The sequence below is a fragment of the Kitasatospora sp. NPDC042419 genome, from assembly GCF_056437345.1.
The window spans coordinates 57,672-115,342 of the sequence record NZ_JBWKAW010000016.1 but is presented as its reverse complement, the minus strand read 5'-3'; the positions used below and the strand labels follow the sequence as shown (position 1 = coordinate 115,342).

The 57,671-nt window shown below is 73.9% G+C and carries 46 protein-coding genes (2 of these 46 cut by a window edge); 36 read left to right on the top strand and 10 right to left on the bottom strand.

What is annotated here, in order from left to right; genetic code table 11:
• The 3 genes from AC067J_RS26910 to AC067J_RS26900 form a co-directional block, all read left to right on the top strand.
• Nucleotides 1-3,387, top strand: partial view of an amino acid adenylation domain-containing protein gene (locus AC067J_RS26910; RefSeq protein ID WP_478303346.1) — the final stretch only. It extends 3,744 nt beyond the left edge of the window; 3,387 of the gene's 7,131 nt are visible here — the last part of the coding sequence; its start codon lies off the left edge, out of view; it ends in the stop codon at nucleotides 3,385-3,387.
• A 27-nt stretch (nucleotides 3,388-3,414) separates the two neighbouring features.
• Nucleotides 3,415-4,665, top strand: coding sequence for an MFS transporter (locus AC067J_RS26905; RefSeq protein WP_478303344.1), 1,251 nt, complete (start codon nucleotides 3,415-3,417; stop codon nucleotides 4,663-4,665).
• 159 nt (nucleotides 4,666-4,824) lie between these two features.
• Nucleotides 4,825-5,607, top strand: a complete 783-nt coding sequence (locus AC067J_RS26900) for an isoprenyl transferase (protein WP_478303343.1) — start codon at nucleotides 4,825-4,827, stop codon at nucleotides 5,605-5,607.
• A gap of 82 nt (nucleotides 5,608-5,689) precedes the next feature.
• On the opposite strand, the gene AC067J_RS26895 is transcribed toward AC067J_RS26900, so the two are convergent.
• The 8 genes from AC067J_RS26895 to AC067J_RS26860 all read right to left on the bottom strand — a co-directional run bounded on the left by AC067J_RS26895 (nucleotide 5,690) and on the right by AC067J_RS26860 (nucleotide 13,957).
• The gene (locus AC067J_RS26895; RefSeq protein ID WP_478303341.1) at nucleotides 5,690-6,544 is read right to left on the bottom strand and encodes an SAM-dependent methyltransferase; all 855 of its coding nucleotides are present in this window, start codon (nucleotides 6,542-6,544) and stop codon (nucleotides 5,690-5,692) included.
• 103 nt (nucleotides 6,545-6,647) lie between these two features.
• Nucleotides 6,648-7,745 (bottom strand): terpene synthase family protein, encoded by a 1,098-nt coding sequence (locus AC067J_RS26890; RefSeq protein ID WP_478303339.1) that lies wholly within the window; start codon nucleotides 7,743-7,745, stop codon nucleotides 6,648-6,650.
• 48 nt (nucleotides 7,746-7,793) lie between these two features.
• Complete coding sequence (locus AC067J_RS26885) at nucleotides 7,794-9,233, bottom strand: cytochrome P450 (protein WP_478303337.1); 1,440 nt, start codon at nucleotides 9,231-9,233, stop codon at nucleotides 7,794-7,796.
• 31 nt (nucleotides 9,234-9,264) lie between these two features.
• Nucleotides 9,265-10,335 carry a polyprenyl synthetase family protein gene (locus AC067J_RS26880; RefSeq protein WP_478303335.1) on the bottom strand — a complete coding sequence of 357 codons (1,071 nt, stop codon included), beginning with the start codon at nucleotides 10,333-10,335 and terminating at the stop codon, nucleotides 9,265-9,267.
• 70 nt (nucleotides 10,336-10,405) lie between these two features.
• Complete coding sequence (locus AC067J_RS26875; RefSeq protein ID WP_478303334.1) at nucleotides 10,406-11,647, bottom strand: NAD(P)/FAD-dependent oxidoreductase; 1,242 nt, start codon at nucleotides 11,645-11,647, stop codon at nucleotides 10,406-10,408.
• A 274-nt stretch (nucleotides 11,648-11,921) separates the two neighbouring features.
• Nucleotides 11,922-12,656: a polyprenol monophosphomannose synthase gene (locus AC067J_RS26870; RefSeq protein WP_478303332.1), complete on the bottom strand. Its 735-nt coding sequence runs from the start codon at nucleotides 12,654-12,656 to the stop codon at nucleotides 11,922-11,924.
• Nucleotides 12,657-13,172: 516 nt separating this feature from the next.
• Nucleotides 13,173-13,607, bottom strand: coding sequence for a hypothetical protein (locus AC067J_RS26865; RefSeq protein WP_478303330.1), 435 nt, complete (start codon nucleotides 13,605-13,607; stop codon nucleotides 13,173-13,175).
• A gap of 86 nt (nucleotides 13,608-13,693) precedes the next feature.
• Entirely contained in the window at nucleotides 13,694-13,957 is a 264-nt protein-coding gene (locus AC067J_RS26860; protein WP_478303328.1) for a Clp protease N-terminal domain-containing protein, read from the bottom strand.
• Nucleotides 13,958-14,428: 471 nt separating this feature from the next.
• Between AC067J_RS26860 and AC067J_RS26855 the strand changes: the two genes are divergently transcribed.
• The 33 genes from AC067J_RS26855 (at nucleotide 14,429) to AC067J_RS26695 (ending at nucleotide 56,609) form a co-directional block, all read left to right on the top strand.
• Nucleotides 14,429-15,250, top strand: a complete 822-nt coding sequence (locus AC067J_RS26855; RefSeq protein ID WP_478303326.1) for an alpha/beta fold hydrolase — start codon at nucleotides 14,429-14,431, stop codon at nucleotides 15,248-15,250.
• A 940-nt stretch (nucleotides 15,251-16,190) separates the two neighbouring features.
• A complete protein-coding gene (locus AC067J_RS26850) occupies nucleotides 16,191-17,063 on the top strand; it encodes a leishmanolysin-related zinc metalloendopeptidase (protein WP_478303325.1) in 873 nt (290 codons plus the stop codon).
• Between the two features lie 13 nt (nucleotides 17,064-17,076).
• Entirely contained in the window at nucleotides 17,077-17,433 is a 357-nt protein-coding gene (locus AC067J_RS26845) for a hypothetical protein (protein WP_478303323.1), read from the top strand.
• A gap of 591 nt (nucleotides 17,434-18,024) precedes the next feature.
• Nucleotides 18,025-19,359: a DUF6271 family protein gene (locus AC067J_RS26840; RefSeq protein WP_478303321.1), complete on the top strand. Its 1,335-nt coding sequence runs from the start codon at nucleotides 18,025-18,027 to the stop codon at nucleotides 19,357-19,359.
• The gene (locus AC067J_RS26835; protein WP_478303319.1) at nucleotides 19,356-19,853 is read left to right on the top strand and encodes a GNAT family N-acetyltransferase; all 498 of its coding nucleotides are present in this window, start codon (nucleotides 19,356-19,358) and stop codon (nucleotides 19,851-19,853) included. Before AC067J_RS26840 ends, AC067J_RS26835 begins: the two co-directional genes overlap by 4 nt.
• A 414-nt stretch (nucleotides 19,854-20,267) precedes the next feature.
• The gene (locus tag AC067J_RS26830) at nucleotides 20,268-20,465 is read left to right on the top strand and encodes a hypothetical protein (protein ID WP_478303317.1); all 198 of its coding nucleotides are present in this window, start codon (nucleotides 20,268-20,270) and stop codon (nucleotides 20,463-20,465) included.
• A 162-nt stretch (nucleotides 20,466-20,627) separates the two neighbouring features.
• Nucleotides 20,628-21,602: an LLM class flavin-dependent oxidoreductase gene (locus AC067J_RS26825; RefSeq protein WP_478303315.1), complete on the top strand. Its 975-nt coding sequence runs from the start codon at nucleotides 20,628-20,630 to the stop codon at nucleotides 21,600-21,602.
• Complete coding sequence (locus AC067J_RS26820; protein ID WP_478303313.1) at nucleotides 21,599-22,312, top strand: flavoprotein; 714 nt, start codon at nucleotides 21,599-21,601, stop codon at nucleotides 22,310-22,312. The genes AC067J_RS26825 and AC067J_RS26820 overlap by 4 nt, the downstream gene beginning before the upstream one ends.
• 138 nt (nucleotides 22,313-22,450) lie before the next feature.
• Nucleotides 22,451-25,381 carry an insulinase family protein gene (locus AC067J_RS26815; RefSeq protein WP_478303311.1) on the top strand — a complete coding sequence of 977 codons (2,931 nt, stop codon included), beginning with the start codon at nucleotides 22,451-22,453 and terminating at the stop codon, nucleotides 25,379-25,381.
• Nucleotides 25,378-26,592 carry a class V lanthionine synthetase subunit LxmK gene (gene lxmK, locus AC067J_RS26810; protein WP_478303309.1) on the top strand — a complete coding sequence of 405 codons (1,215 nt, stop codon included), beginning with the start codon at nucleotides 25,378-25,380 and terminating at the stop codon, nucleotides 26,590-26,592. The genes AC067J_RS26815 and lxmK overlap by 4 nt, the downstream gene beginning before the upstream one ends.
• A complete protein-coding gene (locus AC067J_RS26805; RefSeq protein ID WP_478303307.1) occupies nucleotides 26,589-27,638 on the top strand; it encodes a T3SS effector HopA1 family protein in 1,050 nt (349 codons plus the stop codon). Before lxmK ends, AC067J_RS26805 begins: the two co-directional genes overlap by 4 nt.
• 55 nt (nucleotides 27,639-27,693) lie before the next feature.
• Nucleotides 27,694-27,852, top strand: a complete 159-nt coding sequence (locus AC067J_RS26800; RefSeq protein WP_478303306.1) for a hypothetical protein — start codon at nucleotides 27,694-27,696, stop codon at nucleotides 27,850-27,852.
• Between the two features lie 688 nt (nucleotides 27,853-28,540).
• Complete coding sequence (locus tag AC067J_RS26795) at nucleotides 28,541-30,025, top strand: sugar transferase (RefSeq protein WP_478303504.1); 1,485 nt, start codon at nucleotides 28,541-28,543, stop codon at nucleotides 30,023-30,025.
• Nucleotides 30,026-30,098: 73 nt separating this feature from the next.
• The gene (locus AC067J_RS26790) at nucleotides 30,099-31,415 is read left to right on the top strand and encodes a nucleotide sugar dehydrogenase (RefSeq protein WP_478303304.1); all 1,317 of its coding nucleotides are present in this window, start codon (nucleotides 30,099-30,101) and stop codon (nucleotides 31,413-31,415) included.
• Nucleotides 31,405-32,670 carry a glycosyltransferase family 4 protein gene (locus tag AC067J_RS26785; RefSeq protein WP_478303303.1) on the top strand — a complete coding sequence of 422 codons (1,266 nt, stop codon included), beginning with the start codon at nucleotides 31,405-31,407 and terminating at the stop codon, nucleotides 32,668-32,670. The genes AC067J_RS26790 and AC067J_RS26785 overlap by 11 nt, the downstream gene beginning before the upstream one ends.
• Nucleotides 32,667-34,043, top strand: a complete 1,377-nt coding sequence (locus AC067J_RS26780) for a Wzz/FepE/Etk N-terminal domain-containing protein (RefSeq protein WP_478303301.1) — start codon at nucleotides 32,667-32,669, stop codon at nucleotides 34,041-34,043. Before AC067J_RS26785 ends, AC067J_RS26780 begins: the two co-directional genes overlap by 4 nt.
• Nucleotides 34,040-35,569 (top strand): Wzz/FepE/Etk N-terminal domain-containing protein, encoded by a 1,530-nt coding sequence (locus AC067J_RS26775; protein ID WP_478303299.1) that lies wholly within the window; start codon nucleotides 34,040-34,042, stop codon nucleotides 35,567-35,569. Before AC067J_RS26780 ends, AC067J_RS26775 begins: the two co-directional genes overlap by 4 nt.
• Before the next feature lie 3 nt (nucleotides 35,570-35,572).
• Entirely contained in the window at nucleotides 35,573-37,507 is a 1,935-nt protein-coding gene (asnB, locus tag AC067J_RS26770) for an asparagine synthase (glutamine-hydrolyzing) (RefSeq protein WP_478303297.1), read from the top strand.
• A gap of 189 nt (nucleotides 37,508-37,696) precedes the next feature.
• A complete protein-coding gene (locus tag AC067J_RS26765; protein ID WP_478303295.1) occupies nucleotides 37,697-39,898 on the top strand; it encodes a bi-domain-containing oxidoreductase in 2,202 nt (733 codons plus the stop codon).
• Nucleotides 39,895-41,844, top strand: coding sequence for a heparinase II/III family protein (locus tag AC067J_RS26760; protein WP_478303294.1), 1,950 nt, complete (start codon nucleotides 39,895-39,897; stop codon nucleotides 41,842-41,844). The genes AC067J_RS26765 and AC067J_RS26760 overlap by 4 nt, the downstream gene beginning before the upstream one ends.
• A 13-nt stretch (nucleotides 41,845-41,857) precedes the next feature.
• On the top strand, nucleotides 41,858-43,387 hold the full coding sequence (locus tag AC067J_RS26755; protein WP_478303293.1) for a right-handed parallel beta-helix repeat-containing protein: 1,530 nt from the start codon (nucleotides 41,858-41,860) through the stop codon (nucleotides 43,385-43,387).
• 16 nt (nucleotides 43,388-43,403) lie between these two features.
• Complete coding sequence (locus tag AC067J_RS26750) at nucleotides 43,404-44,711, top strand: O-antigen ligase domain-containing protein (RefSeq protein ID WP_478303502.1); 1,308 nt, start codon at nucleotides 43,404-43,406, stop codon at nucleotides 44,709-44,711.
• 2 nt (nucleotides 44,712-44,713) lie between these two features.
• The gene (locus AC067J_RS26745) at nucleotides 44,714-45,988 is read left to right on the top strand and encodes a glycosyltransferase (protein WP_478303292.1); all 1,275 of its coding nucleotides are present in this window, start codon (nucleotides 44,714-44,716) and stop codon (nucleotides 45,986-45,988) included.
• Complete coding sequence (locus tag AC067J_RS26740) at nucleotides 45,989-47,224, top strand: class I SAM-dependent methyltransferase (RefSeq protein ID WP_478303290.1); 1,236 nt, start codon at nucleotides 45,989-45,991, stop codon at nucleotides 47,222-47,224.
• Complete coding sequence (locus tag AC067J_RS26735; RefSeq protein WP_478303288.1) at nucleotides 47,221-48,045, top strand: glycosyltransferase family protein; 825 nt, start codon at nucleotides 47,221-47,223, stop codon at nucleotides 48,043-48,045. Before AC067J_RS26740 ends, AC067J_RS26735 begins: the two co-directional genes overlap by 4 nt.
• A complete protein-coding gene (locus tag AC067J_RS26730) occupies nucleotides 48,042-48,704 on the top strand; it encodes a PIG-L deacetylase family protein (RefSeq protein WP_478303286.1) in 663 nt (220 codons plus the stop codon). The genes AC067J_RS26735 and AC067J_RS26730 overlap by 4 nt, the downstream gene beginning before the upstream one ends.
• 3 nt (nucleotides 48,705-48,707) lie before the next feature.
• Complete coding sequence (locus AC067J_RS26725) at nucleotides 48,708-49,733, top strand: NAD-dependent epimerase/dehydratase family protein (RefSeq protein WP_478303285.1); 1,026 nt, start codon at nucleotides 48,708-48,710, stop codon at nucleotides 49,731-49,733.
• Nucleotides 49,721-51,007, top strand: a complete 1,287-nt coding sequence (locus tag AC067J_RS26720) for a DUF4910 domain-containing protein (protein WP_478303283.1) — start codon at nucleotides 49,721-49,723, stop codon at nucleotides 51,005-51,007. The genes AC067J_RS26725 and AC067J_RS26720 overlap by 13 nt, the downstream gene beginning before the upstream one ends.
• Nucleotides 51,008-51,012: 5 nt before the next feature.
• Nucleotides 51,013-52,344: a hypothetical protein gene (locus AC067J_RS26715; protein ID WP_478303281.1), complete on the top strand. Its 1,332-nt coding sequence runs from the start codon at nucleotides 51,013-51,015 to the stop codon at nucleotides 52,342-52,344.
• Nucleotides 52,341-53,288: a glycosyltransferase family 2 protein gene (locus AC067J_RS26710; RefSeq protein ID WP_478303279.1), complete on the top strand. Its 948-nt coding sequence runs from the start codon at nucleotides 52,341-52,343 to the stop codon at nucleotides 53,286-53,288. The genes AC067J_RS26715 and AC067J_RS26710 overlap by 4 nt, the downstream gene beginning before the upstream one ends.
• The gene (locus AC067J_RS26705; protein ID WP_478303277.1) at nucleotides 53,285-54,634 is read left to right on the top strand and encodes a polysaccharide pyruvyl transferase family protein; all 1,350 of its coding nucleotides are present in this window, start codon (nucleotides 53,285-53,287) and stop codon (nucleotides 54,632-54,634) included. The genes AC067J_RS26710 and AC067J_RS26705 overlap by 4 nt, the downstream gene beginning before the upstream one ends.
• A complete protein-coding gene (gene rfbC, locus AC067J_RS26700) occupies nucleotides 54,631-55,188 on the top strand; it encodes a dTDP-4-dehydrorhamnose 3,5-epimerase (RefSeq protein ID WP_478303275.1) in 558 nt (185 codons plus the stop codon). Before AC067J_RS26705 ends, rfbC begins: the two co-directional genes overlap by 4 nt.
• Nucleotides 55,189-55,304: 116 nt before the next feature.
• Nucleotides 55,305-56,609 (top strand): glutamate-1-semialdehyde 2,1-aminomutase, encoded by a 1,305-nt coding sequence (locus tag AC067J_RS26695; RefSeq protein ID WP_478303501.1) that lies wholly within the window; start codon nucleotides 55,305-55,307, stop codon nucleotides 56,607-56,609.
• 66 nt (nucleotides 56,610-56,675) lie between these two features.
• Here AC067J_RS26695 and AC067J_RS26690 read toward each other — a convergent pair whose 3' ends face one another.
• Both AC067J_RS26690 and AC067J_RS26685 read right to left on the bottom strand, forming a co-directional pair.
• Nucleotides 56,676-57,347: a phosphatase PAP2 family protein gene (locus AC067J_RS26690; protein WP_478303273.1), complete on the bottom strand. Its 672-nt coding sequence runs from the start codon at nucleotides 57,345-57,347 to the stop codon at nucleotides 56,676-56,678.
• Between the two features lie 226 nt (nucleotides 57,348-57,573).
• A protein-coding gene (locus AC067J_RS26685) for a hypothetical protein (RefSeq protein ID WP_478303271.1) crosses the window boundary here: on the bottom strand, nucleotides 57,574-57,671 show its end. The gene runs 715 nt beyond the window's last position; the window shows 98 of its 813 coding nt (coding positions 716-813); its start codon lies beyond the right edge, outside the window — the gene reads right to left on this strand; its stop codon occupies nucleotides 57,574-57,576.

Below are 57,671 nucleotides of genomic sequence, written 5' to 3'. Positions count from 1 at the left end.
GGCAGCGGGGCTTCCCCGGACAGCCCGATCACACGGCAACTGGAGTACTGGAAGGACGCGCTCGCCGGGGCGCCCGAGGAGCTCGCCCTGCCGTACGACCGGCCACGGCCGGCCACGGCGGGCCACGACGGCGGGCAGGTGCCCTTCGAGCTGGATCCGTCCTGGCACCGGCGGCTGGCGGACCTCGCCGGCGGCGAGCGGGTCAGCACCTTCATGGTGGTGCAGGCCGCACTGGCGGCGCTGGTGGCACGGCTGGGCGCCGGTACGGACGTTCCGATCGGCGTGCCCGTCGCCGGCCGGACCGACTCGGCGCTGGACGACCTCGTCGGCTGCTTCGTGAACACGCTGGTCCTGCGCAACGACCTGTCCGGGAACCCGACCTTCCGCGAGCTGCTGCACCGGGTGCGCGAGACCGTCCTGTCCGCGTTCTCCCGGCAGGACGTCCCGTTCGAGCGGCTCGTCGAGGAGCTCAACCCGCCCCGGCTCTCCGGCCGGCACCCGCTGTTCCAGGTCGCGCTGAACTTCCGGTCCGGCTCCGGGACGGCGATCGACCTCCCGGGCCTGCGGGTCTCCCCCCTGTCGGCGGGGCGCACCACGGCGAAGTTCGACCTCACCCTGCACGTCACCGAGCGCACGGGCGAGGACGGGAGCCGCCGGGGCCTGGCGGCGTCGGTCGAGTTCGACACCGCGCTGTTCGAGCCGGCGACCGTCCGCACGCTCGTCGCGCGCCTCCTCCGTCTGCTGCGGACCGTGGTCGCCGACCCCGACGTGCCGCTGGGCCGCATCGAGGTGCTGTCGCCGGACGAGCTGGCCGGGCTGCGCGCCGAGCGGGCGCGGGAGGTCCCGCCGGTGCGCCGGGCGCTGCACACGCTCTTCGAGGAACGGGTGCGGCGCTCACCCGACGCGCTCGCCGTGGTCGCCGGCGGGACGCGGCTGTCCTACCGCGAGCTGAACGCGCGCGCCAACCGGCTCGCCCGTCACCTGCGCTCGTTGGGCGTCGGTCCGGAGGACCTGGTCGGGGTGCACCTCGAACGGGACGCCACCCTCGTCCCGACGCTGTTGGGCGTGCTCAAGGCCGGCGCCGGCTACCTTCCGCTGGACCCGGTGAACCCGGCCGACCGGCTCGGCTACGTCCTCGACGACGCGCGGGTACGGGTGGTCGTGACGACCCGTGGGCTGGCCGGCGCGCTGGCCGCCGTGCACGACGGCGAGACGGTCGTGCTGGACGCGCCGGACACCGCCGCCCTGCTGGCCTCGCTGCCCGACGACGACCCCGCGGAGGCGGTCCACCCGGACTCCGCGGTGTACGCGATCTACACCTCCGGCTCCACGGGCCGGCCGAAGGGCGTCGTCCTGAGCCACGTGAACGTCGTACGGCTGCTGACGGCGGCCACCGGGAAGCTGGGCATCACCGAGGACGACGTCTGGAGCATGACCCACTCCTACGCGTTCGACGTCTCGGTGTTCGAGCTGTGGGGCGCGCTGGCGTTCGGCGGCCGGGTCGTCGTGGTGCCGCGGTCGACGGCCCGGGCCCCGCGGGAACTGCTCGGTCTGCTCGCCGCGGAGCGGGTCTCGGTGTTCTCGCAGACACCGAGCGGCTTCGGCGCGTTCGTGGCGGCCACCGAGGACGATGCCCGGGTGGAGCGGCTGCCGCTGCGCGCGGTGCTCTTCGCCGGCGAGCGGCTGGAGCCCGCCGGACTGCGGCCCTGGATCGACCGTGTGGGCGCCGACCGGGTCGCGCTGGTGAACCTCTACGGCATCACCGAGACCACCGTGCACGCGACCTACCACCGGCTGGGCGAGGACGAGATCCGGGCGGCGGGCCCGAGCCCGGTCGGACGGCCGCTGCCCGACCTGACGATCCACCTGCTCGACGAGTGGCTGCGCCCGCTCCCCCCGGGTGCCACGGGCGAGATCTACGTGGCCGGCCCCGGAGTGGCCCGCGGCTACCTGAACCGGCCCGGCCTGACCGCCTCGCGCTTCGTGGCGGACCCGTTCGGACCTCCCGGCAGCCGCATGTACCGCAGCTCCGACGTGGCACGACGCCTGCCCGACGGCGGGTTCGAGGTCCTGGGCCGGGCCGACGACCAGGTCAAGATCCGCGGCTTCCGGATCGAACCGGGCGAGGTCACGGCGGCCCTGCTGCGCTGTGGCGGCGTCGCGCAGGCGGCGACCGCGGTGCGCGGGAGCACCGCGGCGGAACGACGCCTGGTCGGCTACGTCGTCCCGACCGGGCACGGTGCCGTACCGACGGCCGGCTCCGTGCGCGCCGAACTGGCACGGGTCCTGCCGGAGTACATGGTGCCGTCGGCGGTGGTGGTCGTCGACGCCCTGCCGCTGACGGCGAACGGGAAGCTCGACCACCGCGCGCTGCCGGCTCCGCGGTACGAGGTGTCCGGGAGCGCGCCGCGCACCGGGCTGGAGCGCGCGCTGCGCGACCTCTTCGAGGACCTCCTCGGTGTGCGCGGGGTCGGGATCGAGGACGGCTTCTTCGACCTCGGCGGCCATTCGCTCCTCGCGGCCCGACTGGTCGGCCGCGCCCGCAGGGAGCTGGGGGTGGAGCTTGCCCTGCCCACGCTGTTCCGGGCTCCAACGGTCGCCGGGATCGCGGCGGCGCTGGGCGACGGGCGCCGGGCCGAGGACGCGGGTCCGCTGGTCGTGCTCAACGCGGGCACGGGCCCCGTGTCCGTGGTCCTGGTGCATCCCGTCGGCGGCGGCCTGCTCTGCTACCGCGACCTGGTGACGTCACTCGACGGGTCGTGGGAGACCACCGCGCTCCAGGCCGACGCCGACACCGGCGAATCGCTCGCCGAACTCGCCGCCCGCTACGTGCGGGAGCTGGAGAAGCGGTACCCCGAGGGGCCGTCCCTCCTGTGCGGGTGGTCGTCCGGCGGGACCCTCGCCCACGAGATCGCCGGCCACTGGCAGCGGACCCGCGGCGTCGAACCGCCGCTGCTGCTCGTCGATTCGGTGCCCGTCGAGGAGCTGCGCCACGGCGACGACCCGGAGACGGTCCGCCGGGCCTTCGCCCACGACGCCGCCCGGGGGGCCGGCCTGACGCCCGAGGCCCTGCCGGACGGGAGCGACTGGTTCGAGGCCCGGTTCGCGGTGTACGCGTGGCTGTACCGGGAGCTCCGGCGCCATCGGACGACGGCGTACTCCGGACCGGTCCACCTCGCCCGGGCCACCGCGAACTCCACGGCCCGGACCGTACCGTGGAAGCCCTGGTGCGGCGACCTGTTCGTGCACCCGGTGGAGGGGGACCACTACGGTGTCCTCCGGCCGCCGTACGTGCGGCAGTTGGCGAACGTCATGGCGGGGATCCTCCGGGAACAGGTCCCCGACCAGGCGACCGCGGTCCGGGAGACCGGCCGCGGGGCCCTCTGAAGGCACCCACCGTTCGAGAGGTACCCCATGACTCAACAGCTGGCGTGGTGGCGCCTCAATCGCTTTCCGCTGTTCGTCGCCGCCCGCACGCTGTCCATCATCGGCGACTTCGCCGCTGCGGCCGCCCTGACCGTCCACCTCTACCAGGACAAGGGCTCCGGGATCGCCGTCGCCGGCTTCTTCGCCGCGCGGATCGTCCCGCGGCTGCTCGGGCCGCTCGGCGGCGCGCTGGCCGACCGGTTCGCCCCGCAGAAGCTGCTCGTCCTCTGCGATGTGGTCGCACTCACCCTCTATCTGACGATCGCTTGGCTGCAGCCGTCCTACTTCCTGCTCCTCGGGATGGTGCTGGTCACCGAGTCGGCAGCCACCGTCTCGGCCCCGGCGGCCCGGACCATGATCGCGAAGACGGTCCCGGCCGAATCGAGGGCGAAGGCGAACTCCGTCCTGATGATGATCGCCACCGCCAGCATGACCCTGGGCTCCGGCTTCGGCGGTCTGGTGACGGGCTTCGGCTACCGGTACGCGCTCGTGGTCAACGCGTTCTCGTTCCTCGCCTCGGCGATCCTGCTCAGCTTCGTCCCCGCGCGTTCCGGCCCGGCCGGCACCGCGCCGAAGGAGGCCGCCCTGGCCGCCTCCGCCCTGACGGGTGTCCGCGCGCTGCTCCGGGACCCCCACCTCAGGCTCGTCGCCTTCGCCACGGCGGGGACGACCTTCGCGATCGCGGTCGACCGGCCGGCGCTCATCGGCCTCGTCGACTCGACGCTTCACGCCTCCGGTTCGGTCTACGGCCTGGTCCTCGGCACCGTGAGCCTGGGCGGCCTGCTCGCGGCGACGCTGACCCTCCGCTCGAAGCGGTTCGCCCCCTCGCCACGCCTGTTCGCGGCCGCCCTGGTGGTGCTCGCTCTCGGCCATCTCGCCATCGGTGCCTCCTTCGACCTCGCCTTCCTCTTCGGGGCCGCGCTGGTCGCCGGCGTCGGAACCACCGTGCGGGACGTCTCCGGGATGACCCTGCTCCAGGGCTTCAAGGACACCGAGTTCCTGGGCGTGGTGATGGGCACGGTCATGAGTGCGACGTTCCTGGCGGACATGCTCGGCTCACTCGTCGGCGGTCTGCTCACGGACGCCGTCGGCCCGCGGGTCACCTACGCGGTGGGCGGCGCCCTGTTGGCGACCGCCGCGGCCCTGGCCCTGTCGCGCGGCCGGGCCCCGGTTCCGCAGGACCGGCCGGCCCCCGCGACCGAGCCGACCTCCGTGGCCCAGCCGGCCTCCGGCGGGTAGCCGCCGCGCGCCCGGCCCCGGGATCGGCCCGTCACCGGGATCGACCCGTCACCGGGTCAACAGCATTCTGCAGCAGGATTGTTACACACCGTGGCGAAGAGGTGTCGGCGGCATTGGTAGCGTCGGTCGAGGTTGGTCACCACTCACTGGAGAGGGTTCATGAAACTGCTCCCGACGTTCCTCCGCCGACCGATGGAGGCTCTGTACGAGCACCGCTTGGCCGGCACCCTGGAGGGACTGCCGCGTCCGAAGCACGTCGGGATCATGCTCGACGGCAACCGGCGGTGGGCCCGGCAGGCCGGGCACTCGGACGTCCGGGAGGGGTACCGGGCCGGCGGCGCCAAGGCGGCCGAGTTCCTGGACTGGTGCACGGCCGCCGGGATCGGGCACGTGACGCTCTTCATGCTCTCCGACGACAACCTCGGGCGGCCCGCCGAACAGCTCGGTCCGCTGATCGAGATCATCGAGGAGACCGTCCGGGACATCGCGGCCCTGGACCGGACCTGGGAGGTCCAGGTCATCGGCTCGCTCGACCTCCTGCCCGGCGACAGCGCCCGGGTCCTCAAGGAGGCCGCCGCCGCGACGGCGGGGCGCCGCGGGCTGAAGGTGGACGTCGCGGTCGGCTACGGCGGGCGGCGGGAGATCGTCGACGCCGTGAAGAGCGCGTTCGAGAAGCACGTCGCGGCCGGCGGCGACCCGCTCGAACTGGTCGACCGGCTCGACATCGACGACATCTCCCGCCACCTGTACTCGCCGAACGCCGACCAGACCGACTTCATCATCCGCACCTCGGGGGAACAGCGGCTGTCGGGCTTCCTGCTCTGGCAGTCCGCGTACGCCGAGATGCACTGGGTGGACTGCTACTGGCCCGCGTTCCGGCGGGTGGACTTCCTGCGCGCGCTGCGCTCGTACGCGAGCCGCGAGCGCCGCTTCGGCCGGTAGTCCGCGGTCACCGGGCGGGCCGGCCACCGACGGGCCCGGTGCGGCCCGTCGGTGGCGGCGCGGCCCGTCGGTGGCGGCGCGGTCAGCCCCGCTCGGCCGCGCGCTCCGCGACGACCAACATGTTGGTGGGCAGCCGCGCCTCGAACAGGCCGGTGAAGACGGACTTCCCGGCGGACAGGACCGCGGGGTCGAGGGCGGTGCCGGACCCGGTGGTCTCCTGCTCGATCGCCTCCAGCAGGTGGAGCTGGTGCGCCATGGTCTCCGGGGTGATGTCCCGGTACTCGACCGGGAGCAGCCGGGCCGTGATGAGCGCGCGGAGGTACTCGTCCAGCTTCAGGAACGGGCTGTTCATCGAGAGCCTGCGGTAGGCCTCGACGACCTCCCGCTCCTGCTCGGTCGGCGTGGTGACCTCCACCCGGTCGGTGAGCACCAGGCGGCCGCCGGGCCGCAGGACCCGGGCGATGTGCCCGAAGGCGCGCGGGCGGTCGTTCATGTGCACCAGGGACTCGATCGCCATGATCGCGTCGAACGACGCGTCGGGGTAGGCCATCTCCTCGGCGTCGACCACCTCGAAGGTCACCCGGTCGGCCACGCCGGCCAGCTCCGCGGCCTCCCGGGCCTGCTCGACGAGCTTGGGGCTGGTCGCGATGCCGACCACCTCGACGCCCGCGGCCTTCGCCAGGCGGATCGCCGGGGCGCCGAGACCGCAGCCGACGTCGAGCACCCGGGCGCCCGGTGCGACGGCGAGCCGCTCGATCACCAGGTCGGTCATCCGGTCGGTGGCTTCCTGCAGCGAGCTGCTGTCCTCCGGGGAGGTCCAGTACCCCACGTGCACGTTGTTGCCGACCAACTGGTTGATCAGCGGGATGGAGTTGTCGTAGAACGCCGCGACGTCGTCCTTGGTCGGGACGAACGCGGCGGTCGGGGTGTCGGTCACGGTGCATGCCTTTCGACGGGGGTGGAGACGTGGGCCGGGACGGGGACCGGGAGGCGGGCCGGGACGCGCGCGCAAGCGGGCCGGAGCCGGGGGCCGGAACGTTTCACCCGAGAACGGGGACGGGCGGGAAGTAGGTGTGGCCGGACGTCAGCCGGACCTCGCCACTGAGCACGCCGTTCCACACGAAGCCCTCGCCGTGGTAGCGGGGCGCCATGTAGGACCACCGCTGGTTGGCGGCGCTGATGGACTGGAAGGCCTCCAGCACCGGCAGCAGCCCGGGGCTGGCGGCCAGCGACGAGGCGCGGATCGCCTCGTACTGGCGCACCGCCCGGTCCTGGCGGTCGTCGATCAGTTCCGCCACCTTGTCGACGGCCTCCTGCAGGCTCAGCCCCTCGAAGCGCCGCAGCAGGCAGACCGCGTTGTTGTGGTCCCCCCGGGCGCACTCGGCGCGGAACGACAGCAGGTCGTTCGGGAGGTACCAGTGGTCCATGATGCTGTTCCAGAACTCCTTGACCAGCGGGTGCCCGAGGGCCTCGCGGTCGAGGTCCACGCCGACCACGTACTCGGTGACCACGTGGTAGAAGAGCGTCGCGGAACTGCCGCCGGCCGCACGCATCTCCATGTAGCTGTCGAGGTCGGTGATCCGCCGGCTGAGAAGGTCGGTGGCCTCCTCCCGGATCGTCTCCAGGCTGTAGTGGTTGAACGCCTCCACCAGCCGCTCGAACATCACCGGGCTGCACTTGGCGCTGAACCGGGTGATCAGGTCGTTGATGCTGTCCATGGCCCAGGGCTCGTCCGGCGCGCCGCCGCCCTCCAGCATGCCCCGCAGCTTGCCGATGTAGCCGTCCACCGCGCTCTGCCGGGCCGTGTCCGAACTGTCCGGCGTGGTCCGCAGCCGGGCGACGTCGGCGTCGTGGATGAAGAGCCAGTCCGTCAGGTTGCAGACGTCCAACACCCGTTCGGTGTCCAGGTTGTAGTAGGACATGCAGACGAACATCGCGCTCAGGTTGTCCCGCAGGATCTGGTCGGCCACCTCCCGGTTGCCCGGCAGCAGCTTCTCGCGGACCCAGGCCTCGTGGCGGCGGAGGATGTCGTAGTACTCGGGGTGCAGGCCGCAGGTGAAGCGCTGGGCCAGCGCCGGGAACCGGATCCGGGTGTCGGGGCCGATTCCGGGACAGGGGTTGGGCTCTTCGACGGTCATGGGCGGTGCTCCTCGGTACGGGTGGGGACGAGCGGATTCGACGGGTGCTCAGGCATCGGTCGCCGGCGCGCCGGCACCGGTGTAGGGGCAGCCCGCCGCGCCCGCGTCCGGCGCCTGCGGGGACGGCGCCGGGGCGCGGCGCGGGCGCCGCTTGGCGGTCAGCGTCAGCCCGACCGGTTCGAGCAACGCGGCGCTGCGGGTCCCGACCCTGGCCCGCGGCGACCGCACCAGCCGCCAGTGCGCGACGATGGTGGCGAGGGCGATGGTGGCCTCGGTGAGCGCGAAGTTGTTGCCGATGCACTGGTGGATCCCGGCCCCGAACGGCACGTAGGCCTCGCGCGGCCGGTCGGCCGAGCGCTCGGGCAGCCAGCGGTCCGGGTCGAAGCGCTCGGGGTCGGGGTAGAAGCGGCGGTCGTGGTGGATCGCGTACGGGCTGAAGAACACGTAGGTGCCCTCCGCGACCGGGTGGCCGCCGAGCTCGGTGTCGGCCGCAGCGATCCGCGGCAGCAGCCAGGCGGGCGGGTAGAGCCGCAGGACCTCGGTGACCACGCGTCCGAGGTGCTCCAGCTTCGGCAGGTCCTCGACGGTGACCGGCCGGCCGGCGAGCACCTCGTCGACCTCCGCCTGGAGGCGCTCCTCGACCTCCGGGTGGGTGCTGAGCAGGTGCAGCGCCCAAGCCAGCGTGGTGGCGACGGTCGCGCTGCCGGCCGAGAAAAGCGTGACGACCTCGTCGCGCAGTTCCTTGTCCCCCAGCGGCTCCCCGTTCTCGTCCCGGGCGGCCAGCAGCATCGACAGGAAGTGCTCCGGGTCCGCGTCGGCCCGGCGGCGGTGCTCGGCCACCACGTGGTCACCGAGCCCGTGCAGGGCCCGCTGGGCCCGGGAGAAGCGGCGGTACTCCGCGGTCGGGAGGGTGTGGGCCCAGGCGGCGGGCACCACGCTGCGCCAACCGATCCCCTTGGACGCGGTGGACACGGCCCACACGATCCGGTCGGTCATCTCGTCGGTGAAGCGCCCTTCGTACAGCATGTTGCCGATGACCGAGACGGCGAGCTGGAAGAGGTCCTTGTGCGCGTCGACGGCCTGACCGCTGCGCCAGCGGGCGGTCATCGCCTCCGCCGCCTCCCGCATGCCCGAGTGGTACGCGGGCATCCGCGAGCGCTGGAAGGCCGGCTGCATCAACCGCCGCTGGCGCCGGTGGAAGGGGCCCTCGCTGATGGCGAGGCCGTTGCCGACGAACGCGCTGCTGATCTCGTAGAGCGGGCCGGCCTTGACGAAGTCCTTGGTCCGGGAGACCAGCAGCTCCCGCACCAGCGTCGGATTGTTGACGATCGCGGCCTCGTGGGGGCCGAGGCTGAGCATGGTGATGTCCGCGAGCTCCCGCTGCTCCGAGAGGAACTTCAACGGCCAGACGGCGAAGCCCAGTACGTGGCCCAGGACGGGTACCCGCCCGGGCATGGTTCGGACCTTCGTCTGCAGGACTTGCGACATGATCACGTTCCTCGAACTCGTCCGGGTGTTCTCAGGCGATGCGGGTGGTGGTGGCGGCGGCGAGGCCGACCAGGACGCCCCTCGCGGGCGCGCGCAGCGGCGCCTCGGCGAGGCTGTCCAGCGCTCGCCGCCGCCGGTCGGCGATCATCTGCTCGACTGCGGCCACCGCCCCGGTGTCGACCAGGATGGACCTGACCTCCTCGGCCGCGTCGTGGCCGAGCTCCGGATCGCCCAGGCAGGCCGCCAGCCGGCCGGCCTGGGCGGGGGTCGCCCGCTCGTAGGCGGTGGCGACGAGGACGGTGTGCTTGCCCTCGCGCAGGTCGTCCAGGGCCGGCTTGCCCGTGTGGTCGGGGTTCCCGAAGACGCCGAGCAGGTCGTCCCGGAGCTGGAAGGCCTCGCCGAGCGGCAGGGCGTAGTCGGACAGCGCCCGCAGCTGCTCCTCGTCGGCGCCGCCGAGCTTCGCGCCGACCTGCAGCGGGCGCTCGAAGGTGTACTTGGCGGTCTTGTACCGGATGACCTTCCACATGGTGTCGGTCTCCGGGTGCCGGTGCCCGGTCGACTGAAGGTCGAGGTACTGGCCGACGAGGGTCTCGGTGCGCATCGCGTTGAGCAGGGCCCACGGGAGGCGGGACCGGTGCTCCGCGGCGGCCTCGTGGTACAGCAGGTCGTACGACCAGCCGAGGGTGAGGTCGCCGAGCAGGATGGCGGCGTTGGTGCCCAGGGACTCCGCCCGCGGATGGTGCCGGTGGCGGCCGGCGATGGCGCGGTGCGCCGTGGGACGGCCGCGCCGGGTGGCGGAGTTGTCCATGATGTCGTCGTGGATCAGGGCGAACACGTGGAAGAGCTCCAGCGAGGCCGCGGCCCGGATGACGATGGGCGGCGGCGGCTCGTGGCTGACCGCCTGCCAGCCGGTCACGCACAGCACCGGCCGCAGGCGCTTGCCACCGGCGGCCACCATGTCGCGCAACAGCCCGGTGAACAGGAAGAGTTCGGGAACGGTTGCGGCGTTCTCCTGATCGTCGAGGAATTCGTGCAAGAGGCTGTCGACCGCCGAACGAATTCCGGCCGGGTCGAGTACGGGGCGAGCGTCCAGCGTGGTCACGTCGTATCGGTCCGTTTCAGGAAGGTCGGGATCTTCTCGACAGGAACGCGGGTCCGTCAGGAGCGCGGGCTCAGCTCCAGGAGACCCCGAGGGCCTCGGCGGCCAGCGCTCCGGCGTGGCAGCCCGCCTCGTGGAAGCCGTTGCCGTGGTAGGCCCCGGCCCAGGCGACGACGTCGTCGGTGATCTCCGGAAGCCTGCGCTGCGCGGCGACGCTCTCCCGGGTGAACACCGGGACCTCGTAGGACACCTGTGCGAGCAGCTTCCCCGGGTCGATCGTGTCGGTGGGATTGAAGGTCTTCAGGTAGCGGACGTCGGTGTCCAGGTGCTGCGACACGGTGACGTCGACGTGGCAGTCGGAGAAGACCGGGCGCGGGGAGGCACAGGAGACCTCCATCATCAGCGCGCTCGCGAGCTTGTCCGAGGGCAGGATGCTCGCATCGGTGTGCAGCGCCATCTCGACCTTGGCGTACTCGAACGCCCCCAGCACGGACCGTTCGGCCGGCGTCGGCCGGTCGAGCAGCCGCAGCGCCTGCGGCGGGTGCACCGCGACGACCGCCTTGTCGAAGGCGTGCACCCGACCGGCGCCGTCGCGCACGTCGACCCCTCCCTCGCGGCGGCCGAGCGAGCGCACCGGGGTCGACACGCGGACGTCGGACAGCCCGGCGGCGATCCGCTCGACGTAGGTCCGGCTGCCGCCCTCGACCACGCGCCAGGCCGAACGGGCCTCCGGAAGGGCGAGCGGGCCCATGGTCGCGGCGAGGAAGCGGGCCGGGATCCGGTCGAGGTCGCGCCCGTCCAGCAGGAACCACGGCCCGATCCGCGGGTAGAGGTGGTGCCGGGTGAAGTAGTCCGTGTAGGAGTGTTCGCGCAGCAACTGCCCGAGCGTGCGCTCGTCGTCGCCCGCCGCCAGCCCGGCCAGCTCGGCGCCGAAGCGCGCCATGTCCTCGGTGAACCCCCGCCAGGTCGCTTCGTCGACGTCACCCGGCCGTGGAGGCAGGCCGTCCGCGCCGAGGGTGTCGCCGTCCATGTGGGCGAACTCGCAGTCCCGGCAGATCAGATCGGCGGACTGCACGGCCTGCTTGCTCCGCACCCCGAGTTCCGCGAAGAGCCGCATCAGGTTCGGGTAGGCGACCTCGTTGAATCCGACGAAGCCCAGGTCGGCGGGGAACGGTCCCGCCATCCGGGTGTCCGCGTTGCCGCCCAGCCGGGGTTCGGCCTCGAAGACCGTGACGTCGAATCGTTTCCGAAGGATGTGGGCCGCCGTCATTCCGGACACACCCGCGCCGATGACGGCAACGCTCTGCCTTGCCATGTGCTTCCCCCGATTTCCGTCCGCCTCACGCAGGGGGATGCCCCCGCCGCACCGTGATCTACACCGGCTCGCATTCGAGTAAACGCGCGGAATTCGGCATGGTGTGCGAAGGGTCGATTCTCGGCTGATCCCCGACGTACGGGAACTCACTGGTCAGCGGCCGAACGATCGTCGGCGAAGCGGCAACGCGCCTGGCCGGGCGGCTTGATCGACCGCCCGGAAATCACCCCCCCTCCAGGAGCACCGGACGCCGCCCGCTCCCGCCGGCCCCGACTCAGTGCTTCTCCCGACCCAGGAGCAGCTTCCAGGGCGTCAGCGCCGACTCGACCTGCACGGACAGGCTCATCTTGGAGGCCCCCTCGACGCGCTCCTCGAAGTGGATCGGCACCTCCAGGATCCGCAGCCCGCGCCTGACGGTGCGGTAGTTCATCTCGACCTGGAAGGAGTAGCCGTTGCTACGGACGGACGGCAGGTCGATCGCCCGCAGAGTCTGCGCCCGCCACGCCTTGAACCCGGCCGTGGCGTCCCTGACCCCCAGGCGCAGCAGCGTGTTGACGTACACGTTCGCCCAGGCGGACAGCGCCTTGCGGTGCCAGGGCCAGTTCGTCGCGGTCGAACCGCCTGCGACGTAGCGGGAACCGAGCACCACCCCGGCGTCCGTGCTCAGCAGGGTCTCCACCATGGCCGGGATCGCCGGCGCGGGGTGCGAGAGGTCGGCGTCCATCTGGACCACCACGTCCGCGCCCTCCGCGAGGGCCTGGCCGATCCCGGCGAGGTAGGCCCGCCCCAGCCCGTCCTTCACGGTGCGGTGCAGCACGCCCACCCGGTCCGGCGCCTCCGCCGCGAGCTTGTCCGCGATCTCACCCGTCCCGTCCGGGGAGTTGTCGTCCACCACCAGCAGCCGCAGGTTCGGCAGGAGGTCCGTGAGCAGGCCCGCGAGGACGGGCAGGTTCTCCCGTTCGTTGTACGTGGGAACGACGACGACAACCTTGGGAGCGACCCCTACCATGATCCACACCTCGCGGCCTTCAGGAGGTGCCCGGGGCGCCACGCCCGCACGGCACCCGAACTACCAGTCCTTATGCTGCGACGAACTGTAGTTGAGCGCGCGGGCCGACGGCGCACCCGGCCCCGGGCGGGCCGGCCCGGGAGGCCGCGCTTCATGCGCGACCGAACCTCCAACTCCCTTGCAGCACAAGCTATATGATCAACCGTCGCACTCGGGATCCATGACGGGGAGTCAGGGCCCGGGTTTCCGTTCGAGACATCGCCTCGGCCGGATCGGTCACTCGTTGCCCTCGTCGCCGGCCGCCCCGGGCTCGCGACGGCCGGCATCTGCTCGGGGAACGGACCGCCGACGGAACCGACGGACCGTCAGATGCCCGACGTCGAACAGGAGGTGCGTCCGGGGCGCGTCGGCCTGCCGTGCCGACGCGCCCCGGACGACGGTGCGTGCCGGAATCCGGGCGTGCACCACGGACCGCCCCGCTCGGTGGCGGCGCGGTCCGCTACGGTGCCGGACGGCTCAGCAGAACAGTGACTCGCGGGCTGGCGCCGCCGACCGGGCGGGCGTCAGGCCCGGCTGGGCCGAACCCGTCGCGATCTCGGCGGGTGCGATGCAGCCCTGCTGGGCGGCCCAGGCCCAGTAACCCTTCCAGAGGCCGCAGCGCCAGTCGTTGCCGTGGGGGTCGCTGAAGGTCTGACCGTCCTTGGCCGGGGTGCACTCCGGCATGGAGGAGCACTCGTAGACCACCGAGCCGAGCCGGCACCAGGACGTCCCGAGCAGGGCCGCGGCGCCTTCCTGGACCTGCGGACCGGCCACTGGGGCCTGCACGGCGGCGACCTTCGCCGACGGGGCTCCGGGGGTCGCGGCGGCGGCCACCCCCTGGACGGCGAACAGGGCCACCACGGCCAGCGCGAGGGCCGTCAGAGCGGAGCGGATGGATCGAGATGCTGACACGATTGTCCTTTCCCGATGAGCGGTTGACGTGCGTGAGGCGTTGCCGCACGCAGGCCCGGTGGTCGTGCCCGCCGTTCCGCCGTCGGCTACTCGGGCGGGAACACCACGTTCCGGGTCGGCGTGTTGTAGCCGGGTGAGGCAAGGAGGTCATGGAGGGCGGCCGTCACCTGCTCCGGTGGGACGAAATCCGTCAGGACCTGGGTGGGCACCGCCTCCGGGTCCGCCAGGATCGCCAGGAAGAGGTGCTCGACTCCGACGTATCCGTGCCCGAGTTCGGATGCGATCCGGCCGGCTTCGTCGAGAATCGAGAGATAGCGCGGTGTAGCCGTTGGTACGTGGTCGTCCGCCATGGTGCCTCGATACCTCGTGCATGGGACCACCGGGGTGGTGGGCCCGACTCAGCGCATCGTAGTAAGGAATCCGGAAAACACGGAAGAGATCTCTTCCCGCCAGGCTGGCCGAATGCCCTTGCCCGCACCCGCGGTCGCGCCGAGTCAGCCTGAGATCAGTCAAGAGCCTTGTGGAGGTTGACGGTTGGGAAGACCGGGCGCGGCTCACCCGGGTGGCGCTCCGGAGAAGTACGCAAATTCTTCCGAGGTGGTCGGCGACGCGGCGACTTTTCCCACTGTTCGTGGCGGAATCGTCCTGTTCGCTGGTGCGACAGCACCCGGATGTCACTCGAACGGGCCGCAGCCCACGGGATTCCCGCCCATTCCGGCAGGGCCCGGCTCCGGCGCACCCCGAATTCGGCACACCCCGGCGGCCGGCCCCCGTCGGGGCCCGAGGGCGGCCGCCGTGGAGCGTTCTGGGATCATCGCCACATGACGACGAACGCAGGCCGCCCGGGCGCCGGGCCCGCAGGTGAGGTCCGCATTCCCGCCCCCGGCGGCGGGCACCTGTGGGCCGACCGCAGCGGGACCGGGAGCCCGGTGGTGCTCCTGCACGGCGCCGGGATGGACTCCCGGCTGTGGGACCCGGTCCTTCCCCGGCTGGCCGGTCGCCACGAGGTGATCCGGTTCGACGCCCGTGGCCTGGGCCGCTCCACTCCACCCGGGGCGCCGTTCAGCGACGTCGACGACCTGCGCACCGTCCTCGATCACTTCGGTCACCGGCGGGCCGCGCTGGTCGGGTTGAGCATGGGCGGGGAGACCTCACTCGACTTCGCCCTCGCCCACCCGGGGCGGGTGGACGCCCTGGTCCTGGTCGGGGCATCGGTGAGCGGCCACGACTGGCCGGAGACTCCCGAGCTGTCGGCCTACGCCACCGCCCGCCGGGAGCGGGACACGGCACGTCTGGCCGAGTTGGAGCTGTCCATCTGGGCCCCCCTCGGCCGCGCGGCCCCCGGAGGGGAACTCATCGAGGCGATGGTGGCGCACAACGCGAAGCGGCGCATCATCAGCGAGCCGCACCTCGCCCCCTCGGCGGAGGGCGACGCCGAAGCACGCCTCGGCGAGATCACGGCGCCGACGCTGGTCGTCCACGGCGACCGCGACCACCCGGAGATCGGAGTGATCGCCGAGCGCCTCGCAGCCGACATCCCGGACGCCCACGCCCGGCTGATCCCGGACGCCGACCACTACCTGCCCCTGCGCACCCCCGACCGCCTCGCCGAGCTCCTGCTGGCGCACCTCGCCCGATCCTGACGACCACGCCGGCCGCGCGTGGGAGGGGGCTGGTGCCCCCGCCGACGGGACGACGGTGGTGGGCGGTCACCGAACGGTCGGCCGAGCGGCACACGTTCGGGGTCGATCCGTTCGGGGTTGATCCGTTCGGGGCCGAGCTGCGCGACGTTCGAGCCCTGCGCGGCCTCCGGCCACCTACGGTCACCGCCACCGCACGGTGGGCTTCGGAGCATCGGCCGCCCCGGGGTCCCGAGGACCTCGGCCGTGCGCTGCCGCTCCGCCCGCACCTCTGCGCCGGCCACTACCCACCGTGACCGCCGGCATCCGAGCCTTCGCTCCGGAGCGCGACCACGGCGGCCGACACCCCGGCACGCCGGGATCCACCACTCGCCCGCCGCCGCACCACCGGCGGACGGGGTGTACCGGCCCGGTCACCGACCGTGCCGCCGACCGTGTCACCGACCGGGCGCCGGTGCGGTCGATCCCCGCAGTGGCGCGGCTCCACCGGAGCGGCGACCGCCGTTCAGCGTCAAGGGCTCGAAGGAGCGGGCTCGGCGGACCTGCCGCCGGTCCGACCGCCTCCGGGCCGATCGGTGACCCGCCGTCACCCGGTGCCCCGACCTGCCGACTCCGAACAGTCACCACCACTGCCCGGCCCCGGGCTCGCGGCCGCTACCGCCCGCATCGCCCGCGCCACTCAACGAATAAGCACGCAAGGGGCGGTGCCGCACCGCCAGAACTGAGGGAGAATCGGAGGAAAGAGGGGCGAACCCGGCCACAGCCCCGTGTGCGGCTGAGCAGGGGCGCCGGCGCCCCGCCGCCGACACCGGCGGCGCCGCCTTTCCCGCGCGCCCACCGGCCCTCCCGGAGCCGAAGCCCCGACGCGGCACGCCGAGCAGCCCACATGCTCCCCTCACCGTTCACTCCGTGATCCAGACCTGCCACGAAGGAGTGGGACCCCATGAGCGATCACGAAACCTACTTCGCGCGCGCCGACCGCGAGGCCGCCAAACGCCTTGCCGCCACCGAATCCCCCTTCACCATCGAAGTCGAGTTCCTCGGCGGACTGACCGACACCCAGAAGAACGCGTTCAAGGAAGCCGCCACCCGCTGGGCCCGCGTCATCGTCGGCGACCTGCCCGACGTCCTCATCGACGACCCGATCGAAGGCGAACGGATCGTCGACGACCTCCTCGTCCAGGCCGAGGGCAGGTTCATCGACGGCCCCGGGCACACCCTGGGCGAGGCGGGGCCCACGGCGCTGCGCCCCGACCCCGGCCCCGGGGCGTTCCTCCCGGCGACCGCGGTGATGTCCTTCGACACGGGCGACCTCGCCGCCATGGAGGCCAACGGCACGCTCGTCGACGTCATCACCCACGAGATGGGCCACGCCCTCGGCATCGGCACCATCTGGGTCGAGACCGGCCTCCTGCGCGGCAGCGGCACCCCCAACCCCACCTTCGTCGGTCCGAACGCCAAGGCGGAATTCGCCGTCCTCATGGGCAACGGATCGCCCAAGCCGGTGCCCGTGGAGAACATCGGCGGCCCGGGCACCGCCGAGGGCCACTGGCGCGAGAGCGTCTTCGACGACGAACTCATGACCGGCTTCGTCGGCCGGGCCGACAACCCGCTGAGCCGGCTGACCGTGGCCAGCCTCAAGGACCTGGGCTACCAGGTCGACCTGAGCGCCGCCGATCCCTACACGCTCCCCGACCACCTCGCACTCGCCGTCAGCGGCCGGCTGAGGGCCCACACCGCCCCCATCGACCTCGGCGTCATGCTCCCGACCGTCCCCCAGATGCTGCCCGCCGACAGTCTCCGGGCCGCGGCCTGACACCACACCCGCCATGGCGGACAACTACCCACCCCGCCGAAAGGACGAGCCCCACCACGGCGTCCGGCGTCCCGAAGCCTCCGTCCTCGGCAGCCGGTCCGTCGTCCCCAGGGACAACGTCGTACGCCCCCCGCCCAACCGGTTCACCCACACCCTGACGACCGACCAGCCCTACTGGTACGACCACAGCGGGCCCGGCGGACCACCCGACGGAACCATCCCCGCCGGCACCACCGTCGCCCTCCTGGTCCGGGCCGACGACCGCTGTCGTGTCGTCACCCCGAGCGGCCTCTACGTCACCGTCCCCTGCGCCCGGCTCCACCCCCTCGCCGACACCGCCGACACCGCCGACCCGGCGGACCGGACCTGAGGCCGGGCCCGTCGGGCCCCGCCCGGCGAGCCCCGCCGGAGTCCGTGCGAGGGCAGGGGGGCGTGCCCAATCGGGCAGTGTCGGCGTGCGCCGCCCGATCCCTGAAAGCATCCCGTTGACACCGAAGTTGGTCTAGTCCACCTTGGTGAAACGAGGTCATCCCCATGAGCCCGGCGGAGCCCCGCGACCCGGCACCGACACCGCCAGGGACTCATCGACCCCCTCGGCTCGACCATTTCACCGCGGCCCTGCGTGAGCCGTGCGGCACTGCCACGCCGTGATCCTCGGACGGGCGCACGGATCCGACGATCGATTGGAGACGCCCGCATGCGGAGAGCCTGTTCGGCTCCGCCGGCCGGCCGGGCCCGGGGGCCTCTGGTCGAGGCGGCCCGGACCACCGGAGGCGTCGCGTCGACGGACTGCCGCGCGGAGGAGCGGCGGAGTCCGGTCCGCGGCCGCCTCCCCGGCCGGTCCACGGTGGCGCGACGGGCCGGTCGGAGCCGCCTCCCAGGACACCACGCCGGACACCACACCGGACCCAATTGTCAATTGTCGTACCGAATCTGACGATCAGACGGAGAACTCCACACCATGCAACGAGTCTGCCTCGCCCTGCCCACCATGCGTTCCTGCCCCGGCACCATCGTGGACCTCGCCGAGGAGGCGGCCTACGCCGTCGAGCACTTCGGGGTCGAGGTGCACCTCCTCGTCCTCGACAGCACCGACCGAACCGACGCCGCCGGATTCGCGAAGAACGCGGACGCCGTGGCCTCGCTGGCCCCCGCTCCCGGCGTCTTCGTCCACCACCTCGGCGAGGCGCAGCAGCGGGTGTTCCTGCGCCGGGCGGCCGAACGGTCGGGCGCCCCCGACCCCGAACTGCTGCTCGACCTGATGCTCCCGCAGGACGTCGCGTACGGCTCGTGCGTCAACCGGATCTTCCTGGGCGCGGCCGCCCTGGGCTGCACCTCGGCGCACCTGCGCAACGACGACGCCGACTTCCAGGTCCTCGACGGCCGGAAGGTCTTCCCGATCCACCACGAGCTGCTCTCGATCGGCAAGCCGGCCGGCGAGGCGGTGGCCGGCGTGACCCGCTCGGAGCTCGACCCGGCCGACGCCGACAAGCCGGTGATGCTGGTCAGCGGCTCCTTCACCGGCGAACTCAACGTGGACATCGGCGAGATCCGCGAGATCGACCCGGACGTCTACCGCGACGTGGTGCGCCTGTGGACCCCGCCGGTGTGGCCGGACGAGGACAGGGACGCGATGGTGGACGTCTCCTTCAAGGGCACCGGCACCGAGCCGTTCACCGCCGACGAGTCCGTCCTCGGCGTGCCCGACATCTGGGACGTCTTCATGTGCAACGTCGCCCTGGACCACCGGGCCTACGAGGTGCTGCCGCTGCTGCCCTCGATCAGGACCCTCGGCTGCGACTACGTCCTGCTGCACGCCCTGGTGCACTCCCGGCTGCCCGGGGTCGTCCACAACCGTCACATCGTCAACTACTACACGCCCGAGCGCCGCACCGGCGACGGCTTCGTCTCCTACCAGATGGGGTTCGTCAAGCTCCTGCTCTCGATGCTGTACCTCTACCCGGTCTACGGCGGGATGATCGACCTCGGCCGCGGGCTGCTGGACGAACGGCACGGGCTGAGGATCGAGCCGGTCCTCGACCTGGCACGGGCGAGCGTCGACTGGGACCGGGCCGGGAACGAGCACTGCCTGGACGTCCTGGACAGCTCCTACCGCAAGCTGGGCGGCAAGTACGCCGAGCTCGCGGACGTGGTGGCCGGGCGGCGGCAGCAGCTCCTGGACGAGGCCCAGGAGGACGCCGAGCGCTGGGTGGTGCTGATGGAGGCCTGGGCGGGCATGGCGGCCGCCGCCCGTGCGGAGGGGCTCCACCCCGCGGCGGACGGGGCGACCGGATGAGCGAGGACTTCCTGATCCGGCAGCTGACCGACGACGACTGGGACGCCGTGGTCGCGCTGGAGCACGACGCCTACGCGGCCGACGGCCTGTCGGAGGGCCGGGAGGCACTGCAGTCCCGCGCCCTCGGCTCGCCGGAGACCTGCTTCGTGCTGGAGCAGCACGGCACGGTCCGCGGCTACCTGCTGAGCCTGCCGTACCCGCCGCTGCGCTGCCCGGACCTCGACCGGGCGGAGGACGCCGTGTTCGAGTCGGGCAACCTGCACGTGCACGACCTGGTGATCGCCGAGGACCTGCGCGGCCGGAAGGTCGCGCTGGAGTTCATGCGGTACTTCCGGGCGCGGGCCGAGGAGATGGGCTTCGAGCGGATCTCGATGGTCGCGGTGCGCGGGGCGGACATCCTGCTGCGGATCATCGGCTACCGCTCGCACCGGGAGGTGGCCGTCCCCGCGTCCTACGGGCGGCGCGCGGTCTACATGTCGATGGCGGTGCACTGACCCGCCGGACCGTCCGGGGCACCCGGCGCGAGGCCGCGCCCGGTGTCCCGCACCGCGACACCCTCGAAGGTCCGCCCGCCGTGCCGTTCCCGGCGCGAGCTGCCTTCGGGGGTGTCGTCGGTACCGCCGCCGGGCGGACGGCGCCCCGTACCGCGGTGAGGCGCTCGCCCCGGGCACCGGTCACGGACCCCGTCCCATGACGCCCGCGAGCGGACGCGCCGCACGCCCGGCCTTCGCGCCCTGAAGGTGAAGTCGGCACGCTGACCTGTGAGTTCAACACCGTTCGCAAGGTCCGGGCAAGCCTCGGCTGCGACATTCGGATCGGCCACACCGGCCGGGGAACGCGTTCGCGGTCCCCGGCCGGCGCGCATCGAGGCGCCCGGGTGGCCGTCCGTCACACCGCAGGAGGAAATCGTGCAGAACGCCTTCACCGTCCAGGACGACATCGACGTCATGCAGCTGCTCGGGGGCTTCGAGGCCTACGCCCAGGCGTCCGAGCTGGAGCTCGACGCGTCGGTCGACGCGCCCGCGCTCAGCCCGGTGTTCATCAGCGTGGCGACGATCAAGTTCTCGGTGGCCTCGGTGACCGTCACGATCGCCAACGGCTGCTGACGGCTGCCGGCGACCGCTGACGGCAGTCGTACAACGGCGGCCCTGGGCGCGGGCGTTGCGCCCAGGGCCGCCCACCGCACAGTACCCCTTCCCGACCGCGCCGCGGTGCGGCCGCGCTGCCGCACCGCGGCGCGGTCGGGACCTACTCCCCAGGGTGGCCCGATGAACCGCCATGTCTCCGTCCTCGTCCCCTTCGTGCCCGCTCGGGCCGAGCAGGTCGTGCCGTTCGCCGCGTTCGTCCAGTGGCGGGGGGCCACGGCGCTCTGGCAGGGACAGGGCATGACCACCGAACAGCACCAGGTCTTCACGCAGGTGTGCGGGCTCGGCACCCGCGTCCCGTTCGGCGTCGGTGTCTCGCTCATGCCACTGCGCCATCCCGCGCAGGCGGCACTGGAGGCCCGCACCTTGGCCTCCGCGTCGGGGCACCCCGTGACGGCCGCGTTCGGGCCGGGCGCACCGGACTTCCAGCGAGCTCTGCTCGGCTCCGCGTACCCGAGTCCGCTGACGGCCGCACGCGAGTACCTGGCGATCGTCCGGGCCCTGCTGACCACGGGCGAGGCCGACCTGGGCGGCACCTACTTCTCCTACCGCGGCCGGCTCCCCCGGCTGCCCACGCCTCCGGTCCGCCTGGGCCTCGGCGCTCTGCGGCCGGGGATGGCCCGGCTGGCCGGGGAGGTCGCGGACGTGACCGTCAGCTGGCTCACGCCGCCGGACTACCTGCGCGACGTCCTGCTCCCCGCGGTCCGCGAGGGTGCCGACAAGGCCGGCCGGCCCGCGCCGCGGATCGTCACCGTGGTGCCCACCGCGCTGGAACGGGCGGGACGGGACACCACCGCGCTGCTTGCCGGGGGCAGCGAGCTGCACCTCCGGGCCCCCCACTACCGGGCGATGCTGGACCGGGCCGGGGTGCCGGTCGACCCCGGCCGGCCCCGGGAGAGCGTCCGCGCGGCCGTCGAAGCCCGCGCCATGGCGACCGGGAGCACGGAGCGGATCGCCGAGACGGTGGCCGCGTACCACGACGCCGGAGTGGACGAGGTGGTGCTGAACTGCACCGGCGTGGCCGGAGCCCTCGGCCCGGGCGCCGCCCTCGAAGACCTGGACGCCCTCTTCACCGGCACCGGATGGGGGGCGCGGTGAGCACGGCCACGGACCCGGTCCCGGCTCCGCCGCCCCTGGGGGTGGCTCGGCTCCTGCTCGTCGGGAGCGGCTCCACGGCCGCGGCCGACCTGCCGTTCTGGGGGGACTGGCTGCGCTACGCCTATCCCGGGCTCACGGTGCGCGCGGTGGTCACCCGCAGCGCCGAACGGTTCGTCACCCGGCAGGCGCTGGCGGGCCGGTTCGGCGGCGGGGCGCTCCTCGACGCCTGGCCCGACGAGCCGACCCCGCACGCCCGGCACGTGGAACTCGCGGCCTGGGCGCAGGCCATCGTGGTGTACCCGGCGACCTTCGGCTTCCTCGCCCGTCTCGCGCTCGGCCTGGCGGACAGCCCCGCCCTGCTGGCCGCCCAGTGCACCGACGTCCCGATCGGGGTCGCCCCGGCCCTGCCCCCCGGGGCGACGGCCGGAGTGCCCTACCGGACACACCTCGCCGCCCTGGAGGCGCGGCCGAACGTCGTGGTGGGAGCACCCGTCCTGGCCCGCAGCCAGACGACGGGCCGGCCGGGGGCCTGGGCGCCGCTGCCGCTGCACCGGCTGCTGGCACTCGTCGAGGCCCGGCGGGTGCTCCTGGCGGGCGGGGCCGGCAGCGAGGACGGGACCGGCCGGCGGGTGAAGGGCCGCCCCGTGAACGGGGAGGACACGGCCGGGGACGACGCCCCGGCGGCCCGGGGGGCGGATCGTGCCCGCTGAAGCCACCGGGTTCGGTACGGGCCTGCCGCGCACCACGGTGCGCCGCGCCGCGCACGGCCGCCGCCGGTCCCGTTCCCCCGGATCTCCTCGACACCTCCGGCCTTCACAGGTCCGACCGCTTCCCGGAAAGGAGCCCCCGTGCGCCCGTTGACCGGGACACCGGCAGGCCTCGGCAGGACGACGCTGCCGAACGGTCTCACCCTCCTCACCGACCTCCGGCCCGACCGGGCCACCGTCGGTGTCTGCGTGCACTACCGGGCGGGTTTCCGCTCCGACCCCTCGCACCGACCGGGCCTCGCCCACCTGGTGGAACACCTCATGTTCCAGGACGACCGGAGCCGGCCCGGCGGCGCCTACTTCGCCGCGCTGCACGCCGGCGGAGGCACGGCCGGCGCCACCACGCACCAGGACTACACGGACTACTTCCACGGTGTCCCCGCCGGCTCGCTCCCGCAGGCGCTGGCCGCGGAGGCCGACCGCATGCGGGCGCCCCGGTTCACGGCGGACGGCATCGCGCGGGAAGTGGGGGTGATCCAGCAGGAGGTGGACCTGTTCGACGGCAGGGGCCCGTGCCCCGGGTTCCCCTGGCCCCTGCTCGCCGGCGTCCTGTTCGACCTCCCGGCGAACACCCGGGACGGCTACGGCGACGCCCGCACGCTGGACGGCACCACCGTGGCGGAGTGCTCGGACTTCTTCGCCCGCCACTACGCGCCCGCCAACGCGGTGCTGACCCTGTCCGGTCCGCTCGACCCGGACGTCGCCGACCTGGTCGCGGACTGCTTCGGGGGGATTCCCGCCCGCGCCGTGCCTCCGCCGCCGGCCGTCGACGAGCCGCCGCCGGCCGCCGACCGCGTCGTCACCCGCGTGCCGCCCGGCCGCGGGCCGGCCGCCTTGGCGGTCGGGTACCGGCTCCCCCCGGTGCCGGGGGACCTGCGCGGCTACCTCGCCCATCTGCTGCTGGCGCGGGTGCTGTCCTCCCGCGAGGGCGGCGGCCCGCTCGGGCAGGACCGGGCGGCAGGTCCGGTCGCAACGACGGAACCGGCGGGAGGGCCGGGGCCCGCCGGGCCGGCTGCCCGGGCCGGGCTCTCCGGCTCGGGCAGCCGGACGGAACCAGCCGGGCCGGCTCCGGGGATCGACGACGCGCGGTGCGGGTTCTTCGCGCCGCTCGACACGACCGGTCCCGACGCCTTGGTCGTCGTCGCCCGCCGCCCGCACGGCGCACCGCCGCGGGAAGCACTCGCCCTCGTGGACCGGGCGCTCGCCTCCGTCGTGGACGGCGGCCCGAACGGCCTCGCCCTCGACGGCCTCGTCGAGCGCATCGCGCTGGAGCACCGCCGCGCGCACGATGCCCCGGCCGCCAGGGCCCGTGGCCTGGGGCGGTTCGAGACGCTCTTCGGCCGGGCCGAACTGCTCGACGAGCTGCCCGACCTGCTGCGGGCCGTGCCCGCGGCGGACGTCGTCTCGGCCGCCGCAGGGCTACTGGCCTCGCACCGGGCCGTCCTGCACGTCGAGCCGGCGCAGCCGAGCGGCGGCGTCGGCGGCGGCGGCGGCGTCCGAGGGGATGCGGGCCCGGAACGGCCCCGCGGTTCCCGGCCGCGCTCCGGGCCGACGCCGGCCGGCGCGGGGGCTGCCGACCGGGCAGGCCCGGAGGCGGGCACCGGCACGACCGGCGCGACCGACACGACCAGCTCGGCCGGCGCGACCGGCACGACTCCGGACCGGGGCACGGCGGCCACCGACACCGCGGTGCCTGCGGGACGGGCCGGACGGGACGGCCCCGGGAGGGGCTTCGCCCGGGTCGCCGCACTCCCCCGGCCGGCCCGGGACGCATCCGCGCTGTTCGGCGCGTTCAGCGAGGTGGTGCCCGCGCCGGACCGCCCCGGGGAGGCGCGGGTGGCCGCCGTCCGCGACACCGCCGCGCCACTGCTGGAAGTGCGGCTGTGCCTGACCCTTCGCGACGTCCATGACGCCGTCACCGCGGTCACGGTCGCGCACCTGCTCGCCCGGCGCTGGGCCGGGGACCCCCGGCTCGGCGGCGACTGCACGGCCTCGGTCGAGGGCGTGCGCGTCCACCTGACCGGGTGGCTCCCCGCGGCGACCCGGCGGTCCTGGCCGAACGCGCTGGCCCGGCTGGTGCACGCACCCGTCCGGCCGGCCGAGGCGAGGGACGGCGCGGGCCGGGGCGCGGCCGCGTTCCGCCGCGCCCTCCAGGATCCCGCCTGGGTGCTGGACCGGGCCGCGCTCCGGCTCCTGCACGGCCCGGCCACCACCCCGGCCGGCCTGCGGCCCGGTATCGAGGCACTGGTGGACCGGCCGCTCCCGTTCGTCTCCGCGACCCTCATCGCGGTCGGCGACCTCGACCCCGACCAAGTGACCGCGGAGGCCCACCCCGCCCTGACCCTGCCTCCCCCGGCGGCGGCCGGAGTCCGGACGGGCGCGGAGACCGGGGCGGTGCGGAGGGCGGCGTCCGGTGACGGCGCCCGATCGGGGCCGCCCGGTCCGGAGCTGCTGGTCGTCCGCCGACCGGGGCCCGCCTTCGCCCTGCTGTGCGCCCGGGAACCCGCCTCCCGCACCGGCCCCGCCGCCCGCTACCTGGCGGTGGCGCTCGTCGGCGGCCACCCCGGCGCGCGGCTGACCGCGGATCAGGGCCGGACCGGACCGATCCGGGCCGTGGCCGGACGGGACGGCCGGTTCGGGGTGCCCCGGGTCACCGTCGTCACCGCTGCCGGCCCGGAGAACACCGAGGGCGCCGTCACCCGGCTCGCCCGCGGGCCGGCCGGGCAGGGCGGGCGACGGGTGGTGCCCACGGCCGCGGAGATCGCCGCGGCCCGCGTGTTCTGCGCGGGCCAGCTCGCCCGGCTCGACACCTCGCACGCCCTGGCCGACCAACTCCTCGCCTGGAGCCTCCTCGGGCACTCCGCCGATGGGCTCGCCCACCTGCCGCGCGCGTTCGCGACCGTCTCCGACACGGAGGTGGCCGAGGCCGTACGGGACCTGTTCGACGTACCCGCCTTCTCCGGCGTCCTCTTCCGGAACACCCACGCAGACCCACCGCGGAGCACCCCATGACCCTCACCCCGACACCGGAACGGCCGCGACCCGCCCGGTTCGCGACCGTCGACCTCGACCGCGTGCCGCAGGTCGAGCAGCTACTGGACCGGCTCGGCCTCGGCCGCTACGACCGCTCCACCGTCGTCGCCCTGCCGGGCCGCAACGACACCTGGGCCGGGTCCACCAGCACGGGAGCAGCCGTCTTCGTCAAACGCCTCACCGGCCCGGAGGAGGACGTCCGGCAACGGCTCGACCGGGCCCTCGGCTACGAGCGGTTCAGCGTCCGCGCACCGGCCGGCCACCTGCGCGGCCCCCGGTTCCTCGGCCACGACGCCGATGCCGGGCTGATGGCGTTCGAGTACCTCGCCGACGCGCGCGGCGGGGACGTCCTGACCGACACCGGCCCCGGAGCCGAGGAGACCGCCCGGAACGCGGGTGCCGCGCTCGCCCGGCTGCACGGGGCCGCTGCCCCCGCCGGCGACGGCGCCGGGCTCGAAACCCGGTCTCCCGCGCTGCCGTCCGGCTACCTGCTGCGAGGCCTGCCGCTGCCCGTGTACGAGCGGGCGAGCGGCGCCGAACTCCAGGCGTGGCAGCTGCTGCAGAACGACGCGTCCGTGCTCGACGCGATCGACGCCCTGCTCGACGCCGAACGCACCGCGCCCCGGGGGCCGGCCCACTGCGATCTCCGCCTCGACCAGTTGCTCGTCACCGACGGGAGCCCGACCGGGCTCATGGCGGCCGACTGGGAGGAGTTCCGGCTCGCCGACCCGGCTCGCGACGTCGGAAGCCTGGCGGGCGAGTTCCTGTACCGATCGGTGACGGGCATCGTCAGCCCCGGTGCTCCCGGCTCCCCTTCGAACGGCTCGGGCGACACGGGCGGCTCGGGCGGCACGGGCGGCACGGGCGGCACGGACTGTGCGCAGTTCCCCGACACCGGTCTGACCCGGGACGACGTCCTGCGCCGGGGCGCCGAGGCCCTCGCCCGGCTCCGCCCCGTGGTTCGGGCGTTCTGGAGCGGGTACCGGGCCGAGCGGCCCGACGCCGACCCCCGCCTGGCCGAACGGGCCACCGCCTTCGCCGGATGGCACACGATCGACCGGCTCCTCGCAGCCGCGGCACGACGCAACCGTCTGCTCGGCATCGAGCGGGCCGCCGCCGGCGTGGGGCGCACCGCCCTGCTCGAACCGGCCCGCTTCGCCCCCGTCATCGGCCTCGGAGGACAGGTATGACCACGGAACTCGCCGAGCCGCTGGCCGCGCTGCTCGACACCGTCTCGCTCGCGCCGGACCGCACCTCCGCGACCGTCGGCGACCGGGCCCTCCGGGCAGCGACGCCCGCCGCGCTCGAACGCGAACTCGGCGTCGCCCTGTACGAGCTGTTCCACGCAGGCCGCGAGCACCGTTCCGGGCCCGCGCAGCTCGCTCTCCACGACGCCGACCTCTCCGACGCGCTGCGGCGAGCCGTGCCGCACCGTCATGTCGAACGCGAGGTCCCGCTCGCCCGGACGCTCGAACGGAACGAACGGTCCGCTGCGGACACACGGCCCGACGGGGGCGAACGGCCCGGCGCGGCCGAACGGCCGGAGCGTGCCGGGGATTCCGCCCCGGCCGGCGCACCGGTGCTCGTCTCGCTGGGGGGAGTGCGGGTACGGCTCCCCGCGACCGCCGTCGGGACCGCCCCGGCCCCCGGTACCGCCCGGGTGACGCTCGCGTCGTGCCGCCCCGCGCTCTCCCCGGGCTTCTTCTCCGTCCTCGGCTCCCGGGAACCGCACCCCGGCAAGCCCCTGCTCCGGGTCTACGCCCATCTCAGCGCCCCCTCGGCCGCCCCGTCGGCCTGGTCGACGGCACTGGACGTACTGGAGGGATCCGGAGCCGCGTACCGGGCCAAGGTCCTCGCCCTGCACTCGGAGTACCCACGCCGCGACGCCCTCGTCGTCTACCTGGGCGCGGGCTCGTGGAACGCCTGCCACGACCTGGCCACCGCCCTGCGCGGCCTGCCCGGCCTCGCCACCGACACCTCCGACTTCGCCCTCCGGCTCGCCCCCGGCGTCGCAGCGGCCTGGGAACCCGACGACGGGCGGCCCGGCATGCGGGACCTCAGTTTCGGCCAGCACCGGGCCACCGTCCTGGCCCGGGCCCTGATCACGACCGGCCCGGGCGGTGACGCGGCTTCCGTCCACCGCGAGGCGGCGACCGCCCTTCGGCTCGCCCGGATCGATCCCGCCGCCCCCTACCGCAACCCCGACTCCGCCCCCCTCCACAGCCACGATCGCTGAGGAGGAGCGGCCCCGGCCACCGGCCACCGGACCGTGGTCGCACCGCGGACCGATCATGAGCCGCTTCCAGGAGGGCGAGTACCCGTACCTGGCCGAGATCGCGACCGCCCACGTCCTGCGTCCGGGGTACTCCTACGGTGACGAGTTCGCCTTCGGACTCGACCTGATCCTCGACGGGCTCCAGCGGGCGGCCGGCGCGCCGGGACGCGACTGACCGAGCCTGCGTGCGCACCCGAAACCGCGCCGGGACCCGCTCCGGGACCAACGCCGACACTCGCGCCGACACCCGCCCCCGGAGCCGCACCGGAGCCGCGCCGGAGCCGCGCCGAGAGCCGGCTGCGCCACCCCGGACCCGAGAAACTCCCGCACCACGAGTCACAACGCACGTTTTCCTTCCCAGAAAACCCGTGCGGTCACCACCCGGCGGATGAAGCGCCAAATATCGACCACGCGTTTCACACATCACCCCCTTCTGATGGCCCCGATGCTCTAGATTGACTTTCGCTTCGCACAGTCGGACGCGGAGCGGCACAAGGTGATCCACAGGTCCGACGCCGCGGACGGCCGGCAGCCCCGTCCCCGGCGGAAGACCTGGAGGTGATCAATTCCTGACGCCCGAGCGGGGGCCTTGACCATGGCGGGCAACCGTCGAAGGTTTCCCGTACACCTCGGTACTCCGGCGGGATATTCGCAGCTGCCGGCGCCCGGGCGGGACGTTCACGTAGCACCGCATTGGGCGGTTCGCCATTCGGGGGGAGGCGGGGCCTCCCGGAGGCGGGAACAGCGCGGCACGGGAGGCGGGGCCTCCCGAGGGGAGGAACGGTACGGGAGGTGAGAGCCTCCCGGGGGGAGGAACCGTGTGGAGCGAACACGTCGAACCCACTGCCGACCTGGAGGGGGCCATGGAGCAGGGGGAGGGAGAATTAATCAGCCCGTTTCTACCGGCGCGGGGGCGCCGGATGAACGGGAGAATCAGCCGTCCCGAGAGTGACTGGGAGCAGCAGTACCGCCGTGCCGTGATCATCAGCGATACGGTGGCCACCGCCTTCGTGGTGGCGGCGATAGGCCGATTCTTCGGAGTTCGGGACGCGGCCAACTGGCACGAGAAATGGGGAATTCTCGCCTTCTGCACCGAGCTGCTGGTGATGGGGTCGCTCGCGACGACCCGGTCGTGGGCTCCGGCCGTACTCGGTCAGGGCGCCGAGGAATTCCGCCGGCTCGGACGCTCGCTTTTCATGGCCGCCGTCGTGCTGGCGCTCGGCGGGATAGCGCTCACCTCGCACAACATCAAGCTCTGGATCTTCGTCGCGATCCCCGCGATCACGCTCTTCACCATGACCGAGCGGTATCTGCTGCGCCTCTGGCTGCACAAACAGCGGAAGGAAGGACGGTGCCTGCGCCCGGTGCTCGCCGCCGGGAGCCCGGCCACCCTGAGGGACCTGATCGCCCGGACCCGCAAGTTCCCGCACCTCGGCTGGCGGGTGGAGGCGGTGTGCACGCCGTACGGTCTCGGCCACAACCGTGACCGGCTGGACGAAGTGCCGGTCGTCGGCCGGCTGACGGACGTCGCCAACCACGTCCGCCGCGACGGCTACCGCGTCGTCGCGGTCACGCCGGACCCGCACTGGTCACCGGACCGGCTGCAGCGGCTGGCCTGGAACCTCGAAGGCGGCGAGGCCGAGATGGTCGTGGCCCCCGTGCTGATGGAGGTGGCCGGCCCGCGGCTGCACGTCGACGCGGTGCTCGGGATACCGATGCTGCGGGTCAGCATGCCGACCTTCACCGGGGGCCGCCGGGCGGTCAAGGAGGTCGTGGACCGGCTGGGCGCCACCGCCCTGCTGATCCTGTTCGCGCCGCTGATGCTGCTCGTCGGACTGCTCGTGCTGATGGACAGTCCGGGCGGGGCGTTCTACCGGCAGCACAGGGTCGGCAAGGACGGCCGGGAGTTCACGCTGTACAAGTTCCGCACCATGGTCGCCGGCGCCGACCGGGCGCGGGCCGAGCTGGCCGACCGCAACGAGGGCGCCGGCCTGCTGTTCAAGCTCCGCCGGGATCCGCGGGTCACCCGGGTGGGAGGGGTGCTGCGCCGGTACTCGATCGACGAGCTCCCGCAGCTCCTCAACGTGGTCACCGGCTCGATGTCGCTGGTCGGTCCGCGGCCTCCGCTGCCGGAGGAGTGCGCCGCGTACGGCCCGGACATCCGGCGGCGGCTGCTCGTCAAGCCCGGGCTCACCGGCCTGTGGCAGATCAGCGGACGCAGCGACCTGCCGTGGGAGGAGGCGGTCCGGCTGGACCTTCGGTACGTGGAGGACTGGTCGCTCGCCCTGGACGCGGTGATTCTCTGGAAGACGCTGCGCGCGGTGCTTCACGGCCAGGGGGCCTACTGATGTGTGGGGGGCGTCGACCGATCGACGCGCGGACGGCCGGCCGACAGGGCCTGCCCGAGGGGAGGAACGGGTCATGAGGGTCAGTGTCCTGGGGCTCGGCTACGTGGGCTGCGTGTCGGCCGCGTGCCTGGCCAGCCTGGGCCACGAGGTCATCGGGGTGGACGTGAACCGGGTCAAGGTCGACCTGGTGAACGACGGCAAGGCCCCGGTGGTCGAGGAGCGGATCGGCGAGATGATCGCGGAGGTCGTGCGGGCCGGCAGGTTGCGGGCCACCGACGACGTCCGCGAGGCGATCCTGGGCAGCGACGTGTCACTGGTCTGCGTGGGCACGCCGTCGGAGCCCAACGGCAGCCTGTGCACGACGTACCTGGAGCGGGTCACCGAGCAGATCGGTGCCGCGGTGGCCGAGCGGGGCGGGCGGCAGACCGTCGTGTTCCGCAGCACCATGCTGCCGGGCACCTGTCTGAACCTGCTGGTGCCGATCCTGGAGAAGTACGCCGGCGGCACGGCCGGGGTGGACTTCGGGGTCGCGGTCAACCCGGAGTTCCTGCGCGAGGGCACGAGCGTGCGGGACTTCTTCGACCCGCCGAAGACGGTCATCGGCGAACTCGACCCGGCGAGCGGCGACGTCGTCGCGGCGCTGTACGACGGACTGCCCGGCGAGGTGTTCCGGGTGCCGGTCCCGACGGCCGAGGCGATCAAGTACGCGGACAACGCGTTCCACGGCCTCAAGATCGGCTTCGCGAACGAGCTGGGCGCGGTGTGCCGGGCGCTCGGGGTGGACTCGCACCAGGTGATCGACGTGTTCCTGGCCGACCGCAAGCTCAACATCAGCCCCGCCTACCTGCGGCCCGGCTTCGCCTTCGGCGGCTCCTGCCTGCCCAAGGACCTGCGCAGCCTGGTCCACGCGGCGCGGCAGGCCGACGTCGCGGTGCCCATCCTCTCCCACGTGCTGCCCTCCAACCACGAACACCTGCAGCGCGCGGTGGAGTTGGTCGAGCGCACCGGCAAGCGGCGGGTGGGCCTGTTCGGCCTGTCCTTCAAGCCCGGTACCGACGACCTCCGCGAGAGCCCGCTCGTCGAGCTGGCGGAGCGGCTCTTCGGCAAGGGCTACGACCTGCGGATCTACGACCCCAACGTGAACCTCTCCCGGCTGCTCGGCGCGAACCGCGAGTACATCGAGACCAGGCTGCCGCACCTCGCGCAGCTGCTCGCGGACTCCGTCGACGAGGTGCTCGACCACGCCGAGGTGTGCGTGGTCGGGACCAGGGACCCGGACGTCCTGTCGGCGTTGCCGCACGGCGACGGCCCGGTGGTCGTCGACCTCGTCCACCTCCCCGACGCCGAGGCGCGCCGGGCCGAACCGGGGTACGTGGGCCTTGCCTGGTGACGCGACGGGCGGCGACGGGCGGGGACGTCGCGCGCTGATCCTGGTGGAGAACCTGTCGGTGCCGTTCGACCGGCGGGTGTGGCAGGAGTGCACGACGCTCCGCGACGCGGGCTGGACGGTGGACGTCATCTGCCCGCAGGGAAGCAAGCGGGACACGGAACCGGAGGCGGTGATCGACGGGGTGCGGATCCACCGCTACCCGTTGCGCGCGGCCACCGGGGGGCCGGCCGGCTACCTGCGGGAGTACGGATCGGCGCTGTGGCACACGGCCCGGCTGGCCCGCAGGGTCGGCCCGGTCGACGTGGTCCACGCCTGCAATCCGCCCGACCTGCTGTTCCTGCCGGCCCTGTGGCTGAAGCGGCGCGGCGCCCGGTTCGTGTTCGACCAGCACGACCTGGTGCCCGAGCTGTACCTCTCCCGGTTCGACCGCGGCGAGGACCTGCTCTACCGCGGCGTGTGCGCGCTGGAACGGATGACCTACCGGGCCGCGGACGTCGTGCTCGCCACGAACGAGAGCTACCGGGACGTCGCGCTGCGCCGCGGCGGCCGGCGCCCGGACGACGTCTTCGTGGTGCGCAGCGCGCCCGACACCGAGCGGTTCCGGCCGGTTCCGCCGGAGCCGGAGCTGAAGCGCGGCAAGCCCCATCTGCTGTGCTACCTCGGCGTGATGGGGCCGCAGGACGGCGTCGACTACGCGCTGCGGGCGCTCGCGAAGCTGCGCGACGAGTGCGGGCGGACCGACTGGCACGCGGTGTTCGTCGGCGGCGGCGACACCTTCGACGCGATGGTGGAGCTGTCCCGGCGGCTCGGGCTCTCGGAGCAGGTGGAGTTCACCGGGCGCGTCCCGGACGCCGACCTGGTGCGGTACCTGTCCACCGCGGACGTGTGCCTCTCCCCCGACCCGCGCAATCCGCTCAACGACGTGTCGACCATGAACAAGGTCCTGGAGTACATGGTGATGGGCCGGCCGATCGTCTCGTTCGACCTCCGGGAGGCGCGGGTCTCCGCCGGTGACGCCGCCGTCTACGCGCCGGCGAACGACGAGGCCCGGTTCGCCGAACTCGTCGCGGAGCTGCTGGACGACCCGGAGAAGCGGGCCCTGATGGGCAAGGTCGGCCAGGAGCGGATCAACGGGCCGCTCGCCTGGCGGAACTCCCAGCGCTCGCTGCTCGCCGCCTACGCCGCCGCCTGCCGTGACCGCGCCCCGGCGTCGGCGGGCGGCCCGGGCCGGGCCGGGAAGAGGCCGCGCCGTTGAGCGACGAAGCGATACGCCTGGTCACGATCGGTCGGATCCTCCGACGGCGCTGGCGGCTCCTCGCCGTCCTCGCCGTGGTGGGTGCGCTGGTCGGCTACGGCGGTTCCCTGCTGTTCCCGCCGCGCTACACGACCTCGGCCTCGGTCCTGCTGCCGGGGGCGTGGCAGGAGCGCGAGCTGATGACGCAGGCGCAGATCGCGACCAGTTCGGTGGTGCTCGACCGGGTGGCCGCCGAGCTGGCGCGGTCCGGGGGCGGCGGGGCGCCCGGGGTCGGCGAGCTGCGGGAGCGGGTGGCCGCCGCGGCGGCCGACGGGAACATCATCAAGATCTCGGGGACGGGCGACACCCCGGAGCAGGCGCAGCGGCTCTCCGACCTGGTGGCCCAGCAGTTCGTGGCGTTCGCCGCGCGGCTCTCGGGCGACGGCACCGAGCCGGAGGCGACGCAGCCGCAGGCGCTGCGGGAGCTGGTGGCGCAGGCCAGCCGCCGCATCACGGACCTGGCCGACGCGGCCGATCCGGGGCAGACCGTGGAGAGCGTGCAGACCCGCACCGAGCTGGCGAAGCTGCGCACCGCGCTGCAGGAGGCCGTCAACAAGCTGGACCAGGTCGACCCGGCGGCCGGCAAGGCCGACATGGTCGTCATGGGGGCGGCGGCCCGGCCGACCTCCGAGGCGCCGCCGACGGCGACGCAGCTCGTCGTCGGCGGGGCGCTGCTGTTCCTCCTGTCGGGGGTCGTCGGCCACCTCGGCGCGGCCCGGGTGAGCCGCCGGCTGCGCACCGGACCGGAGATCGCCGCGGTGCTGGGCTCGGCGTTCCTCGGCACCGTCGACGTGTCCGGTGACCGGTCCGCGCGGCGGACGGCGGACGGTGGCCCGCGGGCCCGGGTCCGCCGGCTGCTGGGGACCGACGTCCGGTGGGACCTGCCGAGTCCGCACGCCTCCGGCGACGAGGCCAGCCGGCAGGTCCGCTACCGGCGGGTGTGCGCCCGCCTGCGCGAGCAACTCCCTTCACCGCGAAGGCTGCTGGTCGTCGTCCCGGACGGTGACGAGCCGGCCCGGCGGGCCGCCGGGCAGCTCGTCGCCGAGGCGGGGGGCGATCCGCTGCTGCGGGTGGTGGGGGTGCCGGTGGCGCGGCCGCTGGTGCCGGACCGCGGGGAGGAGTCCGGTGCCCTGGTCCTCCTCAGCGCGGGCACCTGGACCGACGGGGAGCTCGCCGGCATCGCCGAGGCGTGTGCGGACGCGGAGCACGAGGTCGTCGGCACCGTCGTCGCCGCGGCGGTCCGGGCCCGTTCGAAGCAGTCCGCCGGCCGTCGTCCGGAGGGTGCCGTGCCGGTGCTCGTGGGCGCCGAGGACACGGGGAGTGGCTCGGGGTGACGACCAGTACGACGTCGGAGCCGTCGGCGGCCGCTCCCCTGGTGGACCTGCAGTCGCTGGTGGTCGCGGTGCGCAGGCGGCGGCGCTTCTGGTGCCTGCTGGCGCTGCTGGGGCTGCTGGCCGGTTCGGCGGCGGCGGTGCTGCGGCCGGCGCCGCCGAGCGCGGTGACCACCGTCCTGGTCGCGCACCAGGCGGACCAGCCGAACGACCCCGGAACGCTGATCCGCACGGACGCCGCCCTGCTGAAGACGGTGGGGATCGCCGGCGCGGCCCTGAAGGCCCTCGGGTCCTCGGAACGGCCGGAGGACTTCCTGCTGGAGTACGGGGCCATCGGCCTGACCAACAACCTGCTGCAGGTCACCGTGACGGGCAGCAGCGAGGAGGAGGCGGTGGCGCGGGCCAAGGCACTGGCCGACGCGTTCGTCGCGGACCACGTGCGGCGGATCGAGGAGACCGCGGACGCCGAGGCGAAGTCCCTGCTCGCCCAGCGCGACCGGATGCAGGAGGAGCTCACCCAGGTCAACAAGGAGATCGGGGACGCGCCGCAGCAGAGCGGGCCGAAGGCATCCGCGAAGCTGGAGGCGCTGTACGCCAGCCGGGCCGAACTCACTTCGCGGATCGCCGACTTCAGCCGGCGCGCCGCGGAGGCTCACGTCGGCACGCCACGGCTCGTCGCCGGCACGCAGATCGTGGACGCCCCGCACGCGGTGCGGCTGTCCCTGGTCACGACGGCCGCCACCGACGCCGCGATCGGACTCGTCCTCGGTCTCGTCGTCGGGCTCACGGTGGCCGCGATCGGCTCGGTGGTGGCGGACCGCCCGGTGCTGCGCCGGGACATCGCGGCGAACCTCGGCGCCTCGGTCGTCGCGGAGCTGCGGCCGGTGCCCCGGCGGCCGGTCGGGCGGTGGCAGTTCGGCCGGACCCGGGCGGCGCGGGCCAGGCTCACCACGACCCTGGTGCGCACCGTGCGCGGCTCCGCGGACGCGGTGTCGCTGCTGGACCTGGGCTGTGCGCGCACGACGAGCGCGATCGCCCTGGACCTCGCCGCGGCGCTGGCGGAGGAGGGGCCGGTGGTCGTCGTCGACGGCCTGCCCGGCCCGCAGCTCGACAGGAGCCGCCCGAAGCAGGGCGGCCCGACCGTGGTCCGCGGCGAGCGGGCCGCGGACGTGACGGCCCAGGAGCGCCGGATCGGCGTCGGCTCGGTGGCACCCGGCACGGCGTGGACCGACCTGCAGTACCTGGGCGCGCGGACCGTGCTCGTGGTGCGGGCCGGGCACGGCAGCGCCGCGTGGCTGCACACCGTGGCGCGGCAGCTCGCCGACCAGCGCATCGCGGTGATCGGCGTGGTGCTGGTCGACCCGGATCCGCGCGACCGGACCGACGGAACGCTGTGGGAGGGGCCGCGCACCGCGACGCGCGGCCGGTACGAGCGGCCGGCCCGGCACACCGGAACGGGCCGGCGGCGGACGGGACTGACGACGATGTGGACCGCGAGGGTCCCGGACAGTGACCAGGAGGTGCGGTAGGACATGTGTGGCATCGCGGGTACGTACCGATGGCCGGACGGGAAGGTCGTGACCGACCTGCTCACCGAGACCCTCGCCCACCGCGGTCCCGACGGGGCGGGCCGGTACGGCCACCCCGTCGGTGACGGCGAAGTGCACCTGGGGCACCGGCGGCTGGCCATCGTCGACCTGTCGGAGACGGGCGCCCAGCCGATGGTCTCGGACGGCCTCGTCCTGACGTACAACGGCGAGCTGTACAACGCGCCCGAGCTGCGTGCCGAACTGGCGGCGGCCGGGGTGCGGTTCCGCGGCACCTCCGACACGGAGGTGCTGCTGGAGGCCTGGCGGCGCTGGGGCACGGACTGCCTGCCCCGGCTGCGCGGCATGTTCGCGTTCGGGGTGTTCGACGAGCGGACCGGCGAGCTGGTGCTCGCCCGCGACCAGCTCGGCATCAAGCCGCTGTTCCTGCTCCGGCGGGGCGGGGGCCTGGTGTTCGCCTCCGAGCTCAAGGCGCTGGCCGCCGCCACCGGCGGGTCGCTGGAGGTGGACCCGGGGGCGATGGTGGCCTCGCTGCTGTACTACTGGGTGCCGGACTCGCGGTGCGCGTTCCGCGAGGCGGAGAAGCTGCCGCCGGGGAGCTGGCTCCGCTGCCGGCCCGACGGCCGGGTGGACCGCGGCCGGTTCTGGCACCTGCGGGACGTCGCCGCCGAGGGCCGGGAGCGGGCCCTCGCCGGGGAGCTGCCGGACATCGCGGCGATCGTCGAGGAGTCGACCCGGCGCCACCTGCTCTCGGACGTGCCCGTGGCGACCTTCCTCTCCGGCGGGCTGGACTCCAGCTACCTGACCGCGCTGGCGGCCCGCGACCGACCCGGGATCTCCGCCTACACGATCGGGTTCCGCGCCGAGGACGCCCGGTTCGAGGCGATGCCGGACGACCTGCGCTACGCCCGGCAGGTGGCCGAGCAGTTCGGCGTCGACCTGCACGAGATCGAGATCGCCCCGGACGTGCTCGACCTGCTGCCGCGGATGACGTACCACCTGGACGAGCCGATCGGCGACCCCGCCGCGATCAACACCTTCCTGATCTGCTCGGCCGCCCGGGAGGCCGGGGTCAAGGTGATGCTCTCGGGGATGGGCGCCGACGAGCTGTTCGCCGGCTACCGCAAGCACCTGGCCAACCGGCTCGCGCTGCGCTACCAGCGCGTCCCGCGGCCCCTGCGGCGCGGCCTGTCCGCGGCCGTGGACCGGCTGCCGGTCGCCACCGCCAGCCGGGGGTTCCGGTCGGTGCGGTTCGCGAAGCGGTTCCTCTCCTTCGCCGATCTGCCGGAGGAGACCGCGTTCCGGCGCAGCTACACCATGTACGACCGGGACGAGCTGCTGGCCCTGCTGGACCCGGACCTGGCCGGGACCGTCGACGACGTGCTGACCGAGCACGCGGACACCTACCAGGACAACGACCTCGACGACTTCGTCAACCGCATGTGCCTGGGGGACGCCCGGATGTTCCTGCCGGGCCTGAACCTCGCGTACACGGACCGGTCGAGCATGGCCGCGTCGACCGAGGTGCGGGTGCCGTACGTGGACGTCGAGGTGGTGCGGGCGGCGTTCGCGGTGCCCGGCGACCGCAAGATCGTGGGACGGCAGGGGAAGGCCGTCCTCAAGGAGGCGGCCACCTCGGTCCTGCCCCGGGAGATCGTGTACCGGCCCAAGGGCCTGTTCAGCGCCCCGCTGCGGGCCTGGATGAGCCGGGACCTGGCACCGCTGGTGCGCGAGGTGGTGAACGACGGCGTGCTCGTCGGTTCCGGGTTCCTGCGCCGCGACGCGCTGGCGCGGCTCGTCGCCGCGGACGCCGCCGGGCAGCAGGACTACTCCAAGCACCTGTGGCACGTGCTGACCCTGGAGTACTGGTACCGCGGCGCGACCTCCGGCTCCGGCCACGGCACCCGCCCGACGGCGTAGCACCCGCCCGACGGCTCAACACCCACCCGACGGCACAGCACCCACCCAACGGCACAGCACCCACTCGACCGCTCAACACCCACCCGACGGCGCAGCACCCACTCGACCGCTCAGCACTCACCCGACGGCACAGCACTCACCCGACGGCGCAGCGCCCACTCGACGGCACAGAAACAAGGGGACTTTCCGGTGAAACAGGTCGTGCAGAACTACAAGAGCGGTGAGCTGGCGGTGCTCGACGTGCCGGTGCCCGGGTGCAAGCCCGGCGGGGTGCTGGTCCGCAGCGCCTTCTCGCTGATATCCACCGGGACCGAGCTCATGAAGGTGTCCGAGGCCGGCATGTCGATGGTCGGCAAGGCCCGCTCCCGTCCGGACCAGGTGGCCAAGGTGATGCAGAGCGTGGCCACCAACGGCCTGCCCGCCACCTACCGCAAGGTGATGGGCAAGCTGGACTCCTACACGCCGCTGGGCTACTCGCTGTGCGGGGTGGTCGAGCAGGTCGGCGCCGGGATCGACGACGTGAAGGTCGGCGACCTGGTGGCCTGCGCCGGCAACGAGCACGCGCTGCACGCCGAGCTGAACTGGGTGCCGAAGAACCTCTACAGCCCGGTGCCGGACGGCCTCGCACCCCGGCACGCGGCCTTCGGCACCGTCGGGTCGATCGCCCTGCAGGGCGTGCGGCAGGGCGAGCCGCAGCTCGGCGAGGTGGCGCTGGTCGTCGGCCTCGGGCTGATCGGGCAGCTGGTGGTGCAGCTCCTCGCCGCCTCGGGGGTCCGCGTCGTCGGGGCCGACCCCGACCCGGTGCGCTGCGAGCTCGCCGAGCGCCTGGGCGCCGCGGCCGCCGGCGATCCCGGGTCCGCGGCGGTGGAGGCCGCCGTCGCCGAGCTGACCGGCGGTCACGGGGTCGACCAGGTGTACCTGGCCGCCGGCGGCGGCAGCAACCAGCCCGTCGAGCTGGCCGCCCGCCTGAGCCGGGACCGCGGCCGGGTCGTCGACATCGGCAAGTGCCGCCTCGACCTGCCGTGGAACGCGTACTACGAGAAGGAGCTCGACGTCCGGTTCTCCCGCTCGTACGGCCCCGGGCGCTACGACCCGGAGTACGAGCTGGAGGGGCGGGACTACCCGATCGGCTACGTGCGCTGGACCGAGCGCCGCAACCTGGCGTGCTTCCTCGACCTGCTCGCCCGCGGCCGCGTCGACGTCGAGCCCCTGATCTCCCACGTGGCCGACTTCGACGACGCCGTCGAGACGTACCAGCGTCTGAAGGACGGCGAGTTGAAGGCCGTGGCCGTGCTGTTCCGGTACCCCGGCCCCGGGGAGGAGGAGAAGGCGCCGGCCCCGGCGGTGGCGGTGCCCGCGGTGCGCCGCGGCGGCGGGGCGTCCTCCCCGGCCCGGCCCGCCGGGACGCCGGTGCGGCTGGCGTTCGTCGGCGCGGGGAACTACGCGACGTCGATGATCCTGCCGCACCTGGCGCGGCGCGACGGCGTCACGCTGTCCACGGTCGTCACCACGACGGCGCTGTCCGCGGCCAACGCGCAGCGGAAGTTCGGCTTCGCCCAGGCGACCACCGACCTCGACGCGGTGCTGGGCGACAAGTCCGTCGACGCGGTGTTCGTGGTCACCCGGCACAGCTCGCACGCCGACCTGACCCGCCGGGCGCTGCTCGCCGGCAAGACGGTGTTCGTGGAGAAGCCCCTGGCGCTCACCGAGGACGAGCTGGCCGGGGTGCTCGCGGCGGTGGAGGAGTCCGGCAACGACCGCCTGCAGGTGGGCTTCAACCGCCGGTTCGCGCCGCTGCTGCGGGAGGCCAGGACCAGGTTCGGCGCCCGGACCGGGCCGGCGAGCCTGCGCTACCTGGTCAACGCGGGCCGGCTGCAGCACGGCAGCTGGTACCTCCGGCAGGACTCCGAGGGCTCGCGGTTCGCCGGCGAGGGCGGGCACTTCATCGACACGGCGAGCTGGCTGCTGGACGCCGACCCGGTCTCGGTGTACGCGGTGGCCCCGGCCGGCAACGAGGACCTCCAGGTGGTGCTGCGCTACCCGGACGGCTCCACCGCCACCATCAGCTACGTCACCACGGGCGCGTCCGGCTTCCCCAAGGAGACGCTGGACCTCGTCGCGGACGGCAAGGTGCTGAAGCTCGACGACTTCGTCCGCGCCTCGGTGCACTTCGAGAGCACGGCCGGACGCAAGCGGTGGGTCAGCTCGCGGCTGCCGAAGGCCCGGGACAAGGGCCAGGAAGCCGAACTGGCCGCGTTCGTCGCGGCCGTGCGGACCGGCGGGCCGCTGCCGGTGCCGCTGGAGTCGCTGGTCGCCACCACGGCGGCCACCCTCGCCGTGCAGTCCGCCCTGGTCGGCGGCGCGCCGGTGACCCTGGCGAGGTCGCGATGACCATGGGCGCGGGCTGGTACCTGCGGCGGCTGTCCCGGATGGGGCCGCAGGAGGTCGGCGGCCGGGTGGGCGACGCGGTGCGCAGGCGGCGGTGGCGGTCGGCGCCGCCGGACTGCCCGCCGGTGGCGGGCGCCCGGTTCACCGCCGTGCTGCCCGCCGGGGCGGTCGCCGCGGTGCCGTCGGACGCCGCGAAGCGCCTCGTCGCCGAGGCGGACCGGTTGCTGGACGGGCACGCGGAGTGGTTCGGGGTGGAGCGGGACGACCTGGTCGACCCCGACTGGTGGCGCGACCCGAAGACCGGGCGGCGGGCGCCGTCCGGCTACGCCTTCGACGTGCCGTACCGGAGCGAGGACGCGGTCGGCGACGTCAAGCAGATCTGGGAACCGTCCCGGCACCAGTACCTGACGGTGCTCGCCGCCGCCTACGCCGTCACCGGCGACGAGCGGTACGCCGAGCGGGTGGCCGAGCACCTGCGGTCCTGGTGGGCGGCCAACCCGCCGCTGCGCGGCGTGCACTGGATCAGCGGCATCGAGCTGGGCATCCGGCTGCTGTCCTGGGTGTGGGTGCGCCGGCTGCTCGACGGCTGGCCGGGCGCGGCCGGGCTGTTCGAGGGCAACCCGGTGGCGCTGAACCAGATCTGGCACCACCAGCGCTGGCTGGCCGCCTTCCCCAGCCGGGGGTCGTCGGCGAACAACCACGTGATCGCCGAGGCCGCCGGGCAGTTCGCCGCGGCCTGCGCGTTCGGGTGGTTCCCCTCGTCGGCGCGCTGGCGGTCCGCCGCGCTGCGGTCGCTGGAGCGGAACCTGCGCGCCAACACCTTCCCCTCCGGCCTCAACCGCGAGCTGGCCACCGAGTACCACGGGCTCGTCCTGGAGCTCGGCCTGGCCGCGGTGGCCGAGGCGGACGCCGCGTCCGTGCCGGTCCCCGCGACCGTCCGGCTCGTGCTGCTGCGGATGACCGACGCGCTCGCGGCCGTCGTGGACAACCGCTTGCGGCCCCCGCGCCAGGGGGACGCGGACGACGGGCACGGTCTGGTCCTGGACGGCGCGGGCACCGACCGCTGGGGCTCGCTGCTGGCCACCGGGGACGCCGTGTTCGGCCGGCTCGCCTGGTGGCCGGCGGTGACCGGCACCGATGTGCGCACCCCGCTGCTGGCCGCGCTCCTCCGGCCGTACGCGCGGAACGGGACCGTGGCCCGCCCGGCCGAGCGGCCGTCCCACTTCGCCGACGCGGGCCTGACCGTGCTGCGCGGCCCGGAGGAGATCTGGTGCCGCTGCGACGGCGGTCCGCACGGGTTCCTGTCCATCGCCGCGCACGCCCACGCGGACGCGCTGTCCGTGGAGGTCCGGCACGACGGCGTCGACGTGCTCGCCGACCCGGGGACGTTCTGCTACCACGGGCAGCCCGAGTGGCGGCAGTACTTCCGGTCGACCCTGGGCCACAACACCCTGCAGCTGGACGGCGGTGACCAGTCGGTCTCCGGCGGCCCGTTCCTGTGGACCCGGCACGCCCGCAGCCGCGTCCTGGTCGCGGACGCCTCCGGGGAGGGCGTGGCCCGCTGGAGCGCCGAGCACGACGGCTACCAGGCCTCGGTGCACCGCCGCCGGGTGGAGCTGACCGCCGCGACCCGGGAGCTGCGGATCGTCGACGAGGTGCGCGGACCGCGCCGGGCCGTGCGCCTGGCGTTCCACCTCGGCCCGGCGGTCACCGCGGACCTGACGGGGCACCGGGCGGTGCTGACCTGGACCCGGGGCGGCGAGGACCGCTCGGCGGTGCTCGATCTTCCCGGGCAGCTGTCCTGGTCGGCGCACCGCGGCGAGACCGACCCGCCGCTCGGCTGGTACTCCGCCGGCTTCGGACGCAAGGAGCCCGCCACCACGCTGGTCGGCACCGGCTTCGCCGACGGCGCGCAGGGGTTCACCACCGTGCTCGGGTTCCGCGGTTAGGGAGCGGGGGCGCGTGGGGACGAGGAGAGGGCACCGGGGAGCGTCGGCGGCGGCGGCGCTGACGCTCGCCCTGCTGGTGGCGACCGGCTGCACGAGCGGGTCGGACGCCCCGGCGGAGCCGACCGCGCCGCCGTCCGGGCCCGTGGCCGTGGCCCGGGTGTGCGCCGCCCCGGCGGCCGGGCCCGCGACGGCGCCCGCGGGCGCGGTGACGGTCGACCCCGCGGTCGTCGACGACCTGGCCGCGAAGACCAGGGACAACCCGCCGCACACCACGTTCTGGCTCCTCCCGGGCACGCACACCCTCGAACCGGACCGCTACGCCCAGGTGATGGCCAAGGAGGGGAACACCTACCTCGGCGCGCCGGGCGCGGTGCTCGACGGCCGGAAGACCAACAACTACGCGTTCAGCGGTACCGCCCCCGACGTCACCATCCGCTACCTGACCGTGCAGGGCTTCGTCGCGCCGCACGACGAGGGCGTGGTCAACCACGACATGGCCGACGGGTGGGTGATCGAGCACGCGACGATCCAGGAGAACTCCGGCGCCGGGCTGATGGCCGGCGCCCGCCAGCAGGTCCGCGCCAACTGCCTGCGCGACAACGGGCAGTACGGGATGAACGCCTACAAGACCGGCGACTCCATCCGGGGCCTGCTGGTCGAGGGCAACGAGATCGTGGGCAACAACACCGACGACTGGGAGCGGCGGCAGCCGGGCTGCGGCTGCACCGGAGGCGTCAAGTTCTGGGCCGTCGACGGCGCCGACGTCCGCGGCAACTGGGTGCACGACAACCGCGGCGCCGGGTTGTGGGCGGACAACAACAACAACGACTTCCTCTTCGAGGACAACGTACTGGAGTCCAACGACGGCACCGCGCTGATGTACGAGACCAGCTACAACGCGGTCATCAGGAACAACACGATCCGGCGCAACAACTGGGTCGAGGGCCGCCGCCACGCCGCCGCCGACGACAACTTCCCGTACGCGGCGGTCTACGTGTCGGAGGCCGGCGGCGAACCCCGGGTCCCGGCCCGCACGGACCGGATCGAGATCTACCGGAACGTCCTGGAGGACAACTGGTCCGGGATCACCCTGTGGGAGAACGCCGACCGGTTCTGCAACAGCCCGGCCAACACCTCGACCGGCTACTGCACGCTGCTGGTGAAGGACACCCGGCGCTGCGTGAAGCCGGAGATCGACACCGCACCGCTCTACGCCGACTGCCGGTGGAAGACCCAGCGGGTGGACATCCACGACAACCGCTTCTCCCTCGACACCTCCGTCGTCAAGTGCACGGTGGAGTGCGCCCGCATGGCGGTGCTCTCCAACTACGGCACCTACCCGGACTGGTCGCCGTACAAGGGCAAGCGGGTGGCCCAGGCGATCACCCTCGAACAGGACAACCGCTGGCACGACAACGCCTACCTCGGACCGTGGAGCTTCGTCGTCGACGACCCGGACCGGAAGCTCGACGCCGCGAAGTGGCAGGGCGCGCCGTACCGGCAGGACCCGGGCAGCACCTTCGCCCCGCAGGCCGGTGGTTGAGGTGGGCGGGGAACCGATGCGCGGCGGGACGGCGGGCGGACCGGGCACGGCGGGCGGACCGGGCACGGTGCTCCCCCGGCCCGGTGCCGAGCGGCGCCCCGACGCCACGCCGAAGGCCGTCTGGATCGTCTGGGCGCTCCTGGGCCTCAACACCCTCGGCTCCGCCGGGGCGAAGACCGTCGTGCGGCTGCCCCGCTCCCTCATCCAGATGGCCACCATGGGCGCGCTGGTCTCCGCGTTCGCACTGGCGCTCGTGCTCAACCTCCGGCTGCGCATCCGGGCGAGCGCCTTCCTGTTCCTGCTCAGCCTGCTGCTGGTGCCGAGCCTGATCTCCAGCCTGCACCTGGAGGTCGGCGTCGGCGCGCTGTTCCGCTGCGCCCGGCTGACCCTCTTCATCGGCACGCTGTGGCTGCTCAGCCGCTGGTGGACCGGCAGCCTGATGCTCGTCCGGACCCACATCCGGATGTACTTCGGGGTGCTCGTGTCGGTGGCCGCCGGCCTGGTGATCTCACCGGGCACCGCCATGCCCGAGTACTACGGCGGCCGCCTGGTCGGCGCGCTGTGGCCGCTCACCCCGCCGCAGATCGGACAGTACTCCGCGGTGATCATCGGGCTCACCGTGCTCCTCCTGCTGGACCGCCGGACCACCGGGAGCAGCGCGGCGGTGGTCATCGTGCCGACGCTCGTCCTGCTCGCGATGACCCACACCCGGACGGCCACCGTCGGCCTGCTCATCGGGCTGGCGCTGGCGATCGGCTCGCTCGTGCTGACCAGCGCCGCCGCCCGGCGGTTCTTCGCCTGGGCGGTGGTGACCGCCACGGTGGCCGCGGTCGCGTTCTCCTCCGCGCTGCAGGCGTGGTTCATGCGCGGGCAGAGCAAGGAGAACTTCTCCAACCTCACCGGCCGGGCCAAGGTCTGGGACGCCCTGCTGACGGCGCCCCGGACCCTCCCGGAGCGGGTGTTCGGCACCGGCCTGGGCGACAAGTCGTTCGGCGGGCTGCCGATCGACAACAGCTGGCTGGCCGTCTACAACGAGCAGGGCCAGCTCGGCATCGTCCTCGTGGCGGCGATCCTGCTCGCGCTGGGCGGGATCGCGCTGCTGCGCCCGCCCTCGCTGCCGAGGGCCTGCGCGATCTTCCTGATCAGCTACGTCGCGATCTCCTCGTACACCGAGGCCGGGCTCGGCGACGCCTCGCCCTACCTGCTGCACCTCGCCCTGGCCGCCTCGCTGCTCGCGGCACCGGCCGCGGCCGCACCCCTGACGGCGCCCGCGGTACCGCGGCGACGCGTCCCGCGCTGGAACCGGAATCGGGAGGTGACCTGACCATGCACGTCCTCGTGGTGCACAACCGCTACTCCTCGGCGCAGCCGAGCGGGGAGAACAGGGTCGTCGACGAGGAGGTGGGGCTGCTGCGCGCGGCCGGCCACCGGGTCGACGTGTTCGAGCGGCGCAGCGACGAGATCGCCACCCGCTCGCTGCTCGGCAAGGCCGCGGTGCCGCTCCTCGTGCCGTGGAACCCGGCGGTCCGCACGGAGCTGACCGCCCGGCTCCGCGCCGAGCGGCCGGACGTGGTGCACGTCCACAACGTCTTCCCGCTGCTGTCGCCGGCGGTGATCGCCGCCTGCGCCGACGCCGGCGTGCCCGTCGTCGCCACGCTGCACAACTACACCCAGGTCTGCCCGCCCGGCACGCTGCACCGGGACGGCGCGGCGTGCACCGAGTGCGTCGGGACGGTGGCGTCGCTGCCCGCCGTCCGGCACGGCTGCTACCGGAACTCGCGGCTCGCGACGGTGCCGCTCGCGGTCAGCCTGGCGGTCAACCGGCGGCGGTGGTGGTCCGGTGTGGAGCGGTTCTTCTGCATCTCCGCGGCGCAGCGCGACATCCTGGTGCGGTCCGGCATGCCGGCCGAGCGGCTGGTGGTGAAGCACAACTTCGTGCCCGACCCCGGCACCGACCGGGCGGACTCCGGCGAGCACGTGCTCTTCCTCGGCCGGCTCACGGAGTCCAAGGGCGTGCGGCTGCTCATGGCCGCGTGGGACGCGGTCGCCGCGGACGGCGGTGTCGGTGTGCCGCTCGTGCTCGCCGGCGCGGGGCCGCTGGAGTCCGAGGTGACCGCGTGGGCGGCGGGCCGGGACGACGTGCGCTACGCCGGCCTGTACGACCCGGAGCAGGTCCGGCGGGCCGTCGCGCGATCGGTCGCCGTGGTGGCCCCGTCGATGTCGCTGGAGACGTTCGGCCTGGTGGTCGGGGAGGCGATGGCGGCGGGGGTCCCGGCCGTCGCCGCCGGTCACGGCGCCCTCGCCGAGCTGGTGCAGGACGGGGTAACCGGGCTGCTGCACCGGCCGGGTGACGCGGCCTCGCTCGCGGCCTGCCTCCGCCGGGTCACGGCCGATCCGGCGGGCAACCGGGAGATGGGCCGGGCCGCCCGGCACCGTTACGACCAGGCGTTCAGTCCGGTGGTCGGGCTGGAGCGCCTGGTGGAGGAGTACCGCACCGCGATCGCGGGGCGGTCCGGGGGCGCGGACGGCGCGCCGCCGGTGGTAGGGACGAACGCTGGCTCGCGGCGGGACACCCGCGCGGGCAGGAAATGGGGGCAGTAGATGACACGATGCCGACTCTGCGGCTCGACGGCGCTGGGGAGCGTCGTCGACCTGGGGGCGACCCCGCCGTGCGAGAGCTTCCTCGCCGCGGACGAGCTGGACCGGCCGGAACCGACGTACCCGCTGCACCTGCGGGTCTGCACCGACTGCTGGCTCGCGCAGATCCCGCCGCTGATCACGCCGGAGGAGACGTTCACGCAGTACGCGTACTTCTCCTCGTACTCGACCTCCTGGGTGGAGCACGCGCGCGCCTTCGTCGCCGACGCCGTGCCGCGGCTGGGCCTCGGCCCCGACTCCTTCGTGGTCGAGGTCGCGAGCAACGACGGGTACCTGCTGCGGCACGTGGTGGACCGGGGCATCCGCTGCCTCGGCGTCGAACCGTCGGTGAACGTCGGCGCGGCGGCGCGGGAAGCGGGCGTGCCCACGCTCACGGAGTTCCTGGACCCGGCCACCGGCGCGGCCGTCCGCGCCGAGCACGGCCCGGCGGACCTGGTCGTCGCCAACAACGTGTACGCGCACATCCCCGACGTGGTCGGGTTCACCCGGGGGCTGCGCGCCCTGGTCGCCGACGACGGCTGGGTCTCCGTCGAGGTGCAGCACCTGCTGACCCTGATCGAGGAGAACCAGTACGACACGATCTACCACGAGCACTTCCAGTACTACACGGTCGCTTCCGCGGCCCGGGCGCTGGAGAGCGGCGGACTCGCGCTCGTGGACGTCGAGCTGCTGCCCACGCACGGCGGCTCCGTCCGGCTGTGGGCCCGGCCGGCCGAGGTGGCCGGCGAGCCGAGCCGGCGGGTGGCCGACGTGCTGGACCGGGAGAAGGCCGCCGGGCTGCGGGAGCTGTCCGGGTACACCGAGTTCTCCGCCCGGGTGGCCAAGGTGCGCCGGGACCTCCTGCGCTTCCTGGTCGAGGCGGCCGAGCGCGGCGAGACGGTCGTCGGCTACGGCGCCCCGGGCAAGGGCAACACCCTGCTCAACCACTGCGGCATCCGGCCCGACCTGCTCCCGTACACGGTCGACCGGAACCCCTACAAGCACGGCAGGTTCACCCCGGGCACCCGCATCCCGATCCTGCCGCCCGAGCAGATCGCCACCGACCGGCCGGACTACGTCCTCGTCCTCCCGTGGAACCTGCGGGACGAGCTGGTCGAGCAGCTGTCCTTCGTGCACGCCTGGGGCGGCCGGCTGGTCTTCCCCATCCCGGAACTCAGCATTGTCGAGGTCAAGCCGTGAAGGTCGTCCTGTTCTGCGGCGGTTACGGGCTGCGCATGCGCAGCGGAGCCTCCGACGACGTGCCCAAGCCGATGGCGATGGTCGGCCCGCGGCCGCTCATCTGGCACGTGATGCGCTACTACGCGTACTTCGGGCACACCGAGTTCATCCTGTGCCTCGGGTACGGGGCCCACCACATCAAGGACTTCTTCCTCAACTACGAGGAGACGACGTCCAACGACTTCGTGCTGCGGGGCGGGCGGACCGAGCTGCTGTCCACCGACATCGCCTCCTGGACGATCACGTTCGCGCAGACCGGCATCGAGTCGCCGATCGGGGAGCGGCTGCGCCGGGTGCGCCACCACCTGGACGGCGACGAGATGTTCCTCGCCAACTACGCCGACGTGCTCACCGACGCCCCGTTGCCGGAGATGATCGACCGGTTCGCCCGGCGCGACGCCGGCGCGTCGATGATGGTGGTGCCGCCCCAGCAGTCGTTCCACTGCGTGGAGCTGGCCGAGGACGGCCTGGTGGGGGGCATCACCGCGGTGAGCGAGCTGCCGCTGTGGGAGAACGGCGGCTACTTCGTGCTCCGCCAGGAGGTCTTCGACCACATCCCGGAGAACGGGGACCTGGTCGCCGACGGCTGCACCCAACTGGCCAAGCGCGGCCGGCTGGTGGCCCACCAGCACCGCGGCTTCTGGAAGCCGACCGACACCGTGAAGGAGCGGGCCGCGCTCGACGCCGCCTACACCCGGGGCGACCGCCCGTGGGCCGTGTGGGAGCGGGACGCCGTGGGCGCGGGCGGCAGCGGGACCGGCGCGGTGGCGGGGACCGCGTGATCCGGCTCGGGGCCGGGCGCCCGGACCGGATCGCCGCGGTGGGGGCGCACTGCGACGACATCGCGATCGGCGCCGGCGGCACGCTGCTGACGATGTGCCTCGCGCGGCCGGGCCTCAGGGTCGACGCGCTGGTGCTCTCCGGCGGTGGCGGCGAGCGGGAGCAGGAGGAGCGGGAGGCGCTCGCCGCCTTCTGCCCGGACGCCGACCTGCGCCTGACCGTGCTCAAGCTGCCGGACGGCCGGCTGCCCGCGCACTGGGACGAGGCCAAGGCCTCGGTCGAGGAGCTGCGCGGGCGGACCGAGCCGGACCTGGTCCTCGCACCGCGCACCGAGGACGCGCACCAGGACCACCGCGGCCTGGCGCGGCTGGTGACCACCGCGTTCCGCGACCACCTCGTACTCGGCTACGAGATCGTCAAGTGGGACGCCGACCTCGGCCGTCCGACGGCGTACCAGCCGCTCTCCCCGGAGGTCGCCGAGGAGAAGGTGCGGCTGCTGCAGGAGCACTACCCCTCGCAACGGCACCGGCCCTGGTACGACCGGGAGGCCTTCCTCGGGCTGGCACGGATCCGCGGCATCGAATGCCACGAGCGCTACGCCGAGGCGTTCGCGGTCACCAAGTTCACACTCGATCTCGGCACTCTCAACCTGGGGGGTTGAACCATGCGCGTACTGCTGACCGGACACCAGGGCTACCTGGGCACCGTGATGGCCCCGGTCCTCGCGGCCGCCGGACACGACGTCGTCGGGCTGGACGCCGGCCTGTTCGCGGACTGCGTCCTCGGCCCGACGCCCGCCGACCCGCCGGGGCACCGGGTGGACCTGCGCGACGTCACGGCCGACCACGTGGCCGGGGTGGACGCCGTGATCCACCTGGCCGCGCTGTCCAACGACCCGCTGGGCTCGCTGGCGCCGGACCTCACCTACGACATCAACCACCACGCCTCCGTGCGGCTGGCCCGGCTGGCCCGCGAGGCCGGGGTGCGGCGCTTCCTGTACGCGTCGACCTGCTCGGTCTACGGTGCCGCCGGCGGTGACGACCTGGTCACCGAGGACGCCCCGCTGCGGCCGGTGACGCCGTACGCGGAGTCCAAGGTGCGGGTGGAGGACGACCTGCACGCGCTGGCCGACGGCGACTTCAGCCCGGTGTACCTGCGCAACGCCACCGCCTTCGGCTTCTCGCCCCGGCTGCGCGCCGACATCGTGCTGAACAACCTGGTGGGCCACGCCCTCCTGTCCGGCGAGGTGCTGGTGCTCTCCGACGGCACCCCCTGGCGCCCGCTGGTGCACGCCGCCGACATCGCGCGGGCCTTCGCGGCCGCGCTGGTGGCGCCGCGGGAGGCGGTGCACGACCGGGCGTTCAACATCGGCAGCGAGACCAACAACGTCACCGTCGCCGAGATCGCCGGACAGGTCGCCGAGGCGGTGTCCGGCGCGAAGGTGGTGATCACCGGGGAGAACGGTGCCGACCCGCGGTCCTACCGGGTGGACTTCTCCCGGTTCCGCGCGGCGCTGCCCGGCTTCGACTGCGAGTGGACGGTGAAGCGGGGCGCACTCGAACTCGCCGACGCCTACCGTCAGTTCGGGCTCACCCGGGAGGGCTTCGAGCAGCGCTTCACCCGGCTGGCCGTGCTGCGCGCGGCGTCCGACGCCGGCACCGTCGACGACACCCTGCGGTGGCGCCGATGACCGCGGTGGGCGACCGGATGCACGCGCTGGTGGAGCGGCTGTACCCGCTCTGCCGGAGCATCACCGGCGACGGCGTGCGCGCCACCCTGGACATCGTCGGCGAGTACCTCCCGCTGCAGGTGCACGAGGTGCCGACCGGGACGCAGGTGCTCGACTGGACGGTGCCGCAGGAGTGGAACATCCGGGACGCGTACATCGCCGACGCCGCCGGCCGCCGGGTCGTCGACTTCGCCGCGTCCAGCCTGCACGTGCTCGGCTACAGCGTCCCGGTGGCGGCGACCATGCCGCTGGCCGAGCTGCGCGGACACCTGCACACCCTGCCCGACCACCCGGCCTGGGTGCCGTACCGCACCAGCTACTACAAACCCGAATGGGGGTTCTGCCTGGCCCAGGAGACCCTGGACGCGATGCCGGACGGCGAGTACGAGGTGCGCATCGACTCCACGCTCGCGGACGGCCACCTCACCTACGCCGAGCACGTCGTCCCCGGGCAGGTCACCGACGAGGTGATCGTCTCCTGCCACGTCTGCCACCCCGCGCTGGCCAACGACAACATGGCGGGCGTCGCGGTGGCGGTCTTCCTCGCGCGGGAGCTGGCGGAGCGGAACCCGTACCACACCTACCGGTTCATCTTCGCGCCGGGCACCATCGGGGCGATCACCTGGCTGGCCCGCAACGCGGAGCGGGTGGAGAGGGTCAAGCACGGGCTGGTGCTGGCCTGCGCCGGCGACCGGGGCCCGCTGACGTACAAGCAGAGCAGGCGCGGCGACGCGGAGATCGACCGAGTGCTGAAGCACGTCCTTCGCGCGAGCGAACGACCGCACCACGTCAACGAGTTCACGCCGTACGGCTACGACGAGCGGCAGTACTGCTCGCCGGGGTTCGACCTCGGCGTCGGCTCGCTCACCCGGACCCCGTACGCCGGGTACCCCGAGTACCACACCTCGGCGGACAACCCGGACTTCGTCTCCCCCGAGGCGATGGCGGACACCCTCGCGGTCTGCCGGGAGGCGTTCGCCGTCCTCGACCGCAACCGGCGGTACCTCAACCTCAGCCCGTACGGCGAACCGCAGCTGGGCCGGCGCGGGCTGTACGACTCGCTGGGCGGCCGCAGCGACGCCAAGCAGGCGCAGCTGGCCATGCTCTGGGTGCTCAGCCTCTCCGACGGGGAGCACAGTCTGCTGGACGTCGCCGAGCGGTCCGGGCTGCCGTTCGACACCGTCGCCGCCGCGGCCGACGCCCTGCACGACGCCGAGCTGATCAAGGCGGCCTGACGCCGATGACCACCGAGAGGGAGAAGACGACGACCCGGGCGGACCCTCCCGGGCGGACCCGGCGGACCGCCGGCCGGGGCGTCGCCGGCCGGCTGTCCTGGGGGCTGGCCGACCAGGCGGTCTCCAGCATGACCAACTTCGCGGTGGGCGTCTTCGTGGCCCGCTCGCTGGGGGTGACCGCGTTCGGCGTGTTCAGCCTGGCCTGGCTGACCTACGGCCTGGTGCTCAACGTCGCCCGCGGGCTGGCCACGGACCCGCTCATGGTGCGGTTCAGCGGCGTACCGGACACGGTCTGGCGTGCGGCGGCGGCCCGGTCGTCCGGGACCGCGCTCGTCATCGGCTCCTCCCTCGGCGCCGTGTGCCTGCTCATCGGGCTCGGCCTCGGCGGCCGGATCGGGCCCGCGTTCGTCTGCCTCGGCGCCGCCCTGCCGGCGCTGCTGCTCCAGGACTCCCGGCGGTTCGCGTTCTTCGCCGCCGGCGCCGGGCGGAAGTCGTTCGCCAACGACCTCGTCCAGGGCGTCGCGCTCGTCCCGGCGATGGTCGTGGCGGCCCGCGTGAACACCGTGCCCGCCTTCCTGCTGGCCTGGGGCGCCGCCGCCGCGGTGGCCGCCGGGTACGGCTTCCTCCAGTCCGGCATCCGGCCCCGGGTGACCGCGGCCCGCGGGTGGCTCCGCGAGCAGCGCGACCTCGGCAGCCGGTACCTGGCCGAGAACGTCAGCCTGAGCGCCGCCGGCCAGCTCCGGGCGTACGGGCTCGGCGCGATCGTCGGGGTCGGCGCGGTGGGGACGGTCCGGGGCGCCGAGCTCCTGCTCGGCCCCTTCCTCGCCCTGCTGATGGGACTGTCCCTGGTCACCGTGGCGGAGGCGGCCCGGGTGCTGCGGCAGGCACCGCACCGGCTCGGCGGGTTCTGCCTCCGGCTGGGCGGCGGACAGGCCGCCGCCGCGCTGCTGTGGGGCGCCGCACTGCTGCTGATGCCGGACCGGATCGGTGAGCTCGTCCTCGGCGACGTCTGGCACTCGTCCTCGGATCTCATCGTCCCGGCCACCCTCGGCGTCGCCGGCGCCGGCCTCGGCAGCGGCGCGGCGGCCGGACTGCGCGCGCTCGCCGCGGCCCGGCGGAGCCTGCGCTGCCAACTGTTCGCCTCCGCCTGCTACCTCGGCGGCGGGCTCGGCGGAGCCGCCCTGGCCGGCACGGCCGGCTCCGCCTGGGGCGTCGCCACCGCGACCGCCTGCGGCTCGGCCGTGTGGTGGCAGCAGCTGAGGGCCGCCCTGCGCGAGCACCACCGAGCCCCCGCCCCCGAAGTGGCGGACGACATCCCCGAAGTGAGGACTCCATGACCGCCGTACCCCGGTTGAGCATCGGGCTGCCCGTCTACAACGGCGAGGAGTACCTCGCCGAGTCGCTCGACGCCCTGCTCGGCCAGACCTTCGAGGACTTCGAGCTGGTCGTCTCCGACAACGCCTCGACCGACGCGACCCAGGACATCTGCCGCCGCTACGCCGCGCGGGACTCGCGCATCCGCTACCTCCGGCTGCCCCGGAACATCGGCGCCTCGCCGAACCACAACCACGTGTTCACCGAGTGCCGCGGCGAGCTGTTCAAGTGGGCCTCGCACGACGACCTGTACGCCCGGGACCTGCTGCTGCGCTGCGTGGAGGCACTGGACGAGCGGCCCGACGTGATCCTCGCGCACGCCGACCAGGCGATCGTCGACGGCGACGGCCGGGTGAAGGTCCCCTACGAGTACGGGCTCGCCACCGGCTCGCCGCACGCGCCGGAGCGCTTCCGCAGCATGCTGTTCGAACCCGGCGGCGACGACTTCTACGGGGTGATCCGGGCCGACGTGCTGCGCCGGGTCAAGCCGCTCGACAGCTACCACCACGCGGACCGCACCTTCGTCGCCGAGATCGGCCTGCGCGGGCGCTTCCACCAGGTGCCGGAACTGCTGTACTTCCGCCGCGACCACCCCACCCGCGCCGAGCGGGCGAACCCCTCCAAGCGCTCGCGGTGCGTCAACCTGGACCCGCGCCGGGCCGGACCACTGCACCCGACCCCCCGGCTGCTCGCCGAGTACGTCTGGGGCTTCGTCGCGATGCTCCAGCGGGTGCCGCTGTCCCCGGCCGACCGGCGCGAGTGCTACCGCCACCTCGCCGCCTGGGCCGCCAGCCGGGCCCGGCCGGGCGCCGGCGAGCGGGTCGAGGACCGCGCCCCGGTCGACCCGGACCGGCTCGCCGTCTCCGTGGACGCCCTGGTCGCCGGGCGCGAAGGGAGGCGGGCATGACCTCCACGGCGGGAACCCCGGTGCGCGTCGGGGTGTTCGGCCTGCTCGGCTCCGGCAACCTCGGCAACGACGGCTCGCTCGAAGCCCTGCTCGGCTACCTCCGCGCCGAGCACCCGAAGGCCGTCGTCGACGCGCTGTGCGGCGGACCCGAGGCCGTCACCAGCCGGTACGGGATCCCCGCCACCCGGCTGCACTGGTACCGCGGCGAGTACCGGACCGCGTCGCGGGCGGGCTCGATCGCGGCGAAGGGCCTGGGCAAGCTCGTCGACGCCGTCCGCACCGCCGCCTGGGTGCGCCGGCACGACGTGGTGATCGTGCCGGGCATGGGCGTCCTGGAGGCCACGCTGCCGCTGCGGCCGTGGGGCTTCCCGTACGCGCTGTTCCTGCTCTGCGCGTCCGGCCGGCTGCTCGGCACCCGGGTGGCGCTGGTCAGCGTCGGCGCCGCCGAGATCCGCAGCCGGCCCACCCGGGCCCTGGTGCGCTGGTCGGCGCGGCTGGCCGCGTACCGGTCGTACCGGGACGCCCCGTCCCGCGAGGCGATGCGGGCGATGGGCGTGGACACCCGGCAGGACGAGGTCTACCCGGACCTCGCCTTCTCCCTGCCGTCTCCGCCGTCGGCCGCGCCCGACGGTCCGCCGGGCCCGGTCTGCGTCGGCGTCATGGCCTTCCACGGCGGGAACGACGACCGCGCCCGGGCGGAGGAGATCCACCGGCGCTACCTCGAAGGGACGACCCGCTTCGTCCGCGCGCTGGTCGCGGACGGCAGACGGGTCCGGCTGCTCATGGGCGACGACGTCGACCGGCCGGTGGTCGCCGCGATCCTCGACGCGGTGGACTCGCCGCTGCTCACCGCCGCCTCCCCGGCCTCGCTGGCCGACCTGATGCGGGAGACGGCCGCCGCCGACACCGTGGTGGCGACCCGGTACCACAACCTGATCTGCGCGCTGAAGGCCGGCACGCCGACGCTCGCCCTCAGCTACGCGGCGAAGAGCGAGGCGCTGATGGCCCGGATGGGGCTGGGCGAGTACAGCCACCCGGCCCGCGAGGTCGACGCCGACCGGCTGATCGAGCAGTTCCGGGCACTGGAGAAGCAGTCGCCCGAGCTGCGGCGGACCCTCGCCGAGCGGAACCTGGCCGCCCGCCGGGAGCTCGAACAGCAGTTCAGCGCCTTGACGGCGGCCCTCTTCCCGGCGGCCCACGTCCCGGCGGCCGGCCGCGCCCGCGCCCGCTCCGCCGCCCACGACCGGAACCCTGCCCGGGACCCCGCCCACGACCGGAACCCCGCGCACACCCACGACCACACCCACGACCACACCCACGACCACGCTCCACGGGAGGCTCCATGAAGGCGACCGAAGTCCCGGCGATCGCCGGCTCGTACCTGTTCGAACCGACGCCGTACGCCGACGAGCGCGGCTTCTTCTGCCGCACGTTCGACGCCGAGGTCGTCCGCTCGGTCGGCCTCGACCCGAACGCCTTCGTCCAGCACAGCGTGTCCCGCTCGGTCCGCGGCGTGCTGCGCGGCCTGCACCTGCGCTCCGGCGCAGGCGAGGCCAAGCTGGTGCGCTGCTCCTACGGGAAGGTCTTCGACGTCGTCGTGGACCTTCGGCCGGACTCGCCGACCTACCGCAACCGGGCCTTCTTCGAGCTGAGCGGCGAGACGCAGGTGAGCGTGTACATCCCGGCGGGGTGCGCCCACGGGTTCCAGGCGCTCACCGACACCGCCGACGTCTCGTACCGGATCGACCGCCCGCACGACCCGGCCGAGGACGTGACGATCGCCTTCGACGACCCGGAACTCGCCATCCCCTGGCCGCTGCCGGCCGTGTCGGTGTCCGAGCGGGACCGGAAGGCGCCGAGCCTCGCCGAGGCGCTGCGGCACGAGGGGCGGTCGGCGTGAACCCCCAGGACACCCAGGACATCCAGGACACCCAGGACACCCGCGACGCCCAGGACGCCCAGGACTCACAGGGCCGCCAGGGCTCCCAAGGCCCGTGGAGCGCCGACGAGTTCAGCCTGCCGCAGTCGCGTCGGGCGAACGAGAGGCTGCACGCGCTCGTCCCCGGGGGCGCGCACACCTACGCCAAGGGCGACGACCAGTACCCCGAGAACCTGGCCCCGGTCATCAGCCACGGCCGCGGTGCCCACGTGTGGGACATCGACGGCAACCGCTACGTCGAGTACGGCTCCGGCCTGCGGTCGGTCAGCCTCGGCCACGCCCACCCGCGCGTGCTGGAGGCGGTGCGGCGGGAACTCGACCGCGGGAGCAACTTCGTCCGGCCGTCCATCCTGGAGGTCGAGGCCGCGGAACGCTTCCTGTCCACGGTGCCGACCGCCGAGATGGTGAAGTTCGCGAAGAACGGCTCCGACGTCACCACCGCCGCCGTGCGACTCGCCCGCGCCGTCACCGGGCGCCGGATGGTCGCCATCTGCGGCGACCACCCGTTCTTCTCCGTCGACGACTGGTTCATCGGCACCACGCCGCTCTCCGCCGGTGTTCCGGCCGCGACCACCGAGCTCACCGTGGCGTTCCCCTACGGGGACCTGGCCGCCACGGAGGAACTGCTCACCCGGCACCGGGACGAGGTCGCCTGCCTGGTCCTCGAACCCGCCGGCCACACCGAACCGCCGCCCGGCTACCTCGCCGGCCTGCGCGCGCTGGCCGACCGGCACGGCTGCCTCCTGGTCTTCGACGAGATGATCACCGGGTTCCGCTGGTCCGAGGCGGGCGCCCAGGGCCTGTACGGCGTCGTCCCCGACCTCTCCACGTTCGGCAAGGCGCTGGGCAACGGGTTCGCCGTCTCCGCCCTGGCCGGGCGCCGCGAGCTGATGGAGCGGGGCGGGCTGCGGCACTCCGGCGAGCGGGTGTTCCTGGTGTCCACCACGCACGGCGCGGAGACGCACTCGCTGGCCGCCGCAATGGCCGTGCAGACCACCTACACCGAGGAGGGCGTCACCGCCCGCCTGCACGCCCTCGGCGAGCGGTTGGCCGCCGGTGTCCGCGAGGCCGCCGCACACGCGGGCGTCGGCGACCACCTCGTCCTCCGCGGCCGGGCCAGCAACCTGGTCTTCGCCACCCTCGACGAGGACCGGCAGCCGTCGCAGCAGTACCGCACCCTGTTCCTGCGCCAGCTCCTCGCGGGCGGGGTGCTGGCACCGTCGTTCGTGGTGAGCAGCGCGCTCGACGACGCCGACATCGACCACACCGTCGACGTGGTGGCCCGGGCCTGCGCCGTGTACCGGAAGGCGCTGGACGCCGGCGACCCCACCCCCTGGCTCGCCGGGCGGCCGGTGAAACCCGTGTTCCGCCGCCTGGTGTGACGCACCGTCACACAGGTCGGGCAGCCCGGTGTGACTCGGGGTGACGTGGCGTCGTCCGGCGTGACGTCAGCGACGCTCCCGCCGGACGACGTCGGCCGTCCGGTCGACCGCCCACGCGGTCGCCGGCACCACCGCCAGCGCGGTGCACAGGCCGCCGAGGGCGTCGGTCGGGTAGTGCGCGTCCAGAGCGACCTGCGCCCAGCCCATGACGGCGCCGGCGACCAGCGCCGCGGCGAGCACGAGCAGGGTGCCGGCCGTCCTGCCGAGGCCGGGCCCGTCCCGGCCTCGGCGGCGGGTCGCGAGCATCGCCACCGCGAGCGCGAACGCGGCGGCGAAGGCGGTGTGCCCGCTCGGGTAGGACAGGAACCCGCCGTGGATGGTGCGCCCCACCAGGTGCTTGAGCAGCGTCGTCGTCCCCACGGTGACGCCGACGCCGGCGACGACGAAGACCGCTGCGCGAGGACGCCGGAGCAGCAGGCAGCCCGTCACAGTGGCCGCGACCAGCGTCGCGGCCCCCACCGGCTCCCCCAAGGAGTCCGCCGCCAACGCGACGTTCCGCCACGACGGCCCCACCCCGTCCACCGCCGCCCGGGCCCGCGCGTCCACCGTGCCGGGATCGCCCACGCCGGCGTACCGGATCCCGAGCACGACGACCACCAGCGCGGCGAGGGCCGCGATCAGCCCGAGCCCCGCGCGCAGCGACGGGGGCAGCACCACGGGCGCCGGCCGGCCGGTCACGCGACCACCGCGCCCGCCCGGCTCGCGGCCGGGACCGGTTGCCGTCCTGATGTCCGTTCGGGCTCCACCTCTTCAGGCATGGGCCGAGTATGTCAGCGGCCCACCGGCGCCGACGGCCGTTCACGGAGAACGGCTCCCCCGGACCGGGCGGGGCGGCCGCTGGCGCGGGCGACCGTGCACCGACGCCGCCGCACCGGGGGCGGCGCTCCGGCGGCTCGGTACCCGGCTAGGCGGAGACGGGGAAGTCCTTGCGCTTGATCTTGGCGCGGCGGCCGTCCGGGTGGTGGAAGACGATGCCCTCGGCCAGGGTGCCGGGGGCGAAGC

Excerpts from the sequence above, each read along its gene's own strand:
- AC067J_RS26750 (WP_478303502.1), top strand. The coding sequence starts at position 43,404 with ATGCGCGGCGGGACGGCGGGCGGACCGGGCACGGCGGGCGGACCGGGC.
- AC067J_RS26875 (WP_478303334.1), bottom strand. The coding sequence starts at position 11,647 with ATGGCAAGGCAGAGCGTTGCCGTCATCGGCGCGGGTGTGTCCGGAATG.
- AC067J_RS26845 (WP_478303323.1), top strand. The coding sequence starts at position 17,077 with ATGGCGGACAACTACCCACCCCGCCGAAAGGACGAGCCCCACCACGGC.
- AC067J_RS26905 (WP_478303344.1), top strand. The coding sequence starts at position 3,415 with ATGACTCAACAGCTGGCGTGGTGGCGCCTCAATCGCTTTCCGCTGTTC.
- AC067J_RS26800 (WP_478303306.1), top strand. The coding sequence starts at position 27,694 with ATGAGCCGCTTCCAGGAGGGCGAGTACCCGTACCTGGCCGAGATCGCG.
- AC067J_RS26890 (WP_478303339.1), bottom strand. The coding sequence starts at position 7,745 with ATGACCGTCGAAGAGCCCAACCCCTGTCCCGGAATCGGCCCCGACACC.
- lxmK (WP_478303309.1), top strand. The coding sequence starts at position 25,378 with ATGACCCTCACCCCGACACCGGAACGGCCGCGACCCGCCCGGTTCGCG.
- AC067J_RS26840 (WP_478303321.1), top strand. The coding sequence starts at position 18,025 with ATGCAACGAGTCTGCCTCGCCCTGCCCACCATGCGTTCCTGCCCCGGC.
- asnB (WP_478303297.1), top strand. The coding sequence starts at position 35,573 with ATGTGTGGCATCGCGGGTACGTACCGATGGCCGGACGGGAAGGTCGTG.
- AC067J_RS26900 (WP_478303343.1), top strand. The coding sequence starts at position 4,825 with ATGAAACTGCTCCCGACGTTCCTCCGCCGACCGATGGAGGCTCTGTAC.
- AC067J_RS26745 (WP_478303292.1), top strand. The coding sequence starts at position 44,714 with ATGCACGTCCTCGTGGTGCACAACCGCTACTCCTCGGCGCAGCCGAGC.
- AC067J_RS26790 (WP_478303304.1), top strand. The coding sequence starts at position 30,099 with ATGAGGGTCAGTGTCCTGGGGCTCGGCTACGTGGGCTGCGTGTCGGCC.
- AC067J_RS26725 (WP_478303285.1), top strand. The coding sequence starts at position 48,708 with ATGCGCGTACTGCTGACCGGACACCAGGGCTACCTGGGCACCGTGATG.
- AC067J_RS26870 (WP_478303332.1), bottom strand. The coding sequence starts at position 12,656 with ATGGTAGGGGTCGCTCCCAAGGTTGTCGTCGTCGTTCCCACGTACAAC.
- AC067J_RS26825 (WP_478303315.1), top strand. The coding sequence starts at position 20,628 with ATGAACCGCCATGTCTCCGTCCTCGTCCCCTTCGTGCCCGCTCGGGCC.
- AC067J_RS26795 (WP_478303504.1), top strand. The coding sequence starts at position 28,541 with ATGGAGCAGGGGGAGGGAGAATTAATCAGCCCGTTTCTACCGGCGCGG.
- AC067J_RS26860 (WP_478303328.1), bottom strand. The coding sequence starts at position 13,957 with ATGGCGGACGACCACGTACCAACGGCTACACCGCGCTATCTCTCGATT.
- AC067J_RS26850 (WP_478303325.1), top strand. The coding sequence starts at position 16,191 with ATGAGCGATCACGAAACCTACTTCGCGCGCGCCGACCGCGAGGCCGCC.
- AC067J_RS26760 (WP_478303294.1), top strand. The coding sequence starts at position 39,895 with ATGACCATGGGCGCGGGCTGGTACCTGCGGCGGCTGTCCCGGATGGGG.
- AC067J_RS26835 (WP_478303319.1), top strand. The coding sequence starts at position 19,356 with ATGAGCGAGGACTTCCTGATCCGGCAGCTGACCGACGACGACTGGGAC.
- AC067J_RS26855 (WP_478303326.1), top strand. The coding sequence starts at position 14,429 with ATGACGACGAACGCAGGCCGCCCGGGCGCCGGGCCCGCAGGTGAGGTC.
- AC067J_RS26805 (WP_478303307.1), top strand. The coding sequence starts at position 26,589 with ATGACCACGGAACTCGCCGAGCCGCTGGCCGCGCTGCTCGACACCGTC.
- rfbC (WP_478303275.1), top strand. The coding sequence starts at position 54,631 with ATGAAGGCGACCGAAGTCCCGGCGATCGCCGGCTCGTACCTGTTCGAA.
- AC067J_RS26710 (WP_478303279.1), top strand. The coding sequence starts at position 52,341 with ATGACCGCCGTACCCCGGTTGAGCATCGGGCTGCCCGTCTACAACGGC.
- AC067J_RS26740 (WP_478303290.1), top strand. The coding sequence starts at position 45,989 with ATGACACGATGCCGACTCTGCGGCTCGACGGCGCTGGGGAGCGTCGTC.
- AC067J_RS26705 (WP_478303277.1), top strand. The coding sequence starts at position 53,285 with ATGACCTCCACGGCGGGAACCCCGGTGCGCGTCGGGGTGTTCGGCCTG.
- AC067J_RS26715 (WP_478303281.1), top strand. The coding sequence starts at position 51,013 with ATGACCACCGAGAGGGAGAAGACGACGACCCGGGCGGACCCTCCCGGG.
- AC067J_RS26885 (WP_478303337.1), bottom strand. The coding sequence starts at position 9,233 with ATGTCGCAAGTCCTGCAGACGAAGGTCCGAACCATGCCCGGGCGGGTA.